Source organism: Bradyrhizobium sp. 147, from assembly GCF_023073935.1.
Lineage (GTDB): Bacteria > Pseudomonadota > Alphaproteobacteria > Rhizobiales > Xanthobacteraceae > Bradyrhizobium.
This window is the reverse complement of the sequence record NZ_JADPKL010000115.1, coordinates 1-56,335: the sequence shown is the minus strand read 5'-3', so window position 1 is coordinate 56,335 and position 56,335 is coordinate 1. Positions and strand designations below refer to the sequence as shown.

Genomic DNA, 56,335 nt, shown 5'->3' with positions numbered 1-56,335 from the left:
TGAGGTCACAACGGAAGATCGCTCCGTGGACATGGTGGAGGAAGGGTATGACCTCGTCATTCGGGTCAATCCGGCTCCGGACGAGAGCCTTGTGGGACGGATCTTTCTGCGCGACCGGCTGGTGGTCGTGGCGAGCCCGGATTTGAAGCGGCCGAGGGACGGTATCGCTGTGCCGGCTGTCATGCGCGGAGCGGGCGACCAGCTAACAACCTGGGAAGTGACGGTGCCAGGCGGAAGATCGCGCATCACGGTTGATCCGGTCCTGCGCCTGTCATCGCTCGTCATGGTCCGCGATGCAGTCCGGGCGGGCGTCGGCGCCGCGCGCCTTCCCGTGTCACTGGTCAGTCACGACCTGGCTGCCGGCACGCTGGTGCATTGGGGCGACATCGACGGACCCGAGATCGCGTTGTGGACGCTCTATCCATCGCGGCGGCTCTTGAGCGCGCGCGTATCCGCCTTCCTCGACTTCATGAAAGAAGCCTTTCCGATGGGCACGCCTGACGAGCTGGCGGCCTTCATTGGGCGCTGAGAGAGGCGGCGCGCGCTGCTCGCGCCTGACCGTCAGGCCGGCTCCTCCGCCTTCGTCCCCAGCGGCTTCGGCGCCATACCGCCGCCCGGCTTGAGGCGGAATTCATAGCTCATCAGGTGCCACTGCCCGTTCGCCTTGGTGCCGTCGGGCATCTCAAGGTCGTTGCGCGGCTCGACCTTGGCCACCAGATCGTCCTTCACACCGAACACCACGTCGGAATCCAGGTATTTGTCGCCATCCATGAAGACGTGGGTGATCAGCGGCTCATAGCCCTTTGCATTGACCAGGAAATGGACATGCGCCGGGCGCATCGGATGGCGGTTGGTCTGCATGATCATCTCTCCGACCGGACCGTCGGTCGGGATCGGGTAGCTGCACGGCAGGATGGTGCGGAAGAAGAACCGGCCGTCGTCATCGGTGATGAAGCGCGCCCGCGCTGAGGCGCCGACCTCGTTATAGTTCGGCTTCTGTGAATCATAGAAGCCGTCATCGTCGGCATGCCAGACGTCGACGGGGACATTCGCGAGCGGCTTGCCCTTGAGATCGGTGACGCGGCTCTGCACGAACATCCGTTCGCCGGTCTGATTGTTCGGCGAGATGTCGGTGCCGTGCGCGGTCACCTTGTGCTCGCCGACGTAGAACGGGCCGAGCACCGTGGTCTGGGTTGCGCCCTCGCGGTCGCGGTGATTGACCGCGTCGACCAGCATGGAGACGCCGAGCACGTCTGACAGCAGGATGAACTCCTGGCGGGTGTCGGTGCATTTCTGGCCGGTGCGGGTCAGGAAATCGATGGCGTATTCCCACTCCTCGAAGGTGAGACCGGTCTTGCTCACGTAGTCGTGCAGCGACTTCACCAATTCCTGGAGCAGGAATTTCGCGCGCGGGTTGGGTGTCCGGTCAAAGCTCCGGATGACGGCTTCGGTGAGCTCGGTCTCGTTGAACTGGGTCATGGTGCGTTTGCCTGCGTTTTCTCGTTGGCCCGTTGGGATCTCTTGGGGCTGCTTGGCGGCGTTCCAGATTGGAGCCTACACCAACCGGCCGGCCGGCGTTAAGCGCGACCGGCTTGGAATGAGTCCGCCATTTCGGCTATCACGGAGCAACAAAAACTGCCCGGAGGAACTGATGCTCGCGCCCACACCCGCCTCGCCCGAATCCGTAGGCATGTCCAAGACCGCACTCGACCGCGTCGATGCGCATCTGAAGAACCGGTACATCGACGCGGGCCGGTTCCCGGGTGCGCATCTCCTCGTCTACCGCCGCGGCAAGGTCGCGCACAGCTCGGTTCAGGGCCTTGCCGACCTCGAGCGCAAAGTGCCGGTCAAGGACGACACCATCTACCGCATCTATTCCATGACGAAGCCGCTCACCAGCATCGCCTTCATGATGCTGGTCGAGCAAGGTCTCGTCGCGATCGACGAGCCCGTCGCCAAGTACATTCCGGAATGGAAGGATCTCGGCGTGTTCGTCGCCGGCACCTACCCGGCCTTCCTGACCCGGCCGCCGTCCCGGCCGATGCTGATCGTCGACCTCCTGCGCCATACTTCCGGCCTCACCTACGGCTTCCAGCAGCGCTCCAATGTCGATGCCGCCTATCGCGCCGAGAAGATCGGCGAGGTCGAGAAGTCCGGCACGCTCCAGACCATGATCGAGGCCCTTGCAAAGATCCCGCTGGAGTTCTCGCCGGGCGAGGCCTGGAACTACTCGGTCGCGACCGACGTGCTCGGCTATCTCGTCGGCAAGATTTCAGGCATGCCGTTCGAGCAGTTCCTGAAAGCGCGCATCCTCGATCCACTCGGCATGACCGACACCGATTTCCACGTGCCAGCCTCGAAGGCGCATCGGTTCGCGGCCTGCTATTCCGCCGATCCAGGCGGCGGAATGACGTTCCATGCGGGCCAGCGGCGCGAGGGCCTGACGCTCCAGGATGATCCGGCAACCAGCTCCTTCCTGTCGCCGCCCTCCTTCATCTCCGGCGGCGGCGGGCTGTGCTCGACGGTCGCCGATTATCTCACCTTCTGCCGCGCGCTGCTCAACGGTGGCGAGCTCGGTGGCGTCAGGCTAATCGGGCCGAAGACGCTGGCGCTGATGACGAGCAACCACATTCCGGGCGGACGCTTCCTGCCCGAGGTGTCACGCTCGCTGTTTTCGGAATCTGCCTATAACGGTATCGGCTTCGGTCTTGGCTTTGCCGTGACCATGCGCCCGGCCGACACGCTGATCGCCGGCAGCCCCGGCGAATACAATTGGGGCGGCGCGGCCACGACCTCGTTCTGGATCGACCCCGCCGAAGAGCTGATCACGATCTTCATGACGCAGGTATTGCCCTCGAGCGCCTATCCGATCCGTCGCGAGCTGCGCAGCATGGTCTACGCCGCGATCACCGAGAGCAATCTGTAAGCGATGGAATGGATCCCGCGGCCGTCGCCGCGGGATCGCGCCATCAGCGCCTCATTTGAGCATCTCCGGCACGATCAGACGCGGCAAGAACAGCGACACGCTCGGCCAAACGATGAGCGCCGCCAGCACGAGCAGCATCGGAATCAGCATGATCACCGTGTCCTTCAGAGCATAACGCAGCCGCACGCCCGCGATCGAACAGGCGATCATCAGACATAGACCATAGGGCGGCGTCACCAGTCCGAAGGCCAGCGAGACGATGGAGATGATCGCGAACTGGACCGGATGGAGGTCGACGGATTTGGCTAGCGGCTCCAGCACCGTGCCGACGATGATGATCGCCGGGATGGCGTCGAGGAAGCAGCCCACCACCAGGAAGCAGAAGGCGATGAAGAAGCCGGCCGCGACGCTGCCCATGCCCCATGTCGAGACGTTGGCCAGCAGCTCTTGCGGGATCCTGTAATAGGCAAGCAGCCAGCCGAACGCGCTCGCGGTGCCGACGCAAAACAGCGCCACGCCGGAAAGGCGTCCGGTATCGAGCAGGGCCTTGTACAATTGGCGCGGGCCTGTCTCGCGATAGAAGAACGCCGAGAGGGCGACGGAATAGAGCACCGCGACGCAGGCGGACTCGGTTGCAGTGAACCACCCGAGCAGAATGCCGCCGACGATGATGAACGGAGTCATCAGCGCTGGTATCGACCGCCAAATGGCGCATCGCATCTCGACCCAGGTCGCCTTCGGATAGGTCGGGTAGCCGCGGCGCACGGCATAGACGTGCACCGTCGCCATCTGCGCGCCCGCGATCAGCAGGCCCGGCACGATGCCGGCTAGATACATCGCCGCGATCGAGGTCGAGATCAGCCCGCCCCAGACGATCATGAGGATCGATGGCGGGATGATGACAGCCAGCACCGCAGAAACCGCGGTGATGGCGATGGAAAAGGAGAGATCGTAGCCCTCCTTGGTCTGTGCATCGATGAAGATTTTTGATTGGCTCGCCGCGTCGGCGGTCGAGGAGCCGGAAATTCCTGCAAAGAACACCGACAGCACGACGTTGATCTGCGCCAGGGATCCCGGCCAGTGCCCGACCAACGAGCGCGACAGCGCCACCAGGCGGTCGGTGATGCCGCCGATGCTCATCAGATTCGCCGTCAGCAGGAAAAACGGGACCGCGAGCAGGATGAATGAATTATACGCGTTGAAGGTCTCCTGCGCGAGCGTCATCAGTGACAGGTGCGGCTCGATCAGCAGGATCGGCACGCAGGCAAGACCGAGTGCGAAAGCGACCGGCACGCGCACGATGAGCAGGCTGATGAAGACCCCGAACAGCACCATCGCGGCCTGTCCGGCAGAGAGTACATTGCCGCTCATCGCCCTGCCCCAACCAGAACGCGCATTTCATCAATGATCTGTTCGCCTGCAAAGACGATCCACGTCGCGCCGGTCACGGGCCAGGCAATGTGAATCAACCAAAGCGGCAGATCGGCAAGTTCCGAAGTTCTGTTCCAGGCGAAGCGGGTAAACTCCATGCCGGCCAATAAAAACACCAACGCCAATGCCAGCACGCCGAGACGGGCGAGGATCCGCACCGCAGCCTCCGATCGCCGCGACAGATTGGGCCACACGTCGACCTCAAAATGCTGCGCTTCCCGCACACCGACGATGGCCCCGATCATGATGGTCCAGATGAAGAGAAACCGCGCCATCTCCTCCGTCCAGATGTAGGAGGGAATGAAGGGCGTGTAGCGCGAGATGATTTGCAGCGTGACCGGAAGAACCAAAATACCGACGCTGGCGGCCAGCAGGAATTCGAGCAGCTTCCCATAGGCCGCCGTGACGCGACGCCACAGCGACGGTGTGGACGGGACGGGCATTTCAGACATTGGGGCTCCCTGCCGCAGTTCATCCGCCTTCCGGGCAAGAAGCGGGGCCTGCCCGGACTATTGTCGGCGGACAAAGCGACCTCAGACGACGTTGATCTTCTCGAAAATGGCTTCGGCACCAATTTCCTTGGCGTAGGTGGCCATCACGGGATCGGCGAGCTTCTTCATGGCGTCGCGCTCCTCGAAGGGAACGCGCTTGAGCTTGCCGGCCTTCTCGAGCGTGTCGAGCTTGACGACCTCTTCGCTCGATTCGAGCTGACGGCCGTAGTCGCCTGCCTCCTTGCCGGCCTTCATGATCGCGTCCTGCAGATCCTTCGGCAAGGTCTTCAGCGTCTTCACCGAGAAGCAGATCGGCCGGATCGACACCGCGTGCTGCGTCAGGCTGAGATGCGGGGCCACTTCATAGAACTTCATCGCTTCGACGCCGGCCGCCTCGTTTTCGCCGGCCGATATCACACCATTCTGAATCGCGTTGTAGATCTCGTTATAGGCGATCACCGTCGGGCTCATGCCGACCGCCGCAAATGTCTTCGACCAGATCGGCGCGCCCTGCACGCGAACCTTGAGACCCCTAAGATCGGCGAGATTCTTGAGCGGCTTGTTGGCGAAGATGTTGCGGATGCCACCACCGGCATAACCGATCAGAACGACCTCGGCCTTCGCCGCGACCTCGTCGGCGATCGGCGTCAGGATATTGGCCTCGACGACCTTGTTCATGTGCTCGATGCCCTTGAACACGAAGGGGGCATCGATGAATGGGGCCGCCTTGGCGAAGGTCGACATATGGGCCGGCGAGACGATGCCGTAGTCGACCGCCTTGCCCTGCGACATATACTCGAAATATTGCTTCTCGAGGCCGAGCGAGGAGTTCTTGTGCAGCGTGAAATTGACCGGCTTGCCGTAGTACTTCTTCACCAGCTCCTCGAACCGGATCAGCGCCCGGTTGAAGGCATGATCGTCGTTGAACTGGACCGCGCCGTTCAGCGTGATCGGTGCTTGCGCCCTGAGGATCGAAGGCATGCCGATCGCAGCGGTCGCGCCGATACCAGCGAGAAATGACCTTCGCTTCATCGTCTCCCCTCCCTTTGATGCTCCGCCCCTGTGGCCGGGGCGTGAGCGCGGCCGGCTTACGGCCGGCGTTCGGGGAGCGTATGAAAAACTACGGCGGGACGGAAGTCATTTCGCGGACGTTGTCGCTCCTCTTCGTCACAGAGCTACGCCTGCGCGATCTGTTGCACTGCAACTCGTTCCTGCTGGCGCAAGGCCGCATGCGCCACTTCCGGCTCTCGTAAAGACGGAAGGCTTGCGGGCTTGTGCGCTGCACGCAGAGGTCCGCCCGCCTCCCGCGACAGGCCTAGTGCATGTGGCCAATCAGATAGATGCCGCCGCCGATCACAATGATCGCCGGCACGGCCCAGAGAATAAATACGGGCATCAACACTCTCCCTAATTGGATGTGCAGACCTTGACGGTCTTCATGCTGCTCTCAGCCTCGGTGCGCGTCTTGTAGACCGTTCCTGAAGGGCTGACGACGGTCATGGAGGCGTCTGTCGGCTTCTTATCGACGACAGTGCACTTCTTGGTCTTGACGTCCTGGACGACGTAGAACTCGTCGGCCGCGAACGCTGGCAGGGAGAAAGCAGCAACCATCAGTGCTGCGGTCGCAATCTTCAGCTTCATGTTTTCCTCCTCCAACTTCCCGGGCAGTGTGGCCCGGTCGATTTACAACGGGAAAAAGCGGCAATTTGTTCCCTCGGCTGGGAACCTCGCTCACCCCAGGTTGTTGGTGGCACACTTAATTCCTTTGAGGAGAACAAGATGAAAAAGCTGTTCCTGCTGTCCGCTGCGGCGGTCCTGATATCGACCGGCGCTTTCGCGCAATCCACTGTGGTGACCACCACCGGAACGGGTCATGCGGCGACAGTTCAGATCGAGCCGCAATACCGAACCAAGATCAAATCCTACATCACCGAGCACCGCGTCCGTCCGGTGACGACGAAGGAGAAGATCGTGGTCGGCGCGACGGTGCCAGCCGACGTCGAGCTTGAGGCCGTTCCGGCGGATTGGGGCCCGTCGCTGACGAAGTACCGCTACGTCTATTCCGGCGATCGCGTGATGCTGGTGGATCCGGGCTCACGCACGGTCGTTCAGGAAATCGATTGATCACGACGTGACCTCCGGCGGCTGCCGCCAGCGGCGGCCGCCCACTTAGAGCATGAAATCGCATCGAGAGGCCCCGGATCGCCGGGCTCAGTCTGACGGCTGTCTACGCCACGCGTCTGCTATTGACCGCGATCGCGATGACCTGCCCCCCTCCGGCTGCATCGCAAAATCTCCCGGACTGCTCGCGGATGCGAAAATCGTGGCGCCGGAAAAGGGCTGCCCTTATGGTCTTTGCCAAACCCATAATCTGGCGCCGCTGCGCTGGAATCGGGACGCCCGCGTTTGTCAAAGCTTACCCTGCCAGTCCGGCTCGCTCTCCTGGTCGCGGGAACGATGTTGCCGCTGATCATCTTCGCGGTCGGCATTGCCGTCTACAATTACAAGCAGGATCGAACTGACGCGACCAGCCGCGTGCTGGAGAACGTGCGCAGCATGCGCCTTGTGCTGGACTCCGAAGTGCAGCGGATGACCGGCGGCCTGCAGGTCCTGGCGCTGACGAATTCGCTGCGCAACGACGACTTCCAGAATTTCCGCCGCATCGCGCTCGGCTTCCTCGACCAGTATGGCAAGGGCGGTCTCGTGTTGATCTCCGACCGCAAGGGCCGGCTGTTGTTCTCCTCGACGACGGAAGACATCGAGCGCCTGCCGCCGCGCGGCAATCTGGAGATCATCGAAAAGGTATTCGCGACCAGGTCGCCGCAATATTCCGACCTGTTCACCGGCGCGATCAATGGGCGGCAGGTGCTCACCGTCGAGGTCCCGGTATTGCGCGACGGCGAGGTGATCTACGATCTCTGCTTCAGCCCGCCGATCAGCATCTTTCAGGAGCTGGTGGAGAAGCAGCGCCCTGACCGGCTTTGGACAGTGGCCCTGCTCGACACCAAGGGCGTCGTATTCGCGCGCGCACCGAACCCTGCCGAGACGGTCGGCAAGCAGGCTTCCGGCGCGCTGTACGATGCGATGTCTCGGGCGTCGGAGGCAGCCCTTTCGACCGTTTCGCTCGACGGGGTCGCGCTGTCCTCAGCCTTTACCAGGTCGCACCTGACCGGTTGGACGGTCGTGGCTGGCGTCGCCGAGAGCTCGTTGATCGCGCCGCTCTGGCGCAACATCGCCATCACCAGCCTGATCGGCGGCATCCTGCTGCTGACCGGCCTGACCTTCGCGGTCAGGATGGCGACCACGATCGCGCGCGGTGAGATGCTGCACAATCTGCTGATTGAGGAGCTCAACCACCGAGTCAAGAACACGCTGGCCCTGATGCAGGCGATCGCGGTGCAGACCTTCCGCAGCGCCAGCCGGGACGAGCGGACCAAGTTCGAGGGACGGCTCGGCGCGCTGGCCGAAGCGCACAATCTCTTGAGCCAGGAGAAGTGGGCGGGCTCGGAGCTGAGAGGCGTTATTGCCCGCGCAATTCAGCCGTTCCTGCCCGGCAAGCCCGACCGCATCCGGATGGCCGGCCCGGCTGTGCCGTTGTCGCCGCGGCCCGCCGTGGTGCTGTCGATGATCGTGCACGAGATCGCCACCAACGCGGCGAAGTACGGCGCGCTGTCCAACGAGACCGGCCGGGTGACCCTGGACTGGGAGGTCATCGGCGATGCGCCGAAGCCGCGGCTGCGGCTGATCTGGACCGAGATCGGCGGACCGCCGGTGACGGCCCCAGTGCAACGCGGCTTCGGCTCGCGCCTGATCGAGCGCAGCGCGCGCGACCAACTCGGCGGCGAGGCAACTGTCGACTTCCTGCCGCGCGGCGTCGTCTGCACGGTGACGTGCGCGCTGGACGAGATGCGGTGAACGAAATGAAGAGGCATCGGCGATGAGTCGGGCGGTTGCCTGATCTGCACCGAAAAACAGCCAATCTACCCGATCGTCTGCAACGCCGGGAACGTCTCCAGCAGCCAGATGCTCACGTTCGAAACCGCGCCGGTGAGGAAACCGATGCCGGTGATCACCATCAATACGCCCATGGCGCGCTCGACGTTGACGAGCTGGCCCTTCATCCGCGTGAACAGCGCGGAGAACTGCTCGATCATCAGGGCGGCGATCAGGAAGGGAATGCCGAGGCCCGCGGAATAGACGGCGAGCAGGCCCGCCCCCTTGGTGACCGTCGCTTCGGCCGCGGCAATCGACAGGATCGCGGCGAGGATCGGGCCGATGCAGGGCGTCCAGCCGAACGCGAAGGCGAGCCCCATGATGTAGGCGCCCCAGAGCCCGACGGGCTTGGGGATCGGCAGCCGGCCCTCGCGCATCAACAGGCCGATCCGCGTCAGTCCCAGGAAGTGCAGGCCCATGATGATGATGACGATGCCTGCGAGAATCGACAGCTCGGCCGACCAGGCGCGGATCAGACCTCCGATCAGCGAGGCGCTGGCACCGAGCGCCACGAACACGGTCGAGAAGCCAAGCACGAACAAGAGCGCCGACATCATGATCGCGCGCTTGGACGCCGCGGCCGGCTGGTCGCTTTCGACATGCTCGATCGTGGCGCCCGTAAGATAGATCAGATAGGGCGGGACCAAAGGCAGGACGCACGGCGAGAGGAAGCTGACGAGGCCGGCAATCAGCGCCGCCGGAATCGAGACATTTTGCATGATGCAGTCGGAGCCATTTCAGGCCCGGCACCAGGCGCGGGGAACGCGCGCGGACCAGGGCCGAACCGGCTCTGGTGTAACCGATGGCTGAGAATGCGCAACAGAGGCGCGCGAATCCAGGGCTCCTCCCGATGCCGTCTCTGATCACAGGTGCGGCATCGGGATGCGCTCAAATCTCGCCGAAAAGCGAGACTCGGCGGCGCGGCTACTTCACCACGCGGAGCAGCGGACGCCGGGGCTGGACCTGCGTCTGCTTGGAAGGGGAATGCGGTTCGCTCGCAGCGCTCCGCAGCATTTCGTCGCACAATGCCTTGAGATCGGCATCGTCAATGCCTTTGAGCTTCATCCTGACGTCGAGAATGACAATGGACAGCAGCTCGGCCGACTCGCGGCTGTTGCTCGCATTGAGAACCCTGCGGCACTCCTCGAGCGTTTCCAGCACCGACTGCAACTGTTCGTCTGAATGCGACACCGGCGTTCTTTCCGTTAAATCGGCCTGCGAGACGTGGTTGTGACGACCCCTTCGGCCCCCGTGGAGCGACAACGATAACATGAGGCCTCTGAGCCTCTGAACACGATTTCAGTGTGCTTCTGCGGTGAAACGGCGGTTCCCGCCAACATCGTGCCACGACGCCAGCGGCAACCGCCGGAGCGATCCGGGACCAAACGTCTGGTGTGCAGCGATTGATCCATCCGGGATGATGGCAACGGCTCGCGCGCATGAACGACCACTGCGGACAGCTCCGACAATCCCGCAGCCATCTCAAGGCTCGCAACGGAACTCACGCGATGACCCCTCAAACGAGCAACAGTCTGCCCGATTCCCAACCCCGGCAGCACTCAAATACCGCTCGCGTCGCAGTAAGGATGACGTTCAAAACTCATCACCCCGCAACCCGCCGTGGTTGTAGTTTGCGCCAGATTCTGCCAGTTTAGCAAACCGAAGGGAATTGTATGCACTCCTTGGCGGAAAGGGGCGTTCCGCTGGAAGAACGCCCAAACACAAATATCAGCGGCCTCTCCGATTGGGACGCGGCCCGCATATTCCTGGAAGTCGTCCGATGTGGAAGTTTCCGCTCGGCGGCCGAACGCCTGTCGCTGTCGATCAACGCCGTCCGTCGCCGGATCGATGATTTCGAGCGTCAGACCGGCACCACCCTGTTCACCCGCGACGTCCACGGCACCCATCTGACCGACGAAGGCGCGACGGTGGTCTCCGCCGTCGAGCGCATGGAGGCGGCGGCCTTCGACGTGCTGCGGACCAGCGATTCGACGGCCAACGCCCTGTCCGGCGAAGTCCGCGTCGCCGTCACCGAGGGACTAGGGACGTTCTGGCTCGCACCGCGGCTGGTTGAATTCCAGCAAGCCTATCCGAAGATCCTGGTCGACCTGCATTGCGCGATGCGTTCGGCCGACGTCTCCCGCCACGAGGCCGATGTCGCCATCCATCTGTCGCGTCCCTCGGCGCTCGACGTCAAGCTGGTGCGGCTCGGCCGTATGCATCTGATGTTCTGGGCCTCGGAGAAATACATCGCAAAACATGGCGCGCCGCGCTCGGCAGCCGAATTGATCAAGCACCGCCTGGTGCTGCAATTCGCCGACCAGCTCGCCGCGAAGGAATCTTTCGAGAGCTTCTTCCCGGGCGTGTCGGAGCGCGACCTTCTGGTCATGAAGACCAACGTCTCGAGCGCCAATTACTGGGCGGTCGCGAATGGCGCCGGAATCGGCGTATTTCCGAGCTACGCCATTGCGCTTGGCGGGAAGTTGATTCCACTGGAGGTCGAGCTGAACCGACCTCTGGACATCTGGCTGTCCTACCATCCCGGTAGCGGCCGGATTCCCCGCGTGCGGCACATGATTGACTGGCTGATCGAGGCTTTCAATCCGGCCCGCTTCCCGTGGTTTAAGGAAGAGTTCGTGCATCCGCATGAATTCAACGACTCGTATATGGGCGAACCCCTGACCCAGCTCTTCGGGGGATTTTCAACCGAAGAACAACGGTGAGAAGTATGAAAACAGCGGCGAAGAGAATGAAGCAGCGCAGTGCCGGCAAGCCGGACATTGAGCTTGGCAAGCGGATCCGTCTGCGGCGCGTCGAGATGAAGATCTCGCAGGCCGAGCTCGGCGAGAAGCTTGGCGTCAGCTTCCAGCAGGTCCAGAAATACGAGAAGGGCGTCAATCGCGTCGGCGCGGCTCGGCTTCAGCAGATCGCCACCGCCCTCGACGTGCCCGTGACCTTCTTCTATGACGGCGACAACAAGGCGCGGGAAGTGGAGAGCCTGCTCTTCCTCGACAGCGCCTTCAGCCTCCGGCTGCTGCGCGCCTACAGCAAGATCAAGGACCAGACGGTGCAGCGTCAGCTCGTCTCGCTGATGGAATCGATCGCAGCGAACGAAGCCTGATTCGATCGACGCTCTGGCCTCAACGGCCGATGTTCAATCCGTCGCGTCGCGGGGCGCGGCCGGATTGAACGAGCGGATTGGCGTATCTGAGCCCGCGCGGGGTGCGCGCGGCCTTCTCGGGGCGGCATGACCGCCCTTTTTTCATGGCACTTACTGCCACTCGCCCGCGGCTTTTGCCGACACCTCGCCGCGCCATGCGATCGCGGCACAGGCGGATGCAATACACCTCGCCCTACCCGGTTGACCGCGGCGGCGCCCGCGCCGCACATTGCCTCGTCAACGACCAGCGAGCGCGCGATGTCCGACATGACCGACACGACAGAAACGGCTTACGCCGGCCGCAAGATCCTCAAGCACACGACCGGCGGCGTCGGCGTGATCACCTTCAACAATCCCGACAAACGCAACGCGATGTCGCTGGAGATGTGGGAGGGATTTGGCGAGGCGCTGACCAGCCTGCGCGACGACGAGACGGTGCGCGTCGTGATCCTCCGCGGCGCCGGCGGCAAGGCGTTCGTGTCGGGCGCGGACATCAGCCAGTTCGAGAAGACGCGGCACAACGCAGCGGCGTCCGAGCAGTACGCCAAGCGCAGCGCCGCCCAGCGCGCGCTGCTCGCTGATTATCCCAAGCCGACCATCGCCTGCATCCAGGGTTTTTGCCTCGGCGGCGGCATGCAGGTCGCGATGCTTGCCGACATCCGCATCGCCTCGCACGACAGCGAGTTCGGCATTCCCGCGGCCAGGCTCGGCATCGCCTATGGCTACGACGGCTTGCGGCACCTGGTGTCGCTGGTGGGCCCGTCCTGGGCGCGCCTGTTGATGTACACGGGCATGCGCATCGATTCCTCCGAGGCGCTGCGCATCGGCCTCGTCGAGCGCGTGATCCCCGATGATCAACTCTGGGGCGAGACCATGGCAATCGCGCAGACCATTTCCGAAAACGCGCCGCTCGCAATCAAGGCCGCCAAGATCACCATCGCGCAAATTCTGAAGGACGAGAGCCAGCGCGACATGGACACGATCAAGGCGATCGGCAACGCCTGCATGGACTCCCAGGATTTTCGCGAGGGCCGGCAGGCCTTCATGGAAAAGCGCAGGCCCAAGTTCCAGGGGCGCTGAAGCTGAACCGACGTTCAGGAAGATTAAATTCCTCGCGCAATTCGATGCAGCAGCAACCAGTTGATCTGTCGAAAGTTCTCCCGCCACCAACGAGGGAGATTGCGATGACACTCAAATTTGCTATTCTTGGTCTGGCTGCCTTGGGCGGTGCGGCGCTCGCCTCGGGCCCTGCGCTCGCGGCAATGCCGAACGGCATTCCGCAGGCGGACAAGATTGCCAGCGGCCCGGCCGCTGAAGTCGAACAGGTGCGCTGGGTCTGTAACCCCTGGGGCCGCTGCTGGTGGCGTCCGAACTATTATCGCGCCTACGGTTTTTACGGCGGTCCGCGCTTCTACGGTCCGCGTCCGTGGGGCTGGCGTCACCGCTATTGGCACCGCTGGTGAACGACAAGGGGCCCCGCGGGCCCCTTTTCTTTGACTACAGCGCGCCCAGGACCGCCTTCGTGATATCGGCGGTGCCGTTGCTGCCGCCGAACTCCATCGGCTTGATGCCGCCGGCATAGATCTGATCCACCGCGCGCTCGATCGTTTCGCCCGCTTCCGCCGCGCTCTCGACGCCGTGCTTGTCGGCGAGCCAGTCGAGCATCATTGCCGCCGACAAGATCATGCCGGTGGGGTTGGCCTTGCCCTGCCCCATGATATCGGGGGCGGTGCCGTGGCAGGGCTGGAACACGGCGTATTTGTCACCGATATCGGCCGACGGCGCCATGCCGAGGCCGCCGATCAGGCTCGCGGTGATGTCGGAGACGATGTCGCCGAACATGTTCTCCATCACCATCACGTCGAACTCCCAGGGACGCTTCACCAGCATCGCCGAGCAGGCATCGACATAGAGCCGGTCGGTCTTCACCTCCGGATGCGTCTTGGCAATCTCGTCGAAGATGCCGCGGAAGAAGGCAAAAGCCTTGAACACGTTCGCCTTGTCGACGCAGGTGAGCGCACCGGGCTTGCCGCGCGCCCTGCGCCGCTCGGCAAGGCGAAACGAAAACTCGAACAGGCGCTCGGACGTCTTGCGCGTGATCACCATGATCTCGCGCGCGTCCTCATGGGTGACGATGCCCTTGCCCACGGAGGCGAACAGGCCTTCGGTCGATTCCCTGATCACGACGAGATCGATGCCGCGCTGGTCGGCGCCGACGATCGGGCTCGGCACGCCCGGAATGAGCCGCGCCGGACGCACGCCGGCATAGAGATCGAAGATGAAGCGTAGCTCGATCTGCGGCGCAATCTCGGTGTTGTCGGGATAGCGCACCGACGGCAGCCCGCAGGCACCGAGCAGGATCGCGTCCGCCTCCTCGCACAGCTTGATCGTAGTGTCGGGCATCGACTTTCCGGTCGCGACATAATTGTTGGCGCCGGCCGGGGCCTCCGTGAAGCGGAAGTTCAAATCCGATTTCTGCTCGATCCTGCGCAGCACCTCGATCGCCGGCGCCATGACTTCTGGACCGATGCCGTCACCGGCCAGCACGGCAATGTGGAAGGCGTTATTTGCGGACATGGACGTTCCTGATCCAGGGATGTCATTCCGGGGCGGTCCGCAGGACCGAACCTGGAATCTCGAGGTTCCGGGTTCGATGCTTTGCATCGCCCCGGAACGACGATTTGAAACTACGGCGTCAGCACGGTGCGTCCGACCACCGCGCCCTGCTGCAATTGCGCCAGCGCGTCGTTGGCCCTGGCGAGCGGCAGCGGCGTCACCGGGATCGGTGCCACTTTCTTCGTCCGCACCAGATCGAGCAGTTCCTGCGTCTCGCGCAAATTGCCGACATAGCTGCCCTGGATCGTCACGGCCTTGATCGGAATCAGCGGCAGCGCCCAGGTCGCGCCGCCGCCGAACAGGCCGACGATGACGAGCTTGCCGCCTTTGGTCAGACAGTCGAAGCCGAGTTGCGTCGTCGCGGCGTTGCCGACGAGGTCGATCACGGCGCGGATCGGCCCGCCCGCCTTCTTGGCGAGTTGCTCCAGCGCATCCGGCGCCTTGGGATCGACGGTCGCGAGCGCACCGGCCCTTTCCGCCGCCTCGCGCTTCTTCGCATCGATGTCGATCATGATCGCGCCCTTGCCGCCCATCGCTTTCAAGAGCGACAGCGCCATCAGGCCGAGGCCGCCGGCGCCGAACATCACGATCGGCGTATCGAAATGCTGCTCGACCTTCTTCAGCGCGCTGTAGGTGGTGACGCCCGAGCAGGCGTAGGGGGCGGTTGTCGCGGGATCGAGCCCCCGGAGATTGAGCAGATAGCGCGGATGCGGCACCAGCATGTGATCGGCATAACCGCCATCGCAATAGACGCCGAGCGAGCGCGGCGTCAGGCACATGTTCTCGTCGCCGCCGAGGCAGGTGGCGCACTTGCCGCAACCGATCCACGGATAGACCAGGCCGACATCGCCGAGCTTGAGGTCGCCCTGGTCGGTCGGCTTCACGTCGGGACCGAACGCCAAAATTTCGCCGACCGTCTCGTGGCCCATCGTCAGCGGCAAACTGATGCCCCGGTCCTTCAGCGACAGCGGCTTGCGACCGTGACCGAGATCGTAGCCGCCCTCCCAGATGTGGAGGTCGCTGTGGCAGACGCCGGCCGCCTTGACCTTGATCAGCACCTGGGTACCCGACGGCTGCGGCGTGGGCTGGTCGAACTCCTGCAGCGGCGCCTTGAAATCGGCGACCTTGAAGCTCTTCATCGACATCCTCCCGGCATGTTCTTGTTGTCGCGCCACCATGCCATGGCCGACACGACGAGACAAACCCCGAAGCCGTCTTAGTTTAGGCCAGCGGATGATGGCAAGCCACGAACTGGCCGATTGCGACCTCGCGCAACTCCGGTATCTGTGCGCTGCATTGCTGATCGGCGCGCGGACAGCGGGTGCGGAAGCGGCAGCCGGACGGCGGCGCAATCGGCGATGGCGGCTCGCCGGTCGCCACACTCTCGGCGGGACGCACGTCCGGATCCGGCACCGGGATCGCCCGCAACAGCAGGTCCGTGTAGGGATGCGCAGGCCTTGCGAACAATTGCTCCGACGGCCCGACCTCGCAGAGCCGGCCGAGATACATCACCGCGACGCGGTCGCTGACGGCTTTGACCACCGCGAGATCATGCGCGATGAACAGCAGCGTCAGGCCAAAGCGCGCTTTCATCTCCTCCAGCAGATTGAGAATCTGCGCGCGGATGGAGACATCGAGCGCCGAGACCGGTTCGTCGCAGACGATGAACTCAGGATTGAGCACCAGCGACCGCGCGATGCAGATGCGCTGGCACTGCCCGCCCGAGAATTCATGCGGCAAACGGCCCGCCACGATATCGGGATCGAGCCCGACCGCGACGAGCACCTCGTGAACGCGCCGCTTGCGCTCGGCGGCATCCTTGACGCCGGCGATGATCAGCGGCTCGGCGACGATGTCGCCGATACGCCGGCGCGGATTGAGCGAGGCGATCGGATCCTGGAAGATCAGCTGCACTCGGCGGCGCATCTTGCGCAGCGCCTCGCCCTCCATCGCCGTCAGATCCTGGCCGTCGAACATCACCCGCCCGGACCTGGCGCGACGCAATTGCAGGACCGCGCGCCCCAGCGTCGACTTGCCGCAGCCGGATTCACCCACCAGCCCCAGCGTCTCGCCGCGCGCGACCTGGAAGCTGACACCGGAGACGGCATGCACCGTCTTGTTGCCGAGACCATATTCGACGACGAGATTGTCGACGTTCAGCAGCGGCTCGGGGCGCACGGCAAGCTGCATCATGCGCCGATCCCCTCGGCCATCCGGATCGGATGGAAGCAGGCATAGAGATGCTCCGGCATCTCCGCGCTCTTTAGTTCGGGCTTGGCCTCGTGACAGCGCCCCGCGGCATAGCGGCAGCGCGGCGCAAAGGAGCAGCCACGCAGCGGCCGTATCGGGTCCGGCGGACGGCCGGAGATCGCAGGCAGCAGCGTATGCGGCGCGGTGTCCAACTTCGGAATCGCCCCCAGCAGCGCCTCGGTGTAGGGCATATGCATGCGCTTGAACAGCGCCGACGTCGGTGCGCGCTCCACCACCCTGCCCGCATACATCACGGCGACCTCGTCGGCGCGGCCGGCGACGACGCCGAGATCATGGGTGATGATGATCATCGCCATATGACGGCGGCGCTGCTCACGCGCCAGGAGATCGAGAATCTGCGCCTGGATGGTCACGTCGAGTGCCGTGGTGGGCTCATCCGCGATCAGCAGCTTCGGTTCGCAGGACAGCGCGATCGCGATCGCGATGCGCTGGCGCATGCCGCCGGAGCATTGATGCGGGTATTGCGCGAGCCGCTGCTCCGGTGCCGGAATGCCAACAGCGGCCAGCAGCTCGATGCTGCGCTTCCGTGCCGCCGGGGCATCCAGCTCGAGATGCTCCTGGATCGTCTCCATCAGCTGGGTGCCAATGGTGAGCACCGGATTGAGCGAGGTCATCGGATCCTGGAACACGACCGCGAGATCGCGCCCACGCAAGCGCCGCAGCCGTTCCGCATCGAGCCGCACCAGATCCTCACCGTCGAACATCACCCGGCCGGTGAGCTTCGCCTTCTTCGGCAGCAGCTGCAGCACCGCGCGCGACAGCATGGTCTTGCCGCAGCCAGACTCACCGACGATGCCGAGCGTGCGGCCGGCCGCCAGCGACAGGTCGACGTGATCCACAGCACGCAGATTGCCGCGCGGTGTCGGCAGCTCGACCGCGACGTGCTCGATGCTCAGGAGCGGCACGCTCACAATGCCCCCTGACGCGGGTCGGTCAGCGCCCGCAAGGTATCGCCGACGAGGTTGAAGGCCAGGACGGTCAGGAACAGCGCCGCCGCCGGCAAGAAGGCGAGCCGCGGCGCGACGTCGAGACTGTCGCGTCCTTCGCCGATCATGCTGCCCCAGCTCGCCATCGGCGGCGGCACGCCGAGACCGAGGAAGGACAGCGCGCCCTCGACCACGATGGTGACGGCGACACCGAGCAGGAAGAAGGCGAGCAGCGGCAGGATCACGTTCGGCAGCAGCTCGCGCAAGATGATGCGGGCATGGCTGGCGCCGAGCGCCTCTGCTGCAATCACGAATTCGCGCCGCGCCAGCGTCAGCGTCGCCGCGCGTGCCACCCGCATGAAGGCGGGAATGCCGAGCACGCCGAGGATCAAGGTGAGATTGGGGACGGATTGGCCGAGATAGGCAGTCACGGCCAGCGCGAAGATCAGCGGCGGAAAGGCCAGCAGCACGTCCATGCTGCCGACCACCAGCGTCTCGAACCGGCCGCGGAAATAGCCGGCGAGCAGGCCGAGCGCGCCGCCGAAAACGAGACTGATCATCGGCGCGATCAGCCCGACTGTCAGCGACACCCGCGCGCCAAAGATCAGGCGAGCGAACTCGTCGCGGCCGAGCCCGTCGGTGCCGAGCCAGTGCTCTCCGGAGAACGCCGCGCGGCGCTCCAGCATGTCCATGTCTACAGGGTTCTGCAGCGGCAGCACCGGCGCGAGGATCGCGAGCGCAACAACGATCGCGAGCCAGCCGCTCGCGAGCCAAAACAGCAGGCCGAGCTTATGCCTGCCGCGAACGGGCGCGGACGTCGCATCGTCCTGCATCGAGAGCTCAAGCGTGGCCATGGCGGATCCTGGGGTCGAGCACGGCGTAAAGCATATCGACGATGAAGTTCACGAGCACGAAGCCGCAGGCGACCAGCAGCACCACACCCTGGAGGATGACAAGATCGCGGGTATAGATCGCGCCGACCAGCAGCCGGCCGATGCCAGGCAGCGCAAAGATCGATTCCACGATCAGCGTGCCGCCGAGCAAGCGGCCGATATTGATTCCGGTCACCGTCACCAGCGTCAGCGACGACGGCTTGAGCGCATGCACGAACAGAATGCGCGCTGGCTTGAGGCCCTTGGCCTTGGCCAACGCGATATAGTCCTCCTGCAAGGTCGCGATCATGTCGGAGCGCAGCACGCGCATGATGCCCGGCCATTCCGCCAGCGCCAGCGTCAGCGCGGGCAGCACGAAGAAGCGCAGATTGGCCAGCGGCGCCTCCGTGAACGGCACATAGCCGGTCGCCGGCAACCAGTGCAGCTCGACCGCGAACAGATAGATCAGGAGGATCGCCGTCAGGAAGGACGGCATCGACAGCATGGCAAAGGCGCTGCCGGTCATAAAGCGGTCGAAGGCGCCGCCGGCGCGCGCAGCGCAGGCGATCGCGAGCGGCACGCCGATCAGGAGCCCGATGAACTCCGCCATCAGCATTAGCTGGAGCGAGACCGGGATGCGCTCGGCCACTGCCTGGAGCACCGTCTGCCCGGTGCGGAAGGAGCGGCCGAGATCGCCCTGCAAGACATGACCGAGCCAGCTCAGGTAACGCCACCACAGCGGCTGGTCGAGCCCCATGTCACGGCGCAGTGCCGCAACGTTCTCCGGCGTCGCCTGGTCGCCGAGGATGACCAAAGCGAGATCGCCCGGCAGCAGCGATGCGATCAGGAAGGTCAGCAACGAGACGGCCAGCAGAACCGGCAGGATCGCAAGGAGCCGCCGAACGACGAAGTTCAGCATCGCGCTTTCATTCCAGCCAGGTGCTCGAGACGTCGATCACGCCGTTGTAGATTTTCGGAAAGCCTCTCAGCTTGGCGCTCGACAGCGCGTAATAGGTGTTCTGGAACGTCCAGAACCAGATCGCCTCCTTGTTGATGAGGCGGCTGATCGCGCAATAATCCTCGGTGCGCTGTGCCGGATCAGCGGTGACGCGGGCGTGATCGAGCAGCCGGTCGAGTTCGGGATCTGAAAAGCCCGCGAGCGCGAGTGGGCTGCCGCTGCGGAAGTTGGCGTACATCTGCGGATCGGGATCGGCGAGATCGACGATGCGCCATGGCGTCAGCTGGAACTGGCGGGCGAAGGCGCGCGACGGAATGGTGGCCTGGTCGACCTGCTCGATCTCCATGTTGGCGCCGACGCGCTTCCAGAACTGCTGGAGCACCTGGCCGATCATGCGACCACGCGGCGTCGCGGTTACCAGCATCTTGAACTCGACCGGTTTGCCATAATCCTTGATCAGCGCCTTGGCCTTCTCGACGTCGAACGGCAGCGCACCGTCGTCCTTGCACTTGACCCAGGAGCCGTCGCCATAGGGATTGCTCGCCGGCCGGCTCAGGCCGTTGCTGATCGCCTGCGACATTTTTGGACGGTCGATCGCCATCACCAGCGCCTGCCGCACGCGGACATCGTCGAACGGCGCAACCTTGGTGTTGAAGGCATAGACCTGCGCGCCCGAGCCCTTGTAGGTGTGCACGGTGAGCTTGGGATCCTTCTGCGCCCTCATGATGTTGTCGGCGTCGTTCTCGTCGTCCCAGATGATGTCGGCCTCGCCGGATTGCAGCGAAGCGAAGCGCGACTGCGCGTCCGGCAGCGGCTTTAGGATGATGCGGTCAAGATAGGGGCGGCCCTTGTCCCAGTAGTTGGGGTTCTTTTCCAGCACCATGCGGTCGCCCGCAGTCCAGGATTTCAGCATGTAGGGGCCGGTGCCGACGGGATTGCGATTATAGTCGTCGCCCTTGGTCTTCCAGGCCGTCGGCGAATGCACGACGTTGTTCTGGCTCTGGATGGTTATCGTCGCCGGCAGGTTCACGGCCGGATCGGTAAGATTATAGACGATGGTGTACTCGTCGGGCGCCAGCACCTCCTTGACGTTGGTGATGTAGAAGGCGCAGCGGCACTTGTTGGCGGGGTCCTTCTGCCGGTCGAAATTCTCCTTGAAAGCCTGCGCGTTGAACGGCGTGCCGTCATGGAATTTCACGCCCTGGCGCAGCTTGAAGGTCCAGCTCTTGTAATCATCGGAATGGGTCCAGGACACCGCCAGTTTTGGCGCGGCCTGCCCTTTCTCATCGAGCGTCGTCAGCGTGTCGAAGATTGCGGCGGCCGCGGTGAAGGTGGAGGTGTCGTAGACGCCGACTTTGAGCGGGTCGAACCCTGCAATTTCCAGCTCCTGTCCGACGGTGATGCTGCCGCCCGATTTCTGCGCTTGCGCAGGCGCGGCCAGAGCAAATGCCGCGACGAGGAAAATCGGCACGCGCTTGCGTGCGACTGCAGCCGCCTTCGTCATGGTTCCTCCCAGGATCCCTCGTCCGATGTTTCGGATCGTTGAATGACTCGGGAGCAAGATTGGCGACAAATGTCCGCCACGGCAAGAGGAACGCACGAGAGTTCGAGCGCCGCATGTCGCGGCGCGTTGCGTTCAGCGCGTTGCGGCCGTTTTGCCTGACGGAATTGGTGCATCGCTCGCAAGACCGATCTCGGCGCGCAGCGCATCCGTATGCTCGCCGAGCACGGCCATCGTCTTGGCTGGCGCGGTCTCCGCGCCCGACATCCGGAACGGCAAATTGAGCACCTGGAATGAGCCGCCTTCATCCCGCACTTCGGACAGCGCCTGCCGGTGCGCGAGCTGCGGATCGGCCAGCGCTTCGGACACGGTGCGATAGGCCGAGGCCGGGACGCCGGCCGCGCCGAGCGCGGCAAGGCATGCATCGGTCGTGAGCTGCCGCGACCAGGCTTCGACGCCGTCCATCATCTCGGCCCAGTTCTCGCGGCGCGCGGCGTAGGTCGAAAAGCGCGGATCGGAAATCCATTGGGTGCGGCCGATCACCTCCATCAGACCTCGAAACGTCTTCTCGCTGGCGACTGTGATCATGACGTAGCCGCTGGCCGTCTCCGTCGGCCCGAACATCGGGCGCGGCGGCGGCTTCACGGCGAATTGCGAACTCTGCAACTCGGTCAGCGTCAGCGACAGCATCGTTTCCAGCATGGAAACGTCGATATGCTGGCCAAGGCCCGTAACGGTGCGCTGATAGAGCGCAGACGCGATCGCGCCGAAGCCGTAGGTGCCAGTGACGACGTCGGCATGGTAGATGCCGCAATAGTCGGGACGGCTGCGACCGGGCTGGTAGGCAAGATGCGCCATGTCGTAGCCCGAGGCCGCATGGATCACCGGCGCATAGGCCGGCAGTTCGGCCGACGGCCCGGTCTGGCCGTAGCCGGAGATCGAGCAGTAGATCAGCCTTTGGTTGATCTGACGCATGCTGTCGTAGTCGAGCCGCAGCCGGCGCATCACCCCCGGGCGGAAGTTCTCGACGAGGATGTCGGCGGTTGTGGCCAGCCGGCGCACCGCCTCCTTGCCGTCCTCGGATTTGAGGTCGAGCACCACGCTCTTCTTGCCGACATTGAGCTGGCCGAACGTGGTGCTGCAACCCTTGCGGAGCGGCGGTCGGGTCCGCATCGTCTCTCCGCCATCGGTCTCGATTTTGATGACCTCAGCGCCCATGTCGGCGAGCATCCGCGTGCAATGGGGACCGGCAATCGTGGTCGAAAAATCCAGGACCCGCAGGCCCGCGAAGGCCTTTGTCGTCTTTCCCCCATGCTTATCTGCTAGCTGCATCCGCGGAGCCCCATGGAACCTTCAGTGTTCTTTGTTGTTGATGCGCCGACCCTAGAGGGCGGCGGCTGAGTAGGAAAGTCTTTACCGAACGGACAGGCCGCGTGGGCGGGGATTTGAATGTGACGGCAACTGGACCCGTTCTTGCATAGAGGCAAGCGGGCTCGGCAGAGGGCAGCTGTTCTTGAGGGTCTTGTTCGTCACGACAGAGATGGACGACTTCGTCCGCGTGGGCGGACTTGGCGCCGTTTCCGCGGCCCTTCCTCGCGCCCTTCGCTCCTTTGCCGATATCCGGATCATGCTGCCCGGCTATCGCGACATCATCGAGCAACTCACGCACATTCAAATCGTTGGCCGCTGTCCGGCATTTGCGGAGATGCCGGCCTGCTCGCTCGGACGGGCCGCGACCAAGGATGGCCTGCCGGTCTACGTGCTGTTGTGCTCACAGCTCTACGACCGACCCGGCAATCCCTATGGCGACGAATCCGGGCGCGACTGGCCGGACAATGACATCCGCTTCGCGCGCCTTGCCTCGGCCGCCGCTGAGCTGGCCATGGGCACGCTGGACAAGAATTGGGCAGCAGACCTGATCCATGCCAACGACTGGCAGGCCTCGCTCGTGCCGGCCTATCTCGCCTGGCGCGGCGCCAAGCTGCCGTCGATCCTGACCATCCACAATCTCGCTTATCAGGGTCTCTTCCCGAAGGACTCGCTGCGGCGGATCGGCGCTCCGGAGAGCTCGTTCCACATTGACGGCGTCGAATTCTACGACCAGGTCTCCTTCCTCAAGGCGGGGCTGGTCTATGCGTCTCACCTCACCACGGTCAGCGGCACCTATGCGCGCGAGATCACGACGGCCGAATACGGCTGCGGCCTCGAAGGCCTGCTTCGCGTCCGCTCCGACGCGGCCGAGCTCACCGGCATCCTCAACGGCATCGACGAGAGCTGGGACCCACGCTCCTGCGCACAGCTCGCGCAGCAATTCGGCGCGGGCGACTGGGTCGGCAAGAAAGCGAATGCGGACTACGTGCGCAAGCAATTCGGGCTTGCGGTCTCACGCGGTCCCATGTTCGGCATCGTTGCCCGCCTTGTGCACCAGAAGGGCATCGACCTCGTGCTGTCGGCCGCCGACGAGATCGTCGACGCCGGCGGGCAGATCGTGGTCACCGGCTCCGGCGAGCCGGCGCTCGAGCAAGCCTTGATCGACGCGCACCGGCGCCGCCCCGACGCCATCGGGGTCGTGATCGGCTTCAACGACGCCCAGGCTCGCCGTATTTTCGCCGGCAGCGATTTCACCCTGATGCCCTCACGCTTCGAGCCGTGCGGGCTCAGCCAGATGTACGCGCAGCGCTTCGGCTCGCTGCCGATCGGACACCAGACCGGCGGCCTTGCCGAAACCATCACTGACGGCGAGACCGGCTTCCTGTTCTCAAGACCCTCGCGTGAATCCTTCCTCGGCGGCGTCCGCCGCGCGTTCGAGGCGTTCATGGCGCAGGACCAGCTCGATACCATGCGCCGCAGCGCGATGGGACGATCGTTCTCCTGGAGCATCTCGGCCGGCAGCTACAGCGCGCTGTACCGGAAGCTGGCGGCGGTGTGAGGCGACGCTGTCATTCCGGGGCGCGGGTTTTGGCGCGAGCCCGGAATCCATCGTACCGCCGGAATGATGGAGGATAACGGCACCCCGTGAACGGCACGGACGACCGGACAGGCCTGGCTTTTGAGGCTCTACTGCCCCCGCACATCCATCTGCGGCCGCCCGATCCAGGCTCTGTTGAGGCATCGGGTCAGCCAATCGGGTTGCGGCTCGCCGCGCAGCCGCGCTTGCGCCTCCTGATAGGGCCCGACATAGCGCAGCCTGTCGGGCAATCTCGGATAGACACGCCGTATCCATTTCAGCGCGTGATCGGCAGTTCTGATGTCCCGCTCATCGAGCTCAAATCCGAAGCCGGCCCGCAAGCGTTCCGGCAGCATCCTCGCCGTGAGCGCGCGGTACCATCGCGGCGGCCGCAACCAGGGACGGGCGCCGCTGAAGATCTGCTCGGCGATCTCGCGCGCCGCCGGGCTGACGGTCAGCGTATCCGACTGCGCCATCGCCTTGGTGTAGGCTGCGAAGCCCGACCAGTCCGCCGGCAGATCATCCCCCGTCAATCCGAACAGGGCGCCGTAAAGCCGGGCCTCGCTCCAATAGCGCTCGCGCTCCTCCGCCGAGAGTGGCGGCAGCACCAGATCATGCGCCATCAGTGCGGTCTCGACCAGCGTCGCATGGACCCAGCGGAGCGAGGGAATGTCGTTGGCGCAGTAGCGCGAGCCGGCCGCGAACGGCCCGACGGTGTCGGGCATCTCGCCGACGATCATGCTGTGGCGCCGGTGCAACTGCCGGGACGACCGCAGCGCCCGGTCCAGCGAGCCGAACACCATGGTAAAGACGATGTCGAAAGTGCGATGGAAGCGGCCGATCGGATCGGCAAGGGTGCGCGAATGCTCGGCGATCGCCGCCGCGACCCAAGGATGCGCCAGTTGCAGCAGCAGCGCGCGGCCGGCGCCGAGAAAGATTACGGCCTCCCGGTCGATCTGCCAGGTCAGCGAGGCCGGACCGAACACGCCGGCGACCGGTCCCGCTGCGTTCGCGCGCAGCCTATCGAGCGATGCCTCCAGATCTTTTTCACCAACCAATTGCAAGCCTCGCGACGAAGACATGGCGACAATAGCCCGGACCGCGCGCCTGCGAAATCGCCATTGCGCAAAACAATGACCAACAAGGCTCTCAGTCCGCCGCAATCGGCAGTGCGTCCATATCCGCTTCGTCGGACAGGCGGCCTCGGACAACAGCGGCATCGCCGGCGGCACCTATCTTGCCTGCTATTTCTGTGGCGGACTGGTCGGCACGGCCGTGCTGGCGGTCGTTCGATGCTTTCGGCTGGCACGGTTGCGTGGCCGGCGTGGGCGCTACGCCAGCGACGAATTGAGTATCACCAGGATGGACGATCCGCTGCTGCAGTCATACCCGCGCGCCGCGTCTCCGGCATTACGAACAGAATCAGCAGAAGCCCCGTCGCGGCAACCCCGGACAGTCCGATGAAGGCGGTGGCGTTGCCGAACTTGTCGCTGACATAGCCGCCAAGCGCGGTGCTCAAGGCCGCACCGATGCCGGTCGCGGTGCCGACGATGCCCTGCGCCAGGTTGAAGTGACCGCTGCCGAAGGCAACGTCGGCGACGATCAGCGGAATCATCACCGCGAACACGGCCGCGGTGAGCCCATCGAACACCTGCACCAGCACGAGCAGATAGGGATCGCGCACGGTTGCGAACAGCAGACCGCGAATCGTCAACGCGCCGAATCCGATCAGGAGCAGCGGCCGTCGGCCCCAAAGTTGTGCCTTGCGCCCGACCGTCGGCGACAGCAGCGCCACGATCGCCTGCGGGACGACGATGCAAAAGGCGACGAGCACCGTCGCCCACTGGCTCGACCGCGCCGTCACCGCGCTCGCCATCAGCGGCATCATCGCCGCGTTCGCGAGCTGCAACAAGAGCACGCTCAGCGCGAACACGATCAGCGGACGCTGCCGGATCAGGTGCCAGACATTGGTGTCGCCGCGATCGGCTGCCTCAGGCGGCATCTCACCGTGACAGCGCGCGATGTCGACCTCGTGCTCGCGGATGCGCGAAAGCGCGATCAGGGTCGGGATCGCGAGCAGGAAGGTGACCAGGAATACCGAGCGGCTCGACAGCAGGTAGCCGGCGGTACCCATTACCGCCGCCGCGACGCCGTTGCCGAGCGAGGCAAAGCGCGCATTGCGGCCAAGACGCTCGCCGATCGCGAGCGGACCGACCAGGCCGAGGCTGATCGCGGCAATCGCCGGCCCCAGCACGCAGCTCGCCATCGCATGCAGGGTGGCGGCGGTCACCACCACTGGGAAGATCGGCATCGCGGCGTAGGCCAGCGCGCAGCAGCCGATGGTGGCAATCGCAAGCGCGGCCACCAGCCGTTCCGATTTCGCCGCATCGATGATTGCCCCGCCCGGCATCTGCCCGATCAGGGCGACGATGCCGCCGATCGACAGCACGAGGCCGATCTCGACCTGGGTCCATTTCTGCGTCGTGAGGTAAACCGCGATGAACGGACCGAATCCGGTCTGCACATCGGCGAGGAAGAAGATGAACCAGTCGAGCCCGCGCAGGCTCTGACGCGACGGTGCCGGAAGACCTGCAGCCGATAGCGCGGCGGCGTGGTCCTGCTCAACCGGGGCGTCGCGATCTGCATGTTTCGGCTTGCTCGACAACAGCACAGGCGGTCAGCCCTCCGGGCACCTCACTGAATCGCTTGCAGCGGTTGAAGGCTGCCGGACGCGCCGAGCACCACGATCGGCGTGTCTTCCTTGTATTCCGGCGCAGCCGCGACCTGCGCCTTGGTCAATTCCAGCGTGATGCTGTCCTTCTTGTTGGCGATCTTGCCGAAGCGCAGCGCGTTCCAGTCCACCACGATCTTACGGCTGCCGACGCCGAGGAAGCCGCCGAAATCGATCGCCGCCGCGCGCACATGGCCGGTGCGATCGACGATGACGTCGACGATACGGCCCATGTCTTCGCCGGCGGCGCTGCGCACGTCGCGGCCAAGGACGCCATGCGCTTCGCTCGCGCCGATGATGGTCACCGAGGGCGGCGGGGCGGCATCCTTCGGGGTGACCGGAACGGTCGAGGCCGGCGGCTGTGCCGGCGGCGCATTCGCTTCGCTCTGGCTCGCGGGCTGATCCTCCGCGGCGCGCGAGGGCGCAGCCGCCAGGCCCGCGACGATGGCTATGCCCAGGATCAGCGCTCCGATAGCACGCATCACACCCTCCTCACGGCACGCCGCTAGCGCGCCAGCACGATCGAGACCTGGATCTGGCCGCGCGTGCGCAACACTTCCAGCGCCACGTCATCGGCATGGCGGCTGACGCGCAGATCCACGCTGGACTCGCCCAGCCGCACATCACGCAGGATCACCTCGTTCAGGAACGCCGGCAGATGCGGATTGCGCAGGCGAATCTCCCCGCGCGCCACGTCGAACTCGATGCCGAGCGCCGCCTCCAGCAACGTGAACGGCGTCGCGCTGGCCCAGGCCTGCGGCGCGCAGGCGACCGGATACAGCGTCGGGCCGCGCCGCTTCTCGCGCCGAAAGCCGCAGAACAATTCGGGCAGCCGACGCAAATCCATATAGGTCGCCGCGTCGAACAGCCCCTTGAAGACATGGGCCACCGAATGCTTGAGGCCGTAGCGCGCGAGCCCGAGCGCGATCAGCGCGTTGTCGTGCGGCCAGATCGACCCGTTATGATAGGACATCGGGTTGTAGCGGACCTCGCCTTGCGCGACGGTGCGGATGCCCCAGCCCGAATAGAAATGCGGCCGCATTAGATCGGCTGCGACCAGACGGGCGCGGTCCTCGCGGATCATGCCGCTGAACAGTACCTGCCCGGCATTCGAGGTCCGCACCTTGCAGGGGCGCTTCTTGCCGTCGAGGGCGAGCGCATAAGTGCCGAGCTCCTCGCACCAGAACGCCTTCTCGAAGTGCTCGGCCAGCGCCTTGGCTTCGGCCTCGAGCTGGCGCGCGCGGTCCGGCTTGCCGAGCTGCAGGGCACAGCGCGCCGCCGACTGCTTGGCCATGTAGACGTAGCCCTGGACTTCGGCGAGAGCGATATTGCCTTCCGCGAGCTGGCCGTCGGCATGGAAGATCGCGTCGTAGGAATCCTTCCAGCCCTGGTTGGCGAGTCCTTTCTCCGTCGCGCGCTGGTATTCGACGAAACCGTCCTGATCGGGATCGCCGGGGCCGTCGATCCAGGCGAGCCCGGCCTCGATCGCCGGCCACAGCTCGATCAACGTGGCCTCGTCGCCGGTACGTTCGAAATAGCTTCCCGCGAGCAGGACGAATAGCGCGGTCGAATCGACGCTGCCGTAATATTGGGAGAACGGCACCTCGCCCAACGCCGCCATCTCGCCGCCGCGCATCTCGTGCAGGATCTTTCCGGGCGCGGCGTCGGCGAGCGGATCGACCGCCTTCGCCTGGAAATGCGCAAGGCGCCGCAATACGCCCTTGGCGACGCGCGGATCGACCCAGAGCATCTGGAGCGCGGTGATCAGGCCGTCGCGACCGAACGTCGTCGAGTACCAGGGAATGCCGGCATAGGGATAACGCCCTTGCGGCGTCTCCGTCATCAGCATGTTGAGGTCGGCCATGGCCTGGCACAGCACCTCGTTGAAGATGTTGTTGGAGGTCTCGATGCTGGCGGCGCCCATGGTCGACTGCCGCATCTCGCGGCGGTGCGCCAAGAGGCCCGGGAAGAACCGCGCCGGCTTTTCCGTCACCGGCCGGTTGCAAGAGACGGCAACGAACAGCGATCTGGCCTCGTGCGGGTCGAGCTCGAGCTGCCAAGTCGCAGCATTGACCGACAGCCGCGTCGGACGCGGATCGAAATGCAGCCCAGTGATGCGCTCGGCCTCGTCGAGGCCGCGATACTCGAACAGCACGTCGGTCGGACCTAACAAGCGGCTCGTACCGGTGCCACGGCGCGGGCGCCGCTCGCCGCGGACCTCGAACAGGTCGGCAAAGTCGTTGTCGAACAGCAGCGTCAGCTCGAAGCTGGCGCGTGCGTCGCCGTGGTTCTGCACGCCGATGCGCTGATAAGCGCTACCGCGCCACAGGAAGATCGTGCGCACGATGTGCAGCAGATCCTTTTGGAACACGAGGCGGCCCTGACGATAGATGTCGGGATTGGTGAGATCGACCGTCAACGCCGAATTGTCGTCGCGGAGGTTCGAGCCGAGCAGCAGCGGCTGAAGATCGTCGAGCACGAGCTCCAGCCGCGCCAGGTAGCGCGTGTCGGAGTGAAACAGCCCGTCCGGCCCGCCCGCCGAAGCGCCGATGTCGCCGTGGCTGTCGAGCACGATAAAGGTATCGTCGTGCTTGAGGGACCGCCGCGGCCGGGCGGCGGGTCCCGTCATCGGAATGTAGAACGTCTGCTCCGCGACGGCCTCCACCGTCTGGGACACGGAAATGATCTGGGTTACGGTTTCGGCTGCCATGAGCTGCTCCCCTGCGCCTTGATTCGAAACGCAACCAACGCGAATGTGACTGCTCGATCTACGCGGCGACCTTCGCGAGCCGGCTCATCTCCTGCGTCACCAGCTCACGGTAGGGGCCGTGACCCTGCATCAGCCGGTCGGGCGCGCCGTCCTCGATGATCTTGCCGGCCTTGAGCACGACCACGCGGTCGAAATTGCGCAGCGTCGCCAAGCGATGCGCGATCGCAACCACGGTGCGGCCGCGCATCAGCCGCGACAGTGCCTCGCGGATCGCCTCCTCCGATTCGCTGTCGAGCGCTGCGGTTGCCTCGTCGAGCAGCAGGATCGGCGCGTCCTTGAGGAAGGCGCGCGCGATCGCGATGCGCTGGCGCTGGCCGCCCGACATCTTCACACCGCGGTCGCCGACCATGGTATCGAGACCTTCCGGCAAGCTCTCGACGAAATCGCAACGCGCCGCGATCGCCGCGCGCAGCACCTCGTCGTCGGTGGCGTTCGGCCGGCCATAACGGATGTTCTCGCGGATGGAGCGGTGGAACAGGGAGATGTCCTGCGGCACAACTGAGATCGCCTCGCGCAGGCTCAGCTGCGTCACCTTGGAAATGTCCTGGCCATCGATGGTGATGTTACCCTCGTCGACGTCGTAGAAGCGCTGCAGCAGCGTGAACAGGGTCGATTTGCCGCCGCCGGACTGGCCGACCAGGCCGACGCGCTGGCCGGGTTGCAAGCGTAGACTGAACCGCTCAAAAATCTTCTCGCCGCCGGGATAGCCGAAGGTGACGTTATTGAACGCGATCGCGGCGCCGCTCTTGACCAGAGGCTCGGCCTCGGGGTGATCGCGCAGTTCGTGCGGCACCAGCAGGGTGGCGATGGCCTCGGTCAGCCGCGCGACGTGCTGGGTCACGTCGACCAGCGCCACCGCGAGATCGCGCGTTGCATTGAGAATGGACAGGCCGAGGGTGCAGACCAGCACGACGTCGCCGGTGGTCGCCTCGCCCTTCTGCCACAGCGTGATCGCCCAGGCCATCAGCGCCACGGTCAGCACGACGGTCACGCCGGCATGCGTGATCCGCAGCTTCTCCAGATACCGCAGGCTGCGGCCCCGCGCGGTGAGCTCCCGATTCACCGTCGCGTCGAACCGCTCATGCTCGTGGCTGATGCCACAGAAGGCGCGCACCAGCGGCATGTTGCTGATCACGTCGATCATCTCGCCGTCGACCACCGCGGCCTTGTCGGCGAAATCATCATGCAGCGGCTTGCCGGCGGCGGCCAGGTGGAACATCGCGACCACCATGCCGCCGGCGATCACGATCAGGCCCAGCGCCATATACGGACTCACGGTTCCGATCAGCATGATTGCCGCAATTGTGGCAATGCAGGGCGGCAGCACGTTCCAGACGAACATGTTCTCGACCGTGAACACCGCGTTGGAAGTCGCCGTGATGCGACTCGTCAGCATGCCCGGCATGCGATCGGAGAAATAGCTCGGGGCGTGGCCGGTCAGATGACGAAATATGTCGCGACGTAAATCACCGGTGACCCGGACGAAGGTGAAGCTCGCCGTCCAGCTCGCGATCCGCCACAGGAAGTTGTCGGCGGCGATCAGTGACATGAGCAGAATGAATGCCAGCCATACGCTGCCGCCATGAGATGGTCCGGCGGACAGGCTGTCGACCAGCGATTTGACGCCGTACTGGGTGCCCACGGAGCAGGCAACGGCTGCCACGACAGCCGTCAGGATCACCAGGTGTGACGCGAGACGACGCCGGAGGTAGCGCAAGACAAAGGCAAATGGCCTGCGCGCGTATCCAGAAAGCTGATCCATATGGCTATCGCCCCGTTATGCTGGTTTTCATTTCGTTACTGGTCGAGTGAACAGCGACCACTTCGCCTCGGTTCCCGGGCCCGGCGATCACGACATGCGGATACGGACGATCTGAGAAGATGTAGTGGCAGCATCGAGACGTCCCCCTGACGTGTCGAATATGTAACGTTCGGAGGAAGGAACTTCGCAGGTGCGGGAACGTTCCCTTGTCTGGCATTGCCGGTGCCGTACAGGCGGGGGGTTTTCAATACATGATCGCACAGAGGAGATGGTGAGATGCGCATCGCGCAGGTTGCTCCGTTGACGGAGGCTGTTCCACCCAAACTGTATGGCGGCACCGAGCGGGTGGTGCATTGGTTGACGGAAGAGCTGGTGGCCCTTGGACACGATGTGACGCTGTTCGCCAGCGGCGACTCGCAAACCTCGGCAAAGCTAGATGCATTATGGCCGCGGGCGCTCCGCCTCGACGGTTCCGTGCGTGATCCCAACGCGCTGCATATGGTGTTGCTGGAGCGCGTGCGGCAGAAATGTGACGACGAGGAGTTCGACTTCCTTCACTTCCACCTCGACTATTATCCGTGGTCGCTGTTCTATCGGCAGCCAACGCCGTTCGTGACCACGCTGCACGGCCGTCTCGACCTGCCGGAGCACCAGCCGGTGTTCAACACTTTCTCGAAAATGCCGGTCATTTCGATCTCCAATGCGCAGCGGCGGCCCGTGCCGCAGGCGAACTGGGTCACCACCATTCATCATGGCCTGCCAGAGAATCTGCTGACGCCGAAGCCCGTCAAGCAGGAATATCTCGCCGTGCTCGGCCGCATCGCGCCCGAGAAGGGCGTCGACCGCGCCATCAAGATCGCGACCCATTGCGGCATCCCGCTGAAGATCGCCGCCAAGGTCGATCGCGCCGACCAGGATTATTACGACGAACTGATCCGGCCGATGATCGAGAACAATCCGCTGGTCGAGTTCATCGGCGAGATCAGCGATCACGAGAAATCGGACTTTTTGAGCGGCGCGCTCGGTCTCTTGCTGCCAATCGACTGGCCGGAGCCGTTCGGTCTGGTGATGATCGAAGCGATGGCGTGCGGAACGCCGGTGGTCGCCTTCAACCGCGGCTCGGTGCCGGAGATCATCGACGAGGGCCTCACCGGCTTCATCGTCGAGGACGTCATCAGCGCAGCGGGAGTGGTCAACCGCCTCGCGCAACTGGACCGCACTGCGATCCGCAAGCAGTTCGAGACCCGCTTCACGGCGCGGCGGATGGCACTGGACTATCTCGCGGCGTATCGCAGCCTGACCGAGGCACAGGCGCCGCGGATCAAGCTGGTGAGCAGCGCGGAGTAGAGCTTCTGCACCGCTGCTGGTCGAAGTGCCCTCTCCCGTTGTGGGAGAGGGCTCAAGGCCTGCGCGGCACACTCGCTTGGGTGAGGGGTTTGCCTCGCCACGGAAAAATCTTTCCGCGGAAACGGACCCCTCATCCGGCGCTTCGCGCCACCTTCTCCCACAAGGGGAGAAGGAAACAGGTCAGAGCCAACGGACCGCGCGCCTAGCTCACCACCGCTCGCTTCGGCTCGACGATCTCGAACATGCGCGGGAATTCGTCCATCAGGCCCATCAGCTCGGCGAGCCGCATCGGATTGCCTGATAGCTTGATCTTGCCGGCGGCGACCGCCTCCGGAAAGGTCGTCTGTTTCGCAATGACTTCGTCGAGCGTCGCGCGTGTCAGCGTAAAGCTGGCATCCGCGCGCTCCGCCTGCACGCCCTCGGCATAGGTCAACGCAGAGTTCTCCAGATTGAGCACGAAGGTCTCGCCGGTGTCGGAAAAACTCCAGTTCAGCACGATGTGCTTGCCTTCCGCTTTCGGGCCGTTGAGGCGGATGCCGAGCAGGTCCCAGAGCTGCGAGGTGCGCAATGCGGCCAGCGCCTCGCGCGGCATTGGCGGGCGCGGCGCCGTCTTCGGCATGCCGTTTCGCAGCTCCTGCGCGCCGAACAGATAGGCGTTGCGCCAGGTCGCGCTTTCGGCGGCATAGCCGAGCTGCTCGAGCGTATCCGCCAGCAACGCGCGCGCCGCCTGATTATCCGGCTCGGCGAAGACGAGATGGCCGAGCGCTTGCGCGATGAAACGAAACTCGCCCTTGTCGAAATCCGTCCGTGCCCGCGCCAGAATGGCATCCGCACCACCCATGTATTCGACATACTTCTTGCCTGATTCCACCGGCGGCAGCGGATCGAGATTGACCGGATTGGCGTCGTACCAGCCGAGATATTTCTGGTAGATCGCCTTCACGTTGTGCCGGATGTGGCCGTAATAGCCGCGGCCGTGCCAAGCGGCCTCAAGGCTCTTCGGCAGCTGGATCGTCTCGGCGATCTCGGCGGCGGTAAGGCCGTGGTTCATCAGGCGGATGGTCTGGTCGTGCGCGAATTTGTAGAGATCGCGCTGCTGCCGGATCATGGTGCCGATGCGCTCCCGCCCCCACACCGGCCAGTGATGCTGGCCGCACATCGCCTCCGCCTTGCCGTCCCAAAGCAGCAGGGCCTCGCCCAGATATTTCGACCAGGCCAGCGCATCGCGCACGTCGGCGCCACGGAACGGCAGCAGATTGTGGAAATTGTGGGTGCAGTTCTCGGCAAGGTTCAGCAGCTTGTAGCGCGGGACGAAGAAATGCATCTCCGCCGGCGCTTCGCTGTTCGGCGCCATCTGAAATTCGAACTCGACGCCGTCGATGACACGCGTCTCGCCGGTCGCCATGATCAAGTCGGTCGGGCGCAGCAGTGCGACCGATCCCGCCGCCATCGACTTGCCGAGCCCGCAATCCACCTGCCCGCGTACGCCCTTCGCGAGAAAGGGACCGAACTGGTACTGCGCCCGGCGCAGCATCGCCGGTCCGGCGATGATGTTCTCGGAGACGGCGTGCTCCATGAACAGGTTCGGCGCGATGATCGGCACGCGGCTGGCCGCCAGCGCCTCTTCCTCCAGCACGCCGCGCGCGCCGCCCCAATGATCGGTGTGGGTGTGCGTGAAGATGACGGCCGCGACCGGGCGCTTGCCACGATGGCTGAAGTAGAGATCGAGCGCGGCGCGCGCGCCCTCGATCGAGGTCAGGGTATCCACGACGATGACGCCGCTGTCGCCCTCGATCAGCGTCATGTTGGCGATGTCGAACCCGCGCACCTGATACACGCCGGGCACGACCTCGAACAAGCCGTGATGCATGTTGAGCCGCGACTGCCGCCACAGGCTCGGATTGACGGTGGCTGGCGCCCGTTCAGCAGAGAGAAAGCCGTAAGGCTCCAGGCTCCAGACCGTCCGCCCTTGCGGATTTGTGATCGTCGCGTTCTCGATCGTGCCGAGAAAACCGCGCGCGGCATCGTCGAAATCGCGCCTGTCTAAAAACGGCAGCGCGTTCAGCATGGCGTCATGCTGCGCGATGACGGAGGGAGAAGCGTCTTTCGATTCGTTGTTGGGTTCAGCCATGTTGCTCTCCTCCCGGACAGTGCCCCATTCCCTTCGCGCCTTGTGAAAGAAGGCGGCGCGAAGCGCTGGATGAGGGGTCTCTCTCCGCGAACTCAATTGCGCGAGCGTCACGCGCAGAGAGAGACCCCTCACCCGTCTCGCCGCTGCGCGGCGAGCCACCCTCTCCGACAAGGAGAGGGCTATCAGCTACATCCCCAGCAGCCTCGGCAGCCACAACGACAGACCCGGCCAATACGTCACGACCACCAGGAAGCACAGCATCGTCAGCAACCAGGGCCACACCGCGACGGTGAGCTCGGTGATGCCCATCTTGGCGATACCTGATGCGACGTAGAGATTGAGGCCGACGGGCGGATGGCACAGCCCGACCTCCATATTGACCGTCATCAGGATGCCGAAATGAATCGGATCGATGCCGAGCTTGACCGCGACCGGAAACAGGATCGGCGCCATGATCAGGATGATCGAGGACGGCTCCATCACGTTGCCCGCCAGCAGCAGCAGGAGGTTGACGAGCAGCAGGAAGCCGATCCAGCCCAGGCCCTGGTCGATCATCCATTGTGCCAGCGCCTGCGGCACGTTCTCGTAGGTCATCAGGAACGAGAACAGCACCGCGTTGGTGATGATATAGAGCAGCATCGCCGATAGGTTCGCCGACGACAGCAGAACCCGCGGCACGTCGCGCAGCTTCAGATCCTTGTAGATGAACACTGCGACGATGAAGGCGTAGACCGCGCTGACGGCGGCAGCTTCCGTCGGCGTGAACAGGCCGCTATAGATGCCGCCGATCACGATGACGATCAGCAAAATGCCCCAGATCGATTTGCGAAATGCGTCGAGACGCTGGAGGAACGTAGCCTTCGGCATCCGCGGATAGTCGTTGCGCCAGGCCCGATAGAATGTCGTCGCCCCAAGCAGCGAGGCCAGCACCAACCCCGGCACGATGCCGGCGATGAACAGCTTGCCCACCGAGCTGTTGGTGGAGACGGCGTAGAGAACCATCGGGATCGACGGCGGAATGAGAATGCCGAGCGAGCCGGAGGTCGTGATCACTCCCGCCCCGAACCGCTTGGGAAATCCTTGCGCGACCATCGCAGGCAGGATCACCGAGCCGATCGCCACCACGGTCGCCGGCGAGGAGCCGGAAATCGCCGCGAACAGCGCGCAGGCGACCACGCCGGAGAGTGCGAGGCCGCCGTACCAATGGCCGACCAGCGCGGTCGCGAACGTGATCATCCGGCGTGCCACGCCGCCATGGGTCAGGAAGTTGCCGGCGAGAATGAAGAACGGGATCGCCATGATCTCGAAATTCTCGATGCCGGTGAACAGCTTCAGCGCCACCGATTCCGTGCGCACGTCGGTCAGCGTGAACATGAAGCTGAGCACGGTCAGACCAAGCGCGATCGAGATCGGCATGCCCGTCAGCATCAATGACAGCAGCAGCGCGAACACGATGGCGACGCGCAGGCCTTGCGGCAGTGTGATGACGTGGCCGGCATGCGCAAAGCACAGGGCGACGATCAGAACCGGCAGCAGCATCAGGATCCAGCCGAGCGGGCTGCGCTCGTCCCTGGCGACCTGGCTGGGCGTGACCGGGGCCGGATGCACCGGATCCGCTTCGACGCCCTCGACGCCCGCCATGTCGTGATGCGGCAGCTCGCCGGTGCGGTAGAACGACCACGCTACTTGCAGGAAGCGGAAGCACATCAGGCCGGAGCCGAGCGGGATGGTGAGATACACCATCCACATCGGCGCTTCGAGATCGTTGGACTGCTGGCCCGTCTGCCACATCTGGCCGACGAACGCGGCCCCGAAATAGCCCACGATGGCGGTGAAGAGCGCGCCGCACAACAGCCCGAAGGTGATAACGCGACGGCGCGATCCGCCCGGAAGGATGTTGACGAGCACGTCGACGCCGACATGGATGCCGGTGCGCACGCCGTAGGCCGCGCCGAACTTCGCCATCCAGATGAACATGTAGATGCAGAGCTCTTGCGCCCAGGACAGGTCGAGCGAAGCAAGCCACACGAACACAGCGCGCGCGGGTACGGCGAGGAAAGCCAGGTTGCGGGCTTCGGCCCATTTGGCGATATCGATCGACAGCCCTGCCCCGTAGCGGTGCAGCACGGCGACGAAGATCAGAAACGTCGCAGCCGCGATCATCGTCGCGATCAGCCATTCCTCGAGATGATCGAGAAAACGATTCAGTACCCGCAGCAACTTGGTCCCCCCAGCATTGGCTCGTCCATTCAAGAGCGAAACGGCCGGGAGTGCGATCACCCCCGACCGTTGTTATTGTTCTTATTAGGGCGCGGCCGTCAGTTCATCTTGACGTCGAGTTCCTTGGCGAGGAGATCGAGCACCTCCTGCCCGACCCGGCCCTTCGCCCATTTGTAGGTCGGCTGCATCGCCTCCTGCCACGCTTTGCGATCGGCGTCGCTGAGATAATGCAGCGTCGTCTTGCCCGTCTTCTTGATCTCGGCCAGCGCGTCCTCGTTCTCCTGGCGCGCGATCGAGTTGGTGTAGTCGGTCGCCTCCGCCATCGCCTTGTCGAGCTGGGTGCGGATGTCGGGCGGCAAGCCCGACCAGAATTTCGAGTTGACGATGACGGCATATTGCAGATGCGCGTGATAAGAGACGGTGATGTCCTTCTGCACCTCGTAAAACTTTTGCGTCAGATAGTTGGACGCCGTGTTCTCGCAGCCGTCGACCACGCCGGTCTGGAGCGCCTGATAGACTTCGGAGAACGCCATGATCTGCGGGATCGAGCCGACCAGGCGGAAATACTGGTCGGCAATCTTCGATCCCGAGATGCGGAACTTGAGGCCCTGGAAATCGGTCGGCTTCATCAGCGGGCGATTGGCGGAGACCATGTGGAAGCCGTTGTCCCAATAAGCGAGCCCGGTGATGCCCTTGGCCTCGAGCTTCTGGAACAGCCACTTGCCGACCGTGCCCTTCATCGCGTTGGCATAGGTCTGGTCGTCCTTGAACAGCCACGGCAAGTCGAGCGCCTCGAACTCCTTGATGCCGAGTGGCGCGAATTTCGCGGTCGACGGCGCGAGCATCTGCACCGAGCCGAGCTGGAGCGCCTCGATCTCCTCCTTGTCCTTGTACAGCGTGGAGTTCGGATAGACCTCGACTTTGACCTTGCCGTCGGTGTACTTCTCAGCGAGCTCCTTGAATTTCAGCGCGCCCTTGCCCTTCGGAGTATCGTTGGCAACGACGTGGCTGAACTTGATGACGACGGGGTTCTGGGTCTGGGCAGCGGCGGAGGCCACGAGAATGGCCGTGGCGGCGACCGCAACAAGCAGCTTGCGCATGAAGTAACCTCCCAACAACCTCGAAAGCCGGGTTCTTTTTGTTTTTCAGGTCAGTAGTGGCAGCAATCTGCCACCCGAACAACTAGACCTAAGCCCAATTTGCCGCAGCCAAGCTAACTTGACGGCGGCCGGGTGCGCAACCCGGAGCCCGCTACAGTGCAAGGAAGCGAGCGCTTATGTCGCATTGCGGCAGCCATCAGCTTTTGCGCTGGGCGACTATGAAGAGACGCCGGAACGGGAACAGCGTCTGCCCCGCCGCATTCTTCGGATAGGCCTTTGCAACGCGCATCCCATAGGCCGCTTCGAACGCGGCCTTCTCATCTCCCTGCAACACATCGAGATAGCGCGTCAGCCAGGTCCCCTTGGTCCATTCCTTCACGGGGTTCTCGCCTTCGAGCACTTGCAGATATTCCGTCTCCCAGATGTCGATATGGGCCGACATCGGTGCAAGCAGATCATGATATAAGGCCGGCGCTTCGACCGGCGGTGGCGTAACGAGATGCGCGACCTTGGACCGCCAGGGACCATTCAGCGCGGTCTCGCCGATCAGCACGTGCGACGGTGCGGTGAAGTTGCGCGGCATCTGCACCGCGAGCATGCCGCCGGGGGTCACCTTCTCCATCACCGACGGAAACAGCGCCGCGTGATTGGGCAGCCAGTGCAGTGCGGCATTGGAATAGATCAAGTCGTACTGTTTGGCAGGGCGCCAGTGGCCAAGATCCTCATGCGACCATTCCACGTCGGGCGCGGCCTTGCGTCCCGCCGCGACCATCTCGGCCGAGCCCTCGACTCCCGTCACGGTGGCCTCAGGCCAACGCTCCCTAATCAGTTTCGTCACGTTGCCGGCGCCGGCGCCGAGATCGGCGATCGCGCGCGGTGCGAAATCCGGAATCCGCATCAACAGATCTACGGCGGGCCGGAGCCGGTGGCCGGAGAACTTCAGATATTGCTGCGGGTCCCAAACCATCGCTCGCGCCTTTTCTTTTTCGTGTTTCCTTCGCCGAAGCTTCTGGTTACCACTGCTAGTCCCGGTCGGGCAATTCGCAAGGCCGCAGGACGGGGCAGGAAACGAAAGCAACAGCCAGAAGCAATCGAGAAGGCGTGTGACCATGGACCTCGGGCTCAAATCGAAAACCGCTGTCGTCACGGGCGCGAGCATCGGCATCGGCCGCGCCATCGCCAAGGGCCTTGCCGCCGAAGGCGTGCGCGTCGTGGGCGTGGCGCGGCGGAACGCCCTGCTCGCCGAACTGGTGAAAGAAGTCGGCGGCGGGTTGATTGCTCCGTTCGAGCAGGACGTGATGGCGAAGGACGCCGCCGAGAACATCGCGGCCTTCGCCGTGCGCGAGCTCGGCCATGTCGACATCCTCGTCAACAATGCCGGTGGCAGCCGTCCGCTGCCCGTCGATGCGCCCGACAGCAAATGGGACGAGGCGATGGCGCTGAATTTCACCAGCTACCGCCGCATCGCGCACGCGCTGCTGCCGCAGATGATCGAACGCAAATGGGGCCGCATCGTCAATATCACGGGCAAGTCCGAGCCGGAGGGCCTGAACGCCGCCTTCGCCGCCAAGGCCGCCGTGCACGCCTGGGCCAAGGGCCTGTCACGCGAGATCGGCGCGCACGGCATCACCATCAACTGCATCCCGCCCGGCCGCATCATGAGCGAGCAGATCCGCCGCAACTACCCGCCGGATTATCGCGAGCGCTTTGCCGAGGAAGAGATCCCGGTCGGCTATTGGGGCGAGCCGGAGGATCTCGCCGCGCTCGCGGTGTTCCTGGCATCACCGGTGGCGCGCTACATCACGGGCACGGTGATCCCGGTGGACGGCGGCTTGCGGAGATATCAGTTTTAGGGCGGGCTGCTGATCCGCTCGGCCCGCGAATGCATGCGGGGTGCGGTTTGCTGGCAGGGCCGTCGCATATGATCTCTTGGAACGGCCTAAGCAAGCGCCTCGTCCTTCGAGACGACCGCTTGCAGCGGTCTCCTCAGGATGAGGCTAATTGGCATCGAGCCCGTTGAACTGCTGCCGCACACTCCGCCCTCATCCTGAGGAGCCCGCCAAAGCGGGCGTCCCGAAGGATGGGCCGCAGAGAATCCTGCTTGCCATATGCGATTGCCCTGGGTTTGCGGGCGGACCTCACGGTTTGACGTAGCTCCAGCCCTGTTCCTGCAGCTCCATGACACGGACGACACCGGATTTGACAATTGTGGCCTGTGGAATCAGGCTTATGTCCTTGTTCTCCGCCTTACGCATGTTTTCCTGCGTGTTGCCGCAAGCCTTGAAGGCGATTTCGGGATTGCTCATCGCGAGCACCTCGATCCGAGGCTTTACCGGCGAGGTGTCGTCACGCAGCATGTGAAGACCTGGGCCAAAGGTGACAACCTCGATCGATACTGGTTCACCGCGATCGCGGTAGTATTGCGCGACGTTGGTCGCATTGTTGAGTGTGAGGTTCATCATCGCAGGTTCGTTGGAATTGACCTGCAGGATCAGCCGGTGCGGCTTGCTGGCGCTCTCCGTTTTTGTCGCCTGCGTCACCATCGTGTTGTTCGCAGCGGCCTGCTTGCTCGTGTGGTTATGCTCCGGCTTTCTCGCCTGCTTCTGTCGTGCCGGATGCTTCGGGTAGCTCGCGTGACTGTTCGCACTCGCCTGCGGGAGCCACTGGTTGTCCTGCTGCGCCTGCGCGCTTGGTCCGACCAGAAGCAGCATCGCCAAGCCGCTGATGACGGCCATCGTCAAGTTTGGATTGATCATCTCGTGTCTCCCGTTCCCTGACCATCACTTTCCTGGTCTGGCGACGGCATGTGGCCATTTGCATGCAGCCCCCATTTTTTTGCGCACATTCTTGAATCCGCTGAGCAGGAAGTGTCCCTCTTGCACCGCGCCAGTACGGGTGGAAAGACGCACATCGATGTAACCGTCATCGGGCAGCGACCTCAGCAATTGCACGACGTCGCCGCCGAAAGCGACGCCAGAGCCGAATGACGGCGAGGCTGCCGTGAGTTGCATTGGCGGCTCCGCATTGAGCTGAAAGGTGACGACGTATTCGTTTGCATTGCGTGACACCGTCGGTCCTGTGACCATGACTTCCGTGCGGCCTTTGCGGCAGTGGATTGCGAGTTGCATCGCCGCGCCATCCGAGCCGCCAATGGAAGAGGTGGTGGCGGTGACGATTGGTGAATAGTCGACCGGCGAAGTGGTCTCGCTGACCAGCCAGCTATCGTCCGACGCCCGCCGGCCGGGCGGCGGAATCTTGCGGGACAGATCTTGTAGACATTCCAGCCGGACCGCCCCCTCCATCGCCGAACAAGTCCGAAGTGCTTCCATGGGATCACTCGTGTTTTGCGCGTAAGCGATTCCGCAGGCGACGTTCAAGGCGAGGGCGATCGGAGGAGCGGCAGTCTTCATGGCCTCGCCTGTACGCTGCGCGCCTTGCGATCCAACCATACCTGCGCAGCTCGGAAGCGGGTGAGCCCTGGAACCTCTGCCGCGAGATTGATCGACTGCCATTTCGGATCGAAGCCTGGAGCCTGCAGGCGGTCGATTCGCGAGAACAGGTACTCGACAAGGCGCGCCACGCGTTGGTAGCGATTCGAACGTTGCGGCCAGTTGAAGGCAACGAGCGCTGTCGGCACCGCGATGGTCGAGACCCGCTCGCCTTGCCTGATCAGATTGGGATACTCATTGGCGTCCAGGCTCGCGGGCAGATAATAGTCCTCGAACTTGCTGTCGTAAGGGACCGGGAGGAACTTGAATCCAGCCTCCCAGCGGCCCTTTACGAAGGCGTCGACCGGTTTCGATGTGATGAACACCACGGCCGACATCTCGCCCTTGCGCATCTGTTCCAAGGCCACTTGATGCGGAATGAATGTCTTGTCGACATCGATGCCGAGACGGCTGAAGATCAGTGGTCCTGAATAGGCGGCTGCGGTGCCCAGAGTGTTGAAGTTCACTTTCTTGCCGGCAAGATCCTGCAGAGTCGCGATTTCCGGTCGCACGAAAATGTGCAGTTCGGATGGGAAGAGATTGAGCAGATACGTGATGCGGCTTCGGATCTGCGGTGCCTGAACCTTGTACTCTTCGAGTGCGTCGGAATTGATGATGGCGGTATCGACGCCACGCAAGTAGAGCAGCGCATTCAGATTGTCGGTGGCGCCCCGGGTGACGATCGGCAGGAGATGCAGGTCTGCTCCGTCATCGACGACGCGAGCCATTTCTGCGGCGAGGCGGATCGGCGCGCCCTCGAGCAGGCCGCTGGCGAGCCCGACCGTCCAGGCGTTCATCCGGTCTTTTTCGTTCTCTAGCGGGAGCGGCCGTCGGACCATTTGCGCCTCGGCCCTGGCGCTTTTTCCGGTTTGCGCTTCCAGGCGAGCCGGCTGAAGCATCGAGGCGAATGTCGTCAGCGCGGCGAGCAGAAGCAACGAGGTTGAATTTGGCACCCTGTTCATGTCGTTCCCTTCTGGATCATCTGTCGCAACCTTTCGTCCCGCCGCAATGCAACGGGCCGATTCTCAGCGCCGCAGCGCATCCAGCCGTTCCTTCGCTTCGCGAATACCGCCCCGGTGTGCCTTCGCGTAGAGTTCTCGCGCCTTGGCCGCTTCGCCGCGCGTTCCATAAGTCCCCCAGGCGGATAAGACCGCCGGATCATAAGTCTCCGCGAGCATGAAGCTTGCCTGCGCAATGTCCTTCTCAGCCGCGAGCTCGAGGACAATCCGCGCTGCACCGATATTTCCCTGGTCGAGCAATGCCCTGGCGCGCGGGATCAATCGGGCCTCCGCCTCGTTTTGATTTGCGGCTGTCGGCGCCTCTGGTACGGTCACTTCCACGTTCTGCCTCGCCGGCAAGAGGACGCCTTCATTCGTTTGCTCCACCGGCAGGCGCACATCGGTCAGGCCCGTTGCCGATGCGCCGGCTCTTTCCCGAGCTTCCACCGCGCTCCGCTCCTGTTGCAGCGACTGCCGCAACTCGGCAATCTCGCGCGTCGTTGCCTGTCTCTGCTGCGAGGCCGCATCGGCCGCCTCGCGCAATTGCACGTTCCGGGTTTCGATCTCGCGGCGCGTTTCCGCAAGTTCTCTCGCGAGCGCGGTTGCATGCGCCTGGGCCTCTTCGAGAGCGCGACGTTGTTGTTCGGCATTGGCCGTCATCGCTTGCGCTACTTTGGCTCCCGCGACGAGGTCGGCGTTCTTCTGCCGCTCGTCTTGCAAAGGCTGCCGCAACTCCGCAATCTCCCGCTCCGCCGCCTCGCTTTGTTCCGCTGCCGCAGCTTCCGCCATGAGCGATCCGCGAGGTATTCCGGCGAGTTCGCTCGCGAGTGCGGCGGCGCGTGCCTGCGCCTCGTGGCGTTGTTGCTCAGCGCTCGCTGCTGCTGCCTGCGCGGTGTTCGCCTGCTTCACGAGCAGGCCGCTTCTTTGCCGCTCCTGCTGAAGGGACTGCTGCAGTTCTGCGATCTCGCCCGCCGCCGCCTCTCTCTGCTGCGCGGCCACTTCGTCCGCCTTTCGGGATTGTGCCTTACCAGCATCGATCTCGCGGCGGGCTTCGGCAAGTTCGTTCACGAGCGCGGCGCTGTGGGCTTGCTCCTGTTGAAGTGATTTCCGCAGCTCCTCCGCGGCGACTTCCACCGTCTGCGTGCGCAGGACTTGCTCGTCGAGCACTCGGTGCGCCTCGGCCAGCTGATTGGCGAGTGCTTCAACGCGCGGAGCGTTTTCGTCCAGCCGCTGCTGAGCTCGAACCACGCTTGCCGGCTCCGCGTGCATCAGGGCTCCGGCCGTTTCGTGCTGAAGGAGAGCTAGCGATCCGGTCGTGATTTCCGGCCGCTGATCGAGGCTGAGGGCGCTCTCACTGCCGATGCGCGTCATGTCCGGTAACGTTTGCGCATTGAAGGGCTCGAACACACCGAGCAGGGAAGCGCCAACTAGGATGATGGGAACAAAAATGGCAACCGCCACCAGCCAACTGCCCGATCGTTCCTCCTCTGGATCGGCATCCTCGATTACCGGACACCAATGGGTCGGCGCAGGATTGATGGGAGAGCCGTCCTGCCAGACCCATTTGCCCGCCTCCGATGACCAATGGCCAACCTCAACAGCCCCGGTCGCATCTTCCACCCAGATGCATTCTCCGTTCCTCGGTGCAGTATCAATTGGTCGGCGCATGGATCAGGCCTCGTTCGACAGCGAGTCCGTTGCGGCGAATAGCTCGACCTGTTCGCACGGTTTCAGTCCTCGCCCAAAACACCCTTAGATCGAAATAACCACTTATAATTATTAAATATTTAAATGTATTAACCATATAATTTTGACGCTGTACAAAAGTCAAATTAAATCATGCATGCGGGCACGGACCGCACCAGCGCATCGCCTGAAGCAAGTCTGGTCCGTCTCGGCGGATCTCCAGGTCGACAACCGCCGCGATCTGGCGCTGTTCAAGGTCAGCCGTCAGCAGATGGACTTCCAGCGAAGGTTCGTTTGATGAAGTTCGAAGGCAACCGATGGGCGCTATTGCCGGAGGAGGAAGCGAACAATACCATTTGCTTTTCGAGCGGCAGCGGAGCTTCGTCCTCGCCCGACGCCAGGTCTGGGAACGAGTCATGAGAGCAGTTGTCGTCGAAAACTACGATCGCATTGAAAACATCGCCATCAAGGAGGTCGCGAGGCCGGAGCTGTCGCCAGGGCGCGTCAGGGTTCGGGTCCAGGCGGCCGCGGTCGGGTTCGTGGACGGCTTGAAGGTGCAGGGCCTCTACCAGACCAAGGACCCTCTGCCTTTTACGCCCGGCTCGGAATTTGCGGGCGTCGTCGATGAGGCGGCTTCCGATGTGGCGGGCTTTGCACGAGGGACGCCGGTCATCGGGATGGTCCGAAACGGCGGCCTTGCAGACTATATTTGCGTTCGGGCCGCAGACCTCTTCGTGACGCCGAATGGCATCGATCCAGAAACGGGCGCCGCCTTCTTTGCCAACTATCTCACGGCACTCTATGCGCTCAGTGCGCGGGCCAAGCTGGTCAGCGGCGAGACACTTCTGGTTTTGGGTGCTGCGGGCGGCGTCGGCATAGCCGCCGTTCAAGTCGGAAAGTTGCTGGGCGCGCGAGTGATCGCGGCGGCATCCACCGAAGACAAGCGAAGATTTGCGATCAGGTTCGGCGCGGATGCCGCCCTGGACTACACGGGTGAGAAGTGGCGCGACGAGCTCAGCGAGCTGACAGGGGGTCACGGCGCCGATGTCATCTATGATCCGGTCGGCGGGGACCTGAGCCTTCAGGCGTTTCGGTCGATCGCGTGGAACGGCCGGCACCTCGTGATCGGCTTTGCCTCAGGGACCATTCCGGCGCTGCGGTTCAACCTGCCCCTCCTGAAAGGGGGTGCGCTGCTGGGCGTGGACCTGGCCCAGATCGGCCGTCGAGAGCCGGAGGTACGAGACCGTTCGGTTGCCCAATTGTTTGACTGGCTCAGCAACAAGACGCTTATTCCGGTTGTCGGAAAGGTTTTCCCTTTCGAGGAATTCCGGGATGCGTTCGCGGCGATGACAACGCGCTCCGCCCTCGGGAAGATGGTTGTCCGGATCAGTTGACGACAGCGGGCATCGAGTCGGCGCGTGACGACAAGATGATCGGATCTGCTGCTCGCAAAGTGGACCGCGCATTCCAGCCGAACCTATGCGGTCCCTGGGCCCAGCGATGGCACGCTAGCATCCTGCCGGTGTTTTGCCCGACGTGTCAACGTCGCCGCGACGGCGGATGTCGTCCCGATGCAGCTTGAAAATTCCCTTATCGATCAAACCCATCCCTACTGTGCATGGGGTTGTTTTCGCACTTTTGTCTGAGCGCCCAGCTGCGGGCGTGCGCATACACAGCATGCATGCTTGTCTCTGTGGCAGGCGGCCCGGCCGTAGTACATGCCGAAAGCCCCTCAACACGCCGCCGGTGCAATGCGCAAGGCAATGACAATAACGCAATGACAATCACGTTACCTGCCGCAGCGCGCGAGCCCGATCACACCATTTCCGATGGCCTGCCGGCCGCGCAGCGGCGCTGGGCCATCGCCGCGATCTTCACCGCGTTGGCGATGGCCTCGCTCGACACCGCGATCGCCAATATCGCCCTGCCCGCCATTGCCGCCGACCTGCACGTCACGCCGGAGCAATCGGTCTGGGTCGTCAACGTCTATCAGATCGCGCTGGTGGCGACGCTGTTGCCGCTCGGGGCGCTCGGCGAGATCGTCGGGCACCAGCGCATCTATCTCGGCGGCCTGATCCTGTTCACCATCTCCTCGCTGTTCTGCGCGGTGGCCTGGTCGCTGGACAGCCTGCTCGTCGCACGCACGCTGCAAGGCCTAGGGGCCAGCGGCATCATGAGCGTCAACACTGCCTTGGTCCGCTTCGTCTATCCCGGCCGGATGCAGGGCCGCGGCTTCGGCCACAACGCGCTGGTGGTTGCGACCGCCTTCACCTTCGGGCCGTCCATTGCATCGGCGATCCTGGCGCTCGGCCCGTGGCCATGGCTGTTCGCCGTCAACATCCCGTTCGGCCTGATCGCGATCGGCATCGGCTTTGCAATGCTGCCGAAGACACCGCGCGCCGATCACGGTTTCGACTTTCTCGGCGCGATCCTGGCGTCCGCCTGTCTCGGCCTGTTCATCATCGGCATCGGCAGCGCCGCGCATAATTTGTCGCCGGTGGTTGTCGGCATCGAGTTGGTCTCGGCGCTCGCGCTCGGAATCATCCTGACGCGCCGCCATGCCGGCCATCCCGCGCCGATGCTGCCGATCGACCTGTTCAGCCGGCCGATGTTCGCGCTGTCGGCGGCAACCGCGGTGTGCTCCTTCGCCGTGCAGGGCCTCGCCTTCGTCTCGCTGCCGTTCTACTTCGAGGACGTGCTCGGGCGCTCACAGGTCGAGACTGGATTCTTCATGACGCCATGGCCGCTGGTGGTCGGCATCATGGCGCCGATCGCCGGGCGCCTATCCGACCGCCACGCGGTCGGCCTGCTCGGCGGCATCGGCCTCGTGCTGCTCGGCCTCGGCATGGCGCTGCTCGCGATGCTGCCGGCCAATCCCGCCATTGCCGACATCATCTGGCGGATGGTGATCTGCGGCATGGGATTCGGCTTCTTCCAGGCGCCGAACATGAAGGCGGTCATGTCGAGCGCGCCGCCGCATCGCAGCGGTAGCGCCTCCGGCATCGTCGCCACCGCGCGCCTGACCGGGCAGACCACGGGCGCGGCGCTCGCCGCGGCCTGCTTCGCGCTCGCAGGCCACGACGGCACGACATTGGCGCTGGCGCTCGGCGCAGGCTTTGCCGCGCTCGGCAGCGTGATGAGCTTCCTGCGTCTGGCGGTGAAGTAGGCTCTCGAGCAGGTGTCAAGCCGCCGTCACGTCGACAATCGCCGGAGTGACGGTTTCGTTGTCCAGCGCCGCCAGGCGCTCATCGATGGCAGCGATGACCTTGCGCGAGAACGGTCCGAGATGGGCGTAGGCGGCGATCATCTGCACGGCGATGCGCGCCGATGAGGTATCGCGCTTGGCGCAGTTCATGAAAGTCTGCCACAGCGGCCCGCGCGCCTCGGGAAGGGCGGTGACCACACGGTGCACCGTCTCCATCGCGCCGAGCTTGGCGCGCTTGTCGCCTTCCGCGAGTTCGTGGCGCTGCCTGGAACGGTCGAGCAGCGTCATCAAGCGGTCGACGCGTCCTGCATAGGACGAAGGGCTGTAGATGTGCTCGAGTACCCGCTTGTAATCCGTCAGGATGTCACGCAGCGGGCGCACCGGATCGAAGTTGATCCCGGCCGTGCACTGATCGGCGCCGATCGTCGGCGCCACATCGTGGCCCGGATGTAGCCGGCCTTCCCGCTCCAGGCGGCGCGTCAGCTGCGTGTTCGGCAAGGCATAGAGCAGGCCGACCATGCTGACGGGGATCGCTGCCTCCTCGATGAAATCGATCATCGCCTCCGCCATCGAGACCTTCTCGTTGTCGAATCCGACGATGAAGCCCGCGGTGACGAGAATGCCGGCGGCGTAGATCTTGTGGATGCTCTCGGCGATATTGCGCCGCGTGTTCTGCTTCTTCCGCATCGCGACCAGCGTCGCCGGATCAGGGCTCTCAATGCCGACGAAGATGCCAAAGAAATTGGCCGCCCCCATCAGCTCCAGGAGCTCCGGATCGTCGGCGAGGTTGACCGAGGCTTCGGTGGAGAATTCGAACGGATAGCCGTGGGCGCGCTGCCATTCGGCGAGCTGGGGCAGGAACAGCCGCAGCGACTTCTTGTTGCCGATGAAATTGTCGTCGACGAAGTCGAGATGGCCCCGATAGCCCATCTGGTAGAGCGTATCGAGCTCGCGCAGGATCTGCTCGTTGGTCTTGGTCCGCGGCACGCGTCCGTAGAGCTCGATGATGTCGCAGAACTCGCAGGTGAACGGACATCCGCGGGAATACTGCACCCCAAGATAGAGATAGTCCTCGAACTTGAGCAGGTCGAAACGCGGAACCGGCGTCGTGGTGACGTCGGCCTGGAATTTCGGCGCGGTGAAGACGCCTGACCGGGCGCCGCTGTCCCAGGCCGCAATGAATTCGTCGATGACGCTCTCGGCCTCGCCGAGCACCCGGAAGTCGGCCCGCTCATAGATGTGGGGGCTCGAGGTAGGATCGGGACCGCCGACGACCACCGGCTTGCCGGCGGCGCGGCAGAGCTCGATCAGGCGCAGCGTGTCGGCCTGCTGCGGCAACATTCCGCCGGTGAAGACGACGTCCGCCCAGGCGAGATCTTCGTCGCTGAAGGGCGCCGTGTTGCAATCGATCAGCCGGATCGTCCAGCTCTTGGGGAGCATTGCGGCGACGGTGATCAACCCCAAAGGGGCGGCCGGGCGCTTGACGCCCAGCACCTTGCAAGATTCGCCAAAGGTCCAGAAGGACTCTGCCGAGAACAGCGGGTAGAGCATCAGTACGTTGCAGGGACTCGGCACGTTCATGGAACTCCTGTTGGCGGCGGCGCAGTGTACCAAAGTGCCTGCGTCTTGCATCCCGCAAAAGGGACAAACTGTCGCCGCTGTGCTGCGGCGGCGGTCCAGCCTGGAACCGGCGTTCACGGCCGGACGTCGCGTTAAGCCGCGGATTGGCGCCCACGGAAGAGGCGTCAGCTCGAATCGATCGAGAAGGGATGAGGCAAAACAGCGCTTCGGTCCATCCTCTGGAGTGGCAGTGCAATAGCTACCCTCGGACTGTTGATTTGAACAGTTCCAGTTTGCCCGACACATTGCGCCCCTGAGTTCAATCGGTGGATTGGGCCAATCAGGGGACTTGCGATGGCAAATCTAACAATCAACGGAAAAACCTTCACGCTCGACGTCGAGCCGGATACGCCGCTGCTCTGGGCGATCCGCGAGAACGCCGGCCTGACCGGCACCAAATACGGTTGCGGCATTGCACAATGCGGCGCCTGCACGGTTCACATCGATGGCGTGGCGATGCGCTCCTGCGGCGTTTCCGTCAGTGAGGCCGAGGGCAAGAAGATCACCACGATCGAAGGGCTCGCCTCCGGAGATTCGCTGCACAAGGTGCAGGAAGCCTGGATCGCCCAGGACGTGCCGCAATGCGGCTATTGCCAGAGCGGCATGATCATGGCGGTGGCCGCGCTCTTGAACGAGAAGCCGAAGCCGACCGACGCCGACATCGACGAGGCCATCACCAATATCTGCCGCTGCGGCACCTTCGCCCAGGTGCGCGAGGCGATCCACACGATCGCAAGCGCTTAAAGGAGCCGCAACATGAACAAGCATGTCTCGCCCCAAATGAACCGTCGTGCCTTCGTCATCGGCACGGCCGCGGTCGGCGCAGGCCTCGCAATCGGCCTCGACATCCCGTTCGGCGGCCCCGCCGTGGTCCGCGCCGCCGACGGCTCGCCTGAGATCGGCGCCTGGGTCGTGGTCCGGCCCGACGACACCGTGGTGATCCGCATCGCCCGTTCGGAAATGGGTCAGGGCTCGCTGACCGGTCTCGCCCAGCTCGTCGCCGAGGAGCTCGAATGCGACTGGACCAAGGTCACGACCGAATATCCAACGCCCGGCCAGAGCGTCGCCCGCAAGCGTGTCTGGGGCGATTTCTCGACCGGCGGCAGCCGCGGCATCCGCTCCTCGCAGGACTATGTCCGCAAGGGTGGCGCCACCGCGCGCGTGATGCTGATCCAGGCCGCCGCCGATGCGTGGAAAGTGCCGGCATCCGAATGCACGGCCGCGAACAGCGTCATTACCCATACACCCTCGGGCAGGACCACGACCTACGGCAAGGTCGCCGAGGCTGCGGCCAAGCTTAGTCCGCCGGCGGACGTCAAGCTGAAGGATCCGAAGGACTGGAAGCTGATCGGCAAGGGCGTGAAGCGGCTCGACACCGCCGACAAGACCACCGGCGCCATGATCTACGGCATCGACGTCAAGCTGCCCGGCATGTTGAACGCCGCAATCAAGGATTGCCCGGTGTTCGGCGGCAAGCTGAAGAGCTTTGACGAGGCCAAGGTCTCCGACATGAAGGGCGTCAAGAAGGTCGTCAAGGTCGGCGATACCGCGGTTGCGGTCGTTGCCGATACCTGGTGGCACGCCAAGACCGCGCTGGAGGCGCTGCCGATCGTCTGGGACGAGGGCGACAACGCCAAGGTCTCCAGCGAGTCGATTGCGAAATGGCTGGCCGAGGGCCTCGACGATTCGCAGCCGGCCTATGTCGGCAACAAGAACGGCGACGCCAAAGCGGCAATCGCCGGTGCCGCCAAGAAGATCGAGGCCGTCTATAGCTACCCGTACCAGAACCACGCCACCATGGAGCCGATGAACGCCACGGCGCTCTACACCGCGGACAAATGCGAGGTCTGGTGCGGGACGCAGAATGGCGAGGCGGCGTTCGCGGCGGTGCTGGAGGCGTCGGGCCTGCCGGCGGAGAAGTGCGACGTGCACAAGGTGATGCTCGGCGGCGGCTTCGGCCGGCGCGGTCAGACAGACTATGTCCGCCAGGCGGTCATGATCGCCAAGCAGATGCCGGGCACACCGATCAAGCTGTTGTGGTCGCGCGAAGAGGACATGGCGCACGGCAAGTATCACCCGATCACCCAGTGCAAGATGACTGGCGCGTTCGATGCCGACAACAATCTGATCGCGCTGCACTACCGCCTGTCCGGGCAATCGATCCTGTTCTCGCTACGCCCCGAAGCGTTGCAGAATGGCATGGATCCGGCCGCATTCCAGGGCGTCGCCCAATCGGGCGAGGCCGCGTTCGGCTACTCGGTGCCGAACTTGCTGATCGAGCACGCGATGCGTAACCCGCACGTTCCGCCCGGCTTCTGGCGCGGCGTCAACGTCAATCACAACGCGATCTATATGGAATGCTTCATGGACGAACTGGCCGAGGCCGCAGGCCAGGACCCGCTCGAATTCCGCCGCAAGCTGATGGGCAATCACCCCAAGCACCTCGCGGTGCTCAATGCCGTGGCCGAGAAGATCGGCTGGAGCACGCCGGCGCCGCAGGGCGTCTATCGCGGCATCGCGCAGGTCATGGGCTATGGCAGCTATGTCGCCGGCGCCGCCGAAATCTCGGTGACCGATGGCAGCAAGATCAAGGTGCATCGAATCGTCGCCTCCACCGATCCCGGCTACGTCGTCAATCCGGCTCAGGTGGAGCGGCAGATCGCTGGCTCCTTCGTCTATGGCCTCTCCGCGCTGTTCTACGGCGGCTGCACTGTCAAGGACGGCAAGATCGAGCAAACCAACTTCGACACCTACAACTCGATGCGCATCAACGAGATGCCGAAGGTCGAGACGGTGATGGTGCCGAGCGGCGGGTTCTGGGGCGGCGTCGGCGAGCCGACCATCGGCGTCGCGGCGCCGGCGGTGCTCAACGCCTACTTCGCGGCAACGGGCAAGCGCATCCGCTCGGTGCCGCTGCGCGACCAGAACATCACCTTCGCCTAAGAGAGCGCTGCGGCTGCCACAACGGCAGCCGCAGCATTTTCCGGACAAGTCTCATGAATGCGCCGGTGACACGGCGGAATGCCGTCCTCGGCATCACCGCTGCGGCCACATCGCTCGCCGCACCTTCGATCCTGCGCGCGCAATCGGCGGGCCGCGTCGTCGTGGTCGGCGGCGGCTTTGGCGGCGCGGCCTGTGCCCGCGCGCTCAAGCGTGCCGACGCGAAATTGCAGGTGACCCTGATCGAGCCGAACAAGACCTTCATCTCCTGCCCCTTCAGCAACGAGGTGATCGCGGGCCTGCGCGAGATCGAGGCGCAGCAGTTCGGTTACGACAAGCTCACCGCCGAGGGCATCAGTGTCGTCGCTCAGGCTGCGACGGCCATGGACACGCAAAAGCGCAGCGTGACGGCGGCCGATGGCGAAGCGTTCGGTTATGACCGTCTCGTGCTATCGCCCGGCATCGACTTCCATGTCGAAGCGCTGCCCGGCTATGACGACGCCGCGTCGGAAAGGATGCCGCACGGCTGGAAGGCGGGTGCGCAGACACTGCTACTGCGCAAGCAATTGGAGGCGATGGCGGACGGCGGCACCGTCGCGATCGCAATTCCCGCCAATCCCTCGCGCTGTCCGCCAGCGCCTTACGAGCGTGCCAGCCTGATTGCGCATTACCTGAAGACGAACAAGCCGCGCTCGAAGGTGCTGATCCTCGACGCCAAGGACAGTTTCTCGCAGCAGCGGCTGTTCGAAACGGCATGGAAGGAGCTCTACGGCGATATGATCGAGCGCGTCGCGCTATCGCAAGGCGGCCGCGTCACGTCGGTCGATGCCGCAACCAGAACCATCGTCACCGAGTTCGGCAACTACACCCCTGACGTTGCCAATGTGATTCCGCCGCAGCGCGCAGGGCGCATTGCCGAAATCGCAGGCGCTGCGGATGCAACCGGCTGGTGCCCGATCGATCCCATTACCTTCGAGTCAAAGCTCGTCAAGAATGTCCACGTCATTGGCGATGCCTGCCTCGGCGGCGGCATTCCCAAATCGGCTTCCGCTGCAAGCGCGCAAGGCAGGGCTTGCGCCGCTGCCATCGTGAACCTCCTTGCCGGCCGTGCGCCGGAGACGCCACGGCTCACCGGCGTCTGCTACAACATTGTCGCTCCCAGCTACGGCTTTTCACTTGCCGGCAATTACCAGCCGAAGGGCGACATCTTTGCGGAGGTCGAAGGCGGCGCGACCAGCCCCGTTGACGCGCCGCGCGAGCTTCGCGCGCGCGAGGCGATTGAGGCCGAGCATTGGTTTCAAACCATCACGGCGGACACCTTTGGCTAGAGCATCCGTTCCTATCGCAGCGCTGATCGTCACCAGTCTCGCCCTGGCCTGCGGTGCAAGAGCCGAAGAGCTCGCGCCCTACACAATCATCGGCGACGGCATTCCTGAATCACTCACCGGCGCGCCCGGCGATGCCGTGCGCGGCCGCGCGCTGGTGCTGGCTCGCACGACGACATGCATCCTCTGCCATTCCGGTCCATTCCCGGAAACGCAGTTCCAGGGCGATCTCGCGCCCGATCTCACCGGTGCCGGGAACCGGTGGACGGCGAGCCAGTTGCGGCTTCGTCTGGTCGATGCCTCGCGCTTCAACCCGCAGACCATCATGCCGTCCTATTATCGCAATGACGGGCTTGTGCGCGTCGGGCGCAATTTCGCCGGCAAGCCGATATTGTCGGCCATCGAGATCGAGGACATCGTGGCCTATCTTGCAACGCTTCGAGACTAGGATCGCTCATGCCAACCACGCGACGACAATTCTTAAGCCTCGCCGGCAGCGTGACGGCCGCCGGCACGATCCCGATCGTCACGCTTCGGCCAGTCGAGGCGACACCGGCAATGCTCAACACCGCGATCCGCAACGTCGTCGGTGAGGCACAGATTCGCACCGGCAAGATCAAGCTCGACATCCCGCCGCTGGTCGAGAACGGCAATACCGTGCCGTTGACGGTGAGCGTCGCAAGTCCAATGACGGCCGCGGACTACGTCAAGAGCATCCACGTCTTCAACGAGAAGAACCCGCAGCCGAACATTGGCAATTTCCATCTCGGTCCCTCCTCCGGCCGCGCCCAGGTCTCGACTCGGATTCGGCTCGCCGACAGCCAGAAGGTGGTCGCGATCGCGCGCCTTTCCGACGACACGTTTTGGCAGGTCGCCGCCGACGTCGTCGTGACGCTGGCCGCCTGCACTGAGGAGATGAACTGATGGCAGCGCTCATCAATGTTCCGGCCAAGGCCAAACGCGGCGAGATCATCGAGATCCGCACGCTGACTTCACACACCATGGAGACCGGCTTCCGCCACACCGCAGCCGGCGCGCTGGTGCCGCGCGACATCATCACGAGCTTCACGTGCCGCTACAACGGCACCGAGATCTTCCGCGCGGATCTATTCCCGGCGATCGCCGCGAACCCTTATCTGTCGTTCTTCACGGTCGCCAAGGACAGCGGCAAGTTCGAATTCGAATGGATCGGCGACAACGGCTATTCGTCCACCGCATCGGCGTCCATCCTAGTCGAATGAGGTTTTGGCGCGCGATAGCGGTGGCGCTGACCGCCACGGTCCCTGCCCTGCTCGCCGGTGAAATCCCGCCCGAGGCACGTCGCTCCGGCTATTCCTTCATGGGACCCGACACGCGCGCGATGCAGGATGACGACACCTCCAATCCGGGCATGCTGTTCGTGCTCGACGGCGAGGCGCTGTGGGGGAAGAAGACCGGCCGTGCGCAGAAGTCCTGCGCCGACTGCCATGGCGATGCCCGCGGCAGCATGAAGGGCGTCGCGGCGCGCTATCCCGCCTTCGACAAGGCGCTCGGCCGCCCCGTCACGCTCGACCAACGCGTCAATCTCTGCCGTAGCAACCACCAGCAGGCTACGCCACTGCCATACGAGAGCCACGACCTGCTGGCGTTGTCCGCTTTCATCGCCCATCAATCGCGCGGCGTTCCGATCACCGCCGGCGACGATCCGCAAGTAAGACCCTTCGTCGACCAGGGCCGCGACCTGTTCATGCAGCGCGAGGGCCAGCTCAATCTTGCCTGCTCCAATTGCCATGACGACAATTTCGATAAACGTCTCGCCGGTGCGCCGATCACGCAGGGAAAGCCGACCGGATATCCACTCTATCGCCTGGAATGGCAGACGCTGGGTTCGCTGGAGCGACGGCTGCGCAGCTGCATGACCGGCGTGCGCGCCCAGGCTTATGATTACGGCTCGCCCGAGCTCGTCGCGCTCGAGCTCTATCTGATGTCGCGGGCGCGCGGCTTGCCAATGGAGACGCCGGCGGTGCGGCCGTAAGTGATAACTGGCCGTCGTCTAGCCCGTCGAAGTCTTCATCGCCACCAGGATGGCGGCCGAATCCGCGACCCAGCCGAAGATGCCGCCCTGAGCCTTGATCATCTTCAGGCCCATTTCGTGAAACTCGGGAAAGTAGGATGCGCAGCCGTCGGAGATGACGACGCAGCGATAGCCGCGGTCATTGGCCTCGCGCACCGTGGTGTGGACGCAGACCTCCGTGGTGACACCGCACACGAGCAAGTTTTCGATGCCGTATTTCTCCAAGACGTCGCCGAGCTCGGTGGCGTAGAACGCACCTTTGCCCGACTTGTCGATCACGATCTCACTGTCGAGCGGATAGAGTTCGGGAATGATATCGTGCCCGGCCTCTCCGCGAATGAGAATACGCCCCATCGGGCCGGGATCGCCGATGCGCAAGGACGGCGCGCCGCGTTCGACCTTTGCCGGCGGTGCGTCGGAGAGATCCGGCAGATGGCCTTCCCGGGTGTGGATCACCAGCATGCCGGTGTCGCGCGCCGCCTTCAGCACCGCGCCGATCGGATTCACCGCGCGCGCGAGCTGGCTGACGTCGTTGCCCAGCGTCTCACCGAAGCCGCCGGGCTCCATGAAGTCGCGCTGCATGTCGATAATGAGGAGCGCGGTGACGCGCCAGTCGAGCCCGATCGGCTCGGGCTCGGCGTTGATGATTCCCCGTGCCGGCTTGGTTGAGTTCAGCATGATGCCCCCCGCCCGAAACGCTGTATCGCAAACTTGTGCAAGCGCCGTGCCATTCGAAGCGACGCTCTCTGGTCTTGCTCCCGTTCTCACGCAGGGGAATCGCATATGGATTTCTCTGGCCTATTGCATTGGAGAGCAAGAGAGATTCTGAAGACGACTCCCAGAGCATGGAGGGGGTCGGATGCGGAG

52 protein-coding genes and 2 pseudogenes (1 of these 54 cut by a window edge) are annotated in these 56,335 nt (G+C 64.0%); 23 read left to right on the top strand and 31 right to left on the bottom strand.

All coding sequences use genetic code 11. The features are described 5' to 3' along the window. A protein-coding gene (locus IVA87_RS28205) for a LysR family transcriptional regulator (RefSeq protein WP_247303024.1) crosses the window boundary here: on the top strand, positions 1–529 show its 3' portion. It extends 365 nt beyond the left edge of the window; 529 of the gene's 894 nt are visible here — the last part of the coding sequence; its start codon lies off the left edge, out of view; it ends in the stop codon at positions 527–529. Between the two features lie 32 nt (positions 530–561). On the opposite strand, the gene IVA87_RS28200 is transcribed toward IVA87_RS28205, so the two are convergent. Then, positions 562–1,479, bottom strand: a complete 918-nt coding sequence (locus IVA87_RS28200; RefSeq protein WP_247303026.1) for an intradiol ring-cleavage dioxygenase — start codon at positions 1,477–1,479, stop codon at positions 562–564. A gap of 172 nt (positions 1,480–1,651) precedes the next feature. On the opposite strand from IVA87_RS28200, the gene IVA87_RS28195 reads away from it, so the two are divergent. Then, positions 1,652–2,926, top strand: a complete 1,275-nt coding sequence (locus IVA87_RS28195) for a serine hydrolase domain-containing protein (protein WP_247336157.1) — start codon at positions 1,652–1,654, stop codon at positions 2,924–2,926. 51 nt (positions 2,927–2,977) lie between these two features. Here the strand turns inward: IVA87_RS28195 and IVA87_RS28190 are convergent, their stop codons facing one another. From IVA87_RS28190 to IVA87_RS28180, 3 genes are all read right to left on the bottom strand, one after another. After that, a complete protein-coding gene (locus IVA87_RS28190; protein ID WP_247303030.1) occupies positions 2,978–4,297 on the bottom strand; it encodes a TRAP transporter large permease in 1,320 nt (439 codons plus the stop codon). Then, a complete protein-coding gene (locus tag IVA87_RS28185; RefSeq protein WP_247303032.1) occupies positions 4,294–4,809 on the bottom strand; it encodes a TRAP transporter small permease in 516 nt (171 codons plus the stop codon). The genes IVA87_RS28190 and IVA87_RS28185 overlap by 4 nt, the downstream gene beginning before the upstream one ends. Before the next feature lie 81 nt (positions 4,810–4,890). Next, a complete protein-coding gene (locus IVA87_RS28180) occupies positions 4,891–5,880 on the bottom strand; it encodes a TRAP transporter substrate-binding protein (RefSeq protein ID WP_247303033.1) in 990 nt (329 codons plus the stop codon). A gap of 80 nt (positions 5,881–5,960) precedes the next feature. On the opposite strand from IVA87_RS28180, the gene IVA87_RS28175 reads away from it, so the two are divergent. Further along, complete coding sequence (locus IVA87_RS28175) at positions 5,961–6,101, top strand: hypothetical protein (protein WP_247303035.1); 141 nt, start codon at positions 5,961–5,963, stop codon at positions 6,099–6,101. Between the two features lie 154 nt (positions 6,102–6,255). Here the strand turns inward: IVA87_RS28175 and IVA87_RS28170 are convergent, their stop codons facing one another. After that, complete coding sequence (locus tag IVA87_RS28170; protein ID WP_247303037.1) at positions 6,256–6,489, bottom strand: hypothetical protein; 234 nt, start codon at positions 6,487–6,489, stop codon at positions 6,256–6,258. A gap of 138 nt (positions 6,490–6,627) precedes the next feature. Between IVA87_RS28170 and IVA87_RS28165 the strand changes: the two genes are divergently transcribed. Together IVA87_RS28165 and IVA87_RS28160 are read left to right on the top strand one after the other, a co-directional pair. After that, positions 6,628–6,972, top strand: coding sequence for a DUF1236 domain-containing protein (locus tag IVA87_RS28165; protein WP_247303038.1), 345 nt, complete (start codon positions 6,628–6,630; stop codon positions 6,970–6,972). A 333-nt stretch (positions 6,973–7,305) separates the two neighbouring features. Next, the gene (locus tag IVA87_RS28160) at positions 7,306–8,763 is read left to right on the top strand and encodes a sensor histidine kinase (protein ID WP_247336182.1); all 1,458 of its coding nucleotides are present in this window, start codon (positions 7,306–7,308) and stop codon (positions 8,761–8,763) included. Positions 8,764–8,828: 65 nt separating this feature from the next. Here IVA87_RS28160 and IVA87_RS28155 read toward each other — a convergent pair whose 3' ends face one another. Beyond that, positions 8,829–9,560 carry a cytochrome c biogenesis protein CcdA gene (locus IVA87_RS28155; protein WP_247303040.1) on the bottom strand — a complete coding sequence of 244 codons (732 nt, stop codon included), beginning with the start codon at positions 9,558–9,560 and terminating at the stop codon, positions 8,829–8,831. Positions 9,561–9,765: 205 nt separating this feature from the next. Beyond that, positions 9,766–10,113 (bottom strand): hypothetical protein, encoded by a 348-nt coding sequence (locus IVA87_RS28150; protein ID WP_247303043.1) that lies wholly within the window; start codon positions 10,111–10,113, stop codon positions 9,766–9,768. 401 nt (positions 10,114–10,514) lie between these two features. On the opposite strand from IVA87_RS28150, the gene IVA87_RS28145 reads away from it, so the two are divergent. The 4 genes from IVA87_RS28145 (at position 10,515) to IVA87_RS28130 (ending at position 13,464) form a co-directional block, all read left to right on the top strand. Then, positions 10,515–11,564, top strand: a complete 1,050-nt coding sequence (locus IVA87_RS28145; RefSeq protein WP_247303045.1) for a LysR family transcriptional regulator — start codon at positions 10,515–10,517, stop codon at positions 11,562–11,564. Positions 11,565–11,590: 26 nt separating this feature from the next. After that, the gene (locus IVA87_RS28140) at positions 11,591–11,962 is read left to right on the top strand and encodes a helix-turn-helix transcriptional regulator (protein ID WP_014497036.1); all 372 of its coding nucleotides are present in this window, start codon (positions 11,591–11,593) and stop codon (positions 11,960–11,962) included. A 297-nt stretch (positions 11,963–12,259) separates the two neighbouring features. After that, the gene (locus IVA87_RS28135; protein ID WP_247303047.1) at positions 12,260–13,081 is read left to right on the top strand and encodes an enoyl-CoA hydratase; all 822 of its coding nucleotides are present in this window, start codon (positions 12,260–12,262) and stop codon (positions 13,079–13,081) included. 104 nt (positions 13,082–13,185) lie between these two features. Further along, entirely contained in the window at positions 13,186–13,464 is a 279-nt protein-coding gene (locus IVA87_RS28130) for a hypothetical protein (protein ID WP_247303050.1), read from the top strand. A 34-nt stretch (positions 13,465–13,498) separates the two neighbouring features. On the opposite strand, the gene IVA87_RS28125 is transcribed toward IVA87_RS28130, so the two are convergent. The 8 genes from IVA87_RS28125 to IVA87_RS28090 form a co-directional block, all read right to left on the bottom strand. Further along, positions 13,499–14,578, bottom strand: a complete 1,080-nt coding sequence (locus tag IVA87_RS28125) for an isocitrate/isopropylmalate dehydrogenase family protein (protein ID WP_247336155.1) — start codon at positions 14,576–14,578, stop codon at positions 13,499–13,501. A 110-nt stretch (positions 14,579–14,688) separates the two neighbouring features. Then, positions 14,689–15,756, bottom strand: a complete 1,068-nt coding sequence (locus tag IVA87_RS28120; RefSeq protein WP_247303054.1) for an alcohol dehydrogenase — start codon at positions 15,754–15,756, stop codon at positions 14,689–14,691. Between the two features lie 82 nt (positions 15,757–15,838). Next, on the bottom strand, positions 15,839–16,810 hold the full coding sequence (locus IVA87_RS28115) for an oligopeptide/dipeptide ABC transporter ATP-binding protein (RefSeq protein WP_247303056.1): 972 nt from the start codon (positions 16,808–16,810) through the stop codon (positions 15,839–15,841). After that, complete coding sequence (locus tag IVA87_RS28110; protein ID WP_247336151.1) at positions 16,807–17,799, bottom strand: ABC transporter ATP-binding protein; 993 nt, start codon at positions 17,797–17,799, stop codon at positions 16,807–16,809. Before IVA87_RS28110 ends, IVA87_RS28115 begins: the two co-directional genes overlap by 4 nt. Further along, a complete protein-coding gene (locus IVA87_RS28105) occupies positions 17,796–18,668 on the bottom strand; it encodes an ABC transporter permease (RefSeq protein WP_247303059.1) in 873 nt (290 codons plus the stop codon). The genes IVA87_RS28110 and IVA87_RS28105 overlap by 4 nt, the downstream gene beginning before the upstream one ends. Continuing rightward, on the bottom strand, positions 18,655–19,605 hold the full coding sequence (locus IVA87_RS28100) for an ABC transporter permease (RefSeq protein ID WP_247279274.1): 951 nt from the start codon (positions 19,603–19,605) through the stop codon (positions 18,655–18,657). The genes IVA87_RS28105 and IVA87_RS28100 overlap by 14 nt, the downstream gene beginning before the upstream one ends. Before the next feature lie 7 nt (positions 19,606–19,612). Continuing rightward, positions 19,613–21,148, bottom strand: coding sequence for an ABC transporter substrate-binding protein (locus tag IVA87_RS28095; RefSeq protein WP_247303062.1), 1,536 nt, complete (start codon positions 21,146–21,148; stop codon positions 19,613–19,615). Between the two features lie 132 nt (positions 21,149–21,280). After that, a complete protein-coding gene (locus IVA87_RS28090) occupies positions 21,281–22,477 on the bottom strand; it encodes a CaiB/BaiF CoA-transferase family protein (RefSeq protein WP_247303064.1) in 1,197 nt (398 codons plus the stop codon). A 181-nt stretch (positions 22,478–22,658) separates the two neighbouring features. On the opposite strand from IVA87_RS28090, the gene glgA reads away from it, so the two are divergent. After that, a complete protein-coding gene (gene glgA / locus IVA87_RS28085; RefSeq protein WP_247303067.1) occupies positions 22,659–24,074 on the top strand; it encodes a glycogen synthase GlgA in 1,416 nt (471 codons plus the stop codon). Between the two features lie 128 nt (positions 24,075–24,202). Here glgA and IVA87_RS28080 read toward each other — a convergent pair whose 3' ends face one another. After that, positions 24,203–25,150, bottom strand: coding sequence for an oxygenase MpaB family protein (locus IVA87_RS28080; RefSeq protein ID WP_247303069.1), 948 nt, complete (start codon positions 25,148–25,150; stop codon positions 24,203–24,205). Positions 25,151–25,277: 127 nt separating this feature from the next. Between IVA87_RS28080 and IVA87_RS28075 the strand changes: the two are divergent. Continuing rightward, positions 25,278–25,443, top strand: a pseudogene (locus tag IVA87_RS28075) (MFS transporter); the annotation flags it as partial. Positions 25,444–25,446: 3 nt separating this feature from the next. On the opposite strand, the gene IVA87_RS28070 reads toward IVA87_RS28075, so the two are convergent. The 4 genes from IVA87_RS28070 to IVA87_RS28055 are packed head-to-tail and all read right to left on the bottom strand — an operon-like array spanning position 25,447 to position 31,355. Next, positions 25,447–26,763, bottom strand: coding sequence for an MFS transporter (locus IVA87_RS28070; RefSeq protein WP_247303071.1), 1,317 nt, complete (start codon positions 26,761–26,763; stop codon positions 25,447–25,449). A 23-nt stretch (positions 26,764–26,786) separates the two neighbouring features. Continuing rightward, a complete protein-coding gene (locus IVA87_RS28065) occupies positions 26,787–27,305 on the bottom strand; it encodes a PRC-barrel domain-containing protein (RefSeq protein WP_247303073.1) in 519 nt (172 codons plus the stop codon). Positions 27,306–27,328: 23 nt separating this feature from the next. After that, positions 27,329–29,533: an amylo-alpha-1,6-glucosidase gene (locus tag IVA87_RS28060; RefSeq protein ID WP_247303075.1), complete on the bottom strand. Its 2,205-nt coding sequence runs from the start codon at positions 29,531–29,533 to the stop codon at positions 27,329–27,331. 58 nt (positions 29,534–29,591) lie between these two features. Next, positions 29,592–31,355: an ABC transporter ATP-binding protein gene (locus IVA87_RS28055; RefSeq protein ID WP_247303077.1), complete on the bottom strand. Its 1,764-nt coding sequence runs from the start codon at positions 31,353–31,355 to the stop codon at positions 29,592–29,594. Positions 31,356–31,631: 276 nt separating this feature from the next. Here IVA87_RS28055 and IVA87_RS28050 point away from each other — a divergent pair, with 276 nt between their 5' ends. Then, on the top strand, positions 31,632–32,702 hold the full coding sequence (locus tag IVA87_RS28050; protein WP_247303079.1) for a glycosyltransferase family 4 protein: 1,071 nt from the start codon (positions 31,632–31,634) through the stop codon (positions 32,700–32,702). Between the two features lie 202 nt (positions 32,703–32,904). Here IVA87_RS28050 and IVA87_RS28045 read toward each other — a convergent pair whose 3' ends face one another. From IVA87_RS28045 to IVA87_RS28025, 5 genes and pseudogenes are all read right to left on the bottom strand, one after another. After that, positions 32,905–34,833: an alkyl sulfatase dimerization domain-containing protein gene (locus IVA87_RS28045; RefSeq protein WP_247303081.1), complete on the bottom strand. Its 1,929-nt coding sequence runs from the start codon at positions 34,831–34,833 to the stop codon at positions 32,905–32,907. Positions 34,834–35,019: 186 nt separating this feature from the next. After that, positions 35,020–36,300 carry a TRAP transporter large permease subunit gene (locus tag IVA87_RS35445; protein ID WP_247303394.1) on the bottom strand — a complete coding sequence of 427 codons (1,281 nt, stop codon included), beginning with the start codon at positions 36,298–36,300 and terminating at the stop codon, positions 35,020–35,022. 219 nt (positions 36,301–36,519) lie between these two features. Further along, positions 36,520–36,996 (bottom strand): annotated as a pseudogene (locus IVA87_RS35440) (TRAP transporter small permease subunit); the annotation flags it as partial. Between the two features lie 155 nt (positions 36,997–37,151). Further along, positions 37,152–38,153: a DctP family TRAP transporter solute-binding subunit gene (locus IVA87_RS28030; protein WP_247303083.1), complete on the bottom strand. Its 1,002-nt coding sequence runs from the start codon at positions 38,151–38,153 to the stop codon at positions 37,152–37,154. Between the two features lie 196 nt (positions 38,154–38,349). Continuing rightward, positions 38,350–39,120, bottom strand: a complete 771-nt coding sequence (locus tag IVA87_RS28025) for a methyltransferase domain-containing protein (protein WP_247303085.1) — start codon at positions 39,118–39,120, stop codon at positions 38,350–38,352. A 142-nt stretch (positions 39,121–39,262) separates the two neighbouring features. Between IVA87_RS28025 and IVA87_RS28020 the strand changes: the two genes are divergently transcribed. Further along, complete coding sequence (locus IVA87_RS28020; protein WP_247303395.1) at positions 39,263–40,006, top strand: SDR family oxidoreductase; 744 nt, start codon at positions 39,263–39,265, stop codon at positions 40,004–40,006. A 285-nt stretch (positions 40,007–40,291) separates the two neighbouring features. On the opposite strand, the gene IVA87_RS28015 is transcribed toward IVA87_RS28020, so the two are convergent. The 4 genes from IVA87_RS28015 to IVA87_RS28000 all read right to left on the bottom strand — a co-directional run bounded on the left by IVA87_RS28015 (position 40,292) and on the right by IVA87_RS28000 (position 44,259). Continuing rightward, a complete protein-coding gene (locus tag IVA87_RS28015) occupies positions 40,292–40,888 on the bottom strand; it encodes a hypothetical protein (RefSeq protein WP_247336179.1) in 597 nt (198 codons plus the stop codon). Positions 40,889–40,933: 45 nt separating this feature from the next. Continuing rightward, positions 40,934–41,563, bottom strand: a complete 630-nt coding sequence (locus tag IVA87_RS28010) for a hypothetical protein (protein ID WP_247303089.1) — start codon at positions 41,561–41,563, stop codon at positions 40,934–40,936. Further along, positions 41,560–42,603 (bottom strand): TAXI family TRAP transporter solute-binding subunit, encoded by a 1,044-nt coding sequence (locus IVA87_RS28005; RefSeq protein ID WP_247303091.1) that lies wholly within the window; start codon positions 42,601–42,603, stop codon positions 41,560–41,562. Before IVA87_RS28005 ends, IVA87_RS28010 begins: the two co-directional genes overlap by 4 nt. 63 nt (positions 42,604–42,666) lie before the next feature. Further along, a complete protein-coding gene (locus IVA87_RS28000; RefSeq protein WP_247303093.1) occupies positions 42,667–44,259 on the bottom strand; it encodes a hypothetical protein in 1,593 nt (530 codons plus the stop codon). 223 nt (positions 44,260–44,482) lie between these two features. Between IVA87_RS28000 and IVA87_RS27995 the strand changes: the two genes are divergently transcribed. From IVA87_RS27995 to IVA87_RS27985, 3 genes are all read left to right on the top strand, one after another. Continuing rightward, positions 44,483–44,623: a hypothetical protein gene (locus tag IVA87_RS27995; RefSeq protein ID WP_247336148.1), complete on the top strand. Its 141-nt coding sequence runs from the start codon at positions 44,483–44,485 to the stop codon at positions 44,621–44,623. Positions 44,624–44,741: 118 nt separating this feature from the next. Further along, the gene (locus IVA87_RS27990) at positions 44,742–45,719 is read left to right on the top strand and encodes an NADPH:quinone oxidoreductase family protein (protein ID WP_247303095.1); all 978 of its coding nucleotides are present in this window, start codon (positions 44,742–44,744) and stop codon (positions 45,717–45,719) included. A 383-nt stretch (positions 45,720–46,102) separates the two neighbouring features. Beyond that, complete coding sequence (locus IVA87_RS27985; RefSeq protein WP_247303098.1) at positions 46,103–47,491, top strand: MFS transporter; 1,389 nt, start codon at positions 46,103–46,105, stop codon at positions 47,489–47,491. 15 nt (positions 47,492–47,506) lie between these two features. On the opposite strand, the gene IVA87_RS27980 is transcribed toward IVA87_RS27985, so the two are convergent. Next, a complete protein-coding gene (locus IVA87_RS27980; RefSeq protein ID WP_247303100.1) occupies positions 47,507–49,111 on the bottom strand; it encodes a radical SAM protein in 1,605 nt (534 codons plus the stop codon). Positions 49,112–49,444: 333 nt separating this feature from the next. Here IVA87_RS27980 and IVA87_RS27975 point away from each other — a divergent pair, with 333 nt between their 5' ends. From IVA87_RS27975 to soxA, 7 genes are read left to right on the top strand one after another with little or no spacing between them, the layout of a single operon-like run. Further along, positions 49,445–49,894, top strand: coding sequence for a (2Fe-2S)-binding protein (locus tag IVA87_RS27975; protein ID WP_247279253.1), 450 nt, complete (start codon positions 49,445–49,447; stop codon positions 49,892–49,894). A 12-nt stretch (positions 49,895–49,906) separates the two neighbouring features. Then, positions 49,907–52,093 carry a molybdopterin cofactor-binding domain-containing protein gene (locus tag IVA87_RS27970; RefSeq protein WP_247303103.1) on the top strand — a complete coding sequence of 729 codons (2,187 nt, stop codon included), beginning with the start codon at positions 49,907–49,909 and terminating at the stop codon, positions 52,091–52,093. Positions 52,094–52,146: 53 nt separating this feature from the next. Then, positions 52,147–53,418: an NAD(P)/FAD-dependent oxidoreductase gene (locus IVA87_RS27965; RefSeq protein ID WP_247336144.1), complete on the top strand. Its 1,272-nt coding sequence runs from the start codon at positions 52,147–52,149 to the stop codon at positions 53,416–53,418. Continuing rightward, complete coding sequence (gene soxX / locus IVA87_RS27960; protein ID WP_247336140.1) at positions 53,411–53,863, top strand: sulfur oxidation c-type cytochrome SoxX; 453 nt, start codon at positions 53,411–53,413, stop codon at positions 53,861–53,863. The genes IVA87_RS27965 and soxX overlap by 8 nt, the downstream gene beginning before the upstream one ends. 8 nt (positions 53,864–53,871) lie before the next feature. Continuing rightward, positions 53,872–54,339, top strand: coding sequence for a SoxY-related AACIE arm protein (locus IVA87_RS27955; RefSeq protein WP_247303109.1), 468 nt, complete (start codon positions 53,872–53,874; stop codon positions 54,337–54,339). After that, complete coding sequence (soxZ, locus tag IVA87_RS27950; RefSeq protein WP_247303111.1) at positions 54,339–54,656, top strand: thiosulfate oxidation carrier complex protein SoxZ; 318 nt, start codon at positions 54,339–54,341, stop codon at positions 54,654–54,656. The genes IVA87_RS27955 and soxZ overlap by 1 nt, the downstream gene beginning before the upstream one ends. Continuing rightward, positions 54,653–55,429: a sulfur oxidation c-type cytochrome SoxA gene (gene soxA, locus IVA87_RS27945; RefSeq protein ID WP_247336137.1), complete on the top strand. Its 777-nt coding sequence runs from the start codon at positions 54,653–54,655 to the stop codon at positions 55,427–55,429. The genes soxZ and soxA overlap by 4 nt, the downstream gene beginning before the upstream one ends. 18 nt (positions 55,430–55,447) lie before the next feature. Here the strand turns inward: soxA and IVA87_RS27940 are convergent, their stop codons facing one another. Continuing rightward, positions 55,448–56,146 (bottom strand): isochorismatase family cysteine hydrolase, encoded by a 699-nt coding sequence (locus tag IVA87_RS27940; RefSeq protein WP_247336133.1) that lies wholly within the window; start codon positions 56,144–56,146, stop codon positions 55,448–55,450. Positions 56,147–56,335 lie beyond the last annotated feature (189 nt).

Excerpts from the sequence above, each read along its gene's own strand:
- IVA87_RS28200 (WP_247303026.1), bottom strand. The coding sequence starts at position 1,479 with ATGACCCAGTTCAACGAGACCGAGCTCACCGAAGCCGTCATCCGGAGC.
- IVA87_RS28195 (WP_247336157.1), top strand. The coding sequence starts at position 1,652 with ATGCTCGCGCCCACACCCGCCTCGCCCGAATCCGTAGGCATGTCCAAG.
- IVA87_RS28190 (WP_247303030.1), bottom strand. The coding sequence starts at position 4,297 with ATGAGCGGCAATGTACTCTCTGCCGGACAGGCCGCGATGGTGCTGTTC.
- IVA87_RS28185 (WP_247303032.1), bottom strand. The coding sequence starts at position 4,809 with ATGTCTGAAATGCCCGTCCCGTCCACACCGTCGCTGTGGCGTCGCGTC.
- IVA87_RS28180 (WP_247303033.1), bottom strand. The coding sequence starts at position 5,880 with ATGAAGCGAAGGTCATTTCTCGCTGGTATCGGCGCGACCGCTGCGATC.
- IVA87_RS28175 (WP_247303035.1), top strand. The coding sequence starts at position 5,961 with ATGAAAAACTACGGCGGGACGGAAGTCATTTCGCGGACGTTGTCGCTC.
- IVA87_RS28170 (WP_247303037.1), bottom strand. The coding sequence starts at position 6,489 with ATGAAGCTGAAGATTGCGACCGCAGCACTGATGGTTGCTGCTTTCTCC.
- IVA87_RS28165 (WP_247303038.1), top strand. The coding sequence starts at position 6,628 with ATGAAAAAGCTGTTCCTGCTGTCCGCTGCGGCGGTCCTGATATCGACC.
- IVA87_RS28160 (WP_247336182.1), top strand. The coding sequence starts at position 7,306 with ATGTTGCCGCTGATCATCTTCGCGGTCGGCATTGCCGTCTACAATTAC.
- IVA87_RS28155 (WP_247303040.1), bottom strand. The coding sequence starts at position 9,560 with ATGCAAAATGTCTCGATTCCGGCGGCGCTGATTGCCGGCCTCGTCAGC.
- IVA87_RS28150 (WP_247303043.1), bottom strand. The coding sequence starts at position 10,113 with ATGTTATCGTTGTCGCTCCACGGGGGCCGAAGGGGTCGTCACAACCAC.
- IVA87_RS28145 (WP_247303045.1), top strand. The coding sequence starts at position 10,515 with ATGCACTCCTTGGCGGAAAGGGGCGTTCCGCTGGAAGAACGCCCAAAC.
- IVA87_RS28140 (WP_014497036.1), top strand. The coding sequence starts at position 11,591 with ATGAAGCAGCGCAGTGCCGGCAAGCCGGACATTGAGCTTGGCAAGCGG.
- IVA87_RS28135 (WP_247303047.1), top strand. The coding sequence starts at position 12,260 with ATGTCCGACATGACCGACACGACAGAAACGGCTTACGCCGGCCGCAAG.
- IVA87_RS28130 (WP_247303050.1), top strand. The coding sequence starts at position 13,186 with ATGACACTCAAATTTGCTATTCTTGGTCTGGCTGCCTTGGGCGGTGCG.
- IVA87_RS28125 (WP_247336155.1), bottom strand. The coding sequence starts at position 14,578 with ATGTCCGCAAATAACGCCTTCCACATTGCCGTGCTGGCCGGTGACGGC.
- IVA87_RS28120 (WP_247303054.1), bottom strand. The coding sequence starts at position 15,756 with ATGAAGAGCTTCAAGGTCGCCGATTTCAAGGCGCCGCTGCAGGAGTTC.
- IVA87_RS28115 (WP_247303056.1), bottom strand. The coding sequence starts at position 16,810 with ATGATGCAGCTTGCCGTGCGCCCCGAGCCGCTGCTGAACGTCGACAAT.
- IVA87_RS28105 (WP_247303059.1), bottom strand. The coding sequence starts at position 18,668 with ATGGCCACGCTTGAGCTCTCGATGCAGGACGATGCGACGTCCGCGCCC.
- IVA87_RS28100 (WP_247279274.1), bottom strand. The coding sequence starts at position 19,605 with ATGCTGAACTTCGTCGTTCGGCGGCTCCTTGCGATCCTGCCGGTTCTG.
- IVA87_RS28095 (WP_247303062.1), bottom strand. The coding sequence starts at position 21,148 with ATGACGAAGGCGGCTGCAGTCGCACGCAAGCGCGTGCCGATTTTCCTC.
- IVA87_RS28090 (WP_247303064.1), bottom strand. The coding sequence starts at position 22,477 with ATGCAGCTAGCAGATAAGCATGGGGGAAAGACGACAAAGGCCTTCGCG.
- IVA87_RS28065 (WP_247303073.1), bottom strand. The coding sequence starts at position 27,305 with ATGCGTGCTATCGGAGCGCTGATCCTGGGCATAGCCATCGTCGCGGGC.
- IVA87_RS28060 (WP_247303075.1), bottom strand. The coding sequence starts at position 29,533 with ATGGCAGCCGAAACCGTAACCCAGATCATTTCCGTGTCCCAGACGGTG.
- IVA87_RS28055 (WP_247303077.1), bottom strand. The coding sequence starts at position 31,355 with ATGGATCAGCTTTCTGGATACGCGCGCAGGCCATTTGCCTTTGTCTTG.
- IVA87_RS28050 (WP_247303079.1), top strand. The coding sequence starts at position 31,632 with ATGCGCATCGCGCAGGTTGCTCCGTTGACGGAGGCTGTTCCACCCAAA.
- IVA87_RS28045 (WP_247303081.1), bottom strand. The coding sequence starts at position 34,833 with ATGGCTGAACCCAACAACGAATCGAAAGACGCTTCTCCCTCCGTCATC.
- IVA87_RS28030 (WP_247303083.1), bottom strand. The coding sequence starts at position 38,153 with ATGCGCAAGCTGCTTGTTGCGGTCGCCGCCACGGCCATTCTCGTGGCC.
- IVA87_RS28025 (WP_247303085.1), bottom strand. The coding sequence starts at position 39,120 with ATGGTTTGGGACCCGCAGCAATATCTGAAGTTCTCCGGCCACCGGCTC.
- IVA87_RS28020 (WP_247303395.1), top strand. The coding sequence starts at position 39,263 with ATGGACCTCGGGCTCAAATCGAAAACCGCTGTCGTCACGGGCGCGAGC.
- IVA87_RS28015 (WP_247336179.1), bottom strand. The coding sequence starts at position 40,888 with ATGGCCGTCATCAGCGGCTTGGCGATGCTGCTTCTGGTCGGACCAAGC.
- IVA87_RS28010 (WP_247303089.1), bottom strand. The coding sequence starts at position 41,563 with ATGAAGACTGCCGCTCCTCCGATCGCCCTCGCCTTGAACGTCGCCTGC.
- IVA87_RS28005 (WP_247303091.1), bottom strand. The coding sequence starts at position 42,603 with ATGAACAGGGTGCCAAATTCAACCTCGTTGCTTCTGCTCGCCGCGCTG.
- IVA87_RS27995 (WP_247336148.1), top strand. The coding sequence starts at position 44,483 with ATGCGGGCACGGACCGCACCAGCGCATCGCCTGAAGCAAGTCTGGTCC.
- IVA87_RS27990 (WP_247303095.1), top strand. The coding sequence starts at position 44,742 with ATGAGAGCAGTTGTCGTCGAAAACTACGATCGCATTGAAAACATCGCC.
- IVA87_RS27985 (WP_247303098.1), top strand. The coding sequence starts at position 46,103 with ATGACAATCACGTTACCTGCCGCAGCGCGCGAGCCCGATCACACCATT.
- IVA87_RS27980 (WP_247303100.1), bottom strand. The coding sequence starts at position 49,111 with ATGAACGTGCCGAGTCCCTGCAACGTACTGATGCTCTACCCGCTGTTC.
- IVA87_RS27975 (WP_247279253.1), top strand. The coding sequence starts at position 49,445 with ATGGCAAATCTAACAATCAACGGAAAAACCTTCACGCTCGACGTCGAG.
- IVA87_RS27970 (WP_247303103.1), top strand. The coding sequence starts at position 49,907 with ATGAACAAGCATGTCTCGCCCCAAATGAACCGTCGTGCCTTCGTCATC.
- IVA87_RS27965 (WP_247336144.1), top strand. The coding sequence starts at position 52,147 with ATGAATGCGCCGGTGACACGGCGGAATGCCGTCCTCGGCATCACCGCT.
- IVA87_RS27955 (WP_247303109.1), top strand. The coding sequence starts at position 53,872 with ATGCCAACCACGCGACGACAATTCTTAAGCCTCGCCGGCAGCGTGACG.
- soxZ (WP_247303111.1), top strand. The coding sequence starts at position 54,339 with ATGGCAGCGCTCATCAATGTTCCGGCCAAGGCCAAACGCGGCGAGATC.
- soxA (WP_247336137.1), top strand. The coding sequence starts at position 54,653 with ATGAGGTTTTGGCGCGCGATAGCGGTGGCGCTGACCGCCACGGTCCCT.
- IVA87_RS27940 (WP_247336133.1), bottom strand. The coding sequence starts at position 56,146 with ATGCTGAACTCAACCAAGCCGGCACGGGGAATCATCAACGCCGAGCCC.